Below are 57,671 nucleotides of genomic sequence, written 5' to 3'. Positions count from 1 at the left end.
GAAAAAATGTCATACAAATACGAATATGCAGGCTTTTGGGTACGTTGTGGTGCCTCAATTATTGATACGCTGATTATGATGTTGGCGATTATTCCCTCGGCATGGATTTTTTATCAAGGCAATTACGATCTGGTTTTTTCTACTGGTTTAAGTGAGCAGAAACCTTCACTTTGGTTCGATATATTGGTTAATTATATTTTTCCTTTTTTGTACACTATTTTATTTTGGTTATATCTAGGTGGAACACCGGGTAAGCGTCTGATGCGTCTTAAAGTTTTGGATGAAAAAACTGGCAATAAGCTTACTTTAGGACAGTCAATCATTCGCTATATTGGTTATATTCCATCCACATTAGTGTTTATGTTGGGCTTTATCTGGATTGCATTTGACTCAAAAAAACAAGGCTGGCACGATAAAATGGCAAAAACAGTAGTAGTAAAAGAATTGTAAACATGAGAAAACACGATGCTAAATCTTCATCGTGTTTTCTTATAAAAGTTATTTGGAGCCTGACTTTTTAAATTTTACTTTCAATACAAGGGAAACTATGATGCCCACAATTAATCCCCAAAAAGCAGAACCAACCCCAAAGAATTGAACGCCAGATGCGCTACATAAAAAGGTGAGTAAGGCTGCCTCTCGATCACTGGGTTCATGAAAAGCAATCGCGATATTATGGCTAATTGTGCCAAACAGTGCGATACCTGCCAGTGCCATGATGAACAGAGTTGGAAATGACATCAACAAACTGGTTAAAGTTGCTGCAAATAGTCCCATTAAAATATAGAAAAATCCGCAACTCATTCCAGCAATATAACGTTTGGCAGGATCCGGATGAACTTGATCATCTAAACTTACTGCTGCGCTGATTGCTGCAATATTAACGGTATAGCATCCAAAAGGTGCCAGTACGGTTTGTGTTGCCCCAGTCCATCCGATGAGATGATTAACATGAGGTTGATAACCGTAGCTTTTAATCATGGCAATACCAGGTAAATATTGTGATGCCATATTAATCACAAACAATGGTAGCGCTAATCCCAAGATAGCTGACCATGTAAACTCCGGGGTAATCCATGTTGGTTTTGCCAAATCCCAGTGTAGAACGGGAGGGTGAAATTCCATGAAAAATGGACACATAGCTATACCAATCACCACTGTAATAACAATACAGTAACGGGGCCACAAGCGTTTTGAAACAATATAAACTGCCAGTAAACTTAAAATAAATTGCCAGTGGTCTTGCATATTGGCAAAAATGGCAATTCCAAATTTAAGTAAAACACCCGCCAACATGGCACTGGTTAAACTTTGGGGAATATGGGCAAGGACTTTTTCAAATACCCCAAAAAACCCCAAAAGTGCGGTGATCAGTCCACATACTAAAAAAGCACCAATTGCTTCATGTAAACTATAGCCACTTCCAGTAGCAATAATTAAGGCTAGACCCGCAGTAGACCAAGAGGTTGCAACTGGATATTTAAATTTCCATGAAAGAATCAGACCTGATAAACCAATGCCTATTCCTAATGCCCAAAACCATGAAGTAATTTGTTGGGTATTTGCCCCCAGTATCTGTGCTGCCTGAATGACCAACACAGCAGATACACTGATTCCAATAAGAAAAGTAACAAATCCAGCAAAAGCGGCAGGAAGTGAAAAATCACGGATAAATTTTTGCATGATTCAGCTTTAGATTATAAGGTGTTTAAGAAAAATGCTTCTCAAAATTGAGTCAATCAGAAAAGCATGAACTGTATTCTAATGGGGCGATGATTTAAACAAAAGGTAAAATTATTACAATGTTGAGGTCGCAAGTTTTAAACCAAAACCAAAGAATAAAATCCCGACCATAAAGATACTGATAGCGGAAATTTTATGTTGCGATTTAAAAAATGCAGATAATTTCACCCCCGAAAAAATCAGGAGGGTCAGATAGCTTAAACTGACACATTGTAAAATAATCGATAAAACTAAAAAACTCAGTGCTGGATAAGGATAAGCAGGATCGACAAACTGAACAAAAAAAGATAGGAAAAATAAAATCGCTTTCGGGTTCAATAAACTTATGCCTAAAGCAGTGCGGTAAGGGTGGATCTGATCAAGTTTTGGTAAATCCGCCATTTGAATGTCTTCAACTGATTTATTTTTCCAACGCTGATAGCTAGCTTGAAGAAGCTTAAAACCTAAATAAGAAAGATAAAGGGCACCTATGATTTTTAAAGTAGTAAATATCCATGGAAAAGCGTGCATCAGTGAAGCAGCCCCAAGTACAGTACATAAAATTAAAATTGTATCGCCTGTAAAAATACCAAATGCACCACGATAACCTGTTTTAATTCCATAGCGCGAAGCAATCGACATCACATAAATAGAATTAGGTCCCGGTAAAAACACAATTAACAAAGTACCAATGATGTAAGTTGCTAGATCTGTAATCCCGAACACGAACATTTACTCATAAAAAAACCGAATTTTGTACTATAACAAAAATCGGTTTAAATATGTGAATAATCAAATATTAGGGTTGAATCTCGGCATCAATTCCAAAAGACTGACGCAATAAAGTATTGAGTTGATCTCGTGCTTTAATGAAACCATCCACGCCACTTTGCAATAGTTGAAATGCCATCAAATCGTGTTCAAGTTCAATTTTAAAACTTTCTCTAGTTTGATCTTCACGATTAATTTTTTCGGCTTTTGATGCCGATTCTTGGCTAAGTACGGTTTCGACCTGACGGTTATCCTGACTCAATTCAGCAAGTAACGTAGGGGAGATTGTAAGTAAATCGCAGCCTGCTAAACCAAGGACTTGCTCGACGCTACGGAAACTTGCTCCCATCACCTGAGTTTGAATAGCTTGCTGTTTATAATAGTTATAGATTTTCTTGACAGAAATCACACCTGGATCTTTTTCGATCGGATAATGGTCTACCTTTTCAGCCTTTTTGTACCAATCTAAAATACGTCCAACAAAGGGAGAAATTAAAGTAACTTTTGCGTCTGCACATGCTTGGGCTTGATGTAAGCCAAACAATAAAGTTAAGTTACAGGCAATGCCTTCTGCCTCAAGTATTTTAGCTGCCTGAATACCTTCCCATGTTGATGCAATCTTAATTAAAATTCTTGATTGATCAATGCCATACTCTTTATAAAGTTTGGATAATTCACGCGCCTTTTGAAGAGTGGCATCGGTATCATAAGACAATGATGCATCTACTTCGGTAGAGACTCGACCTTCAATCAGTTTTAAAATTTCAACGCCAAATTTGACTGTCAAAATATCAATAGTCCGTTCAATCAGTTGGTCTGCCTGATAGCCTTCTTGACGTGCCTGAGTATAGGCGGCTTCAATCAGTTCACGATTTTCAGGCTGACTCGCAGCAGCCGTGATTAACGATGGGTTAGTTGTGGCATCCAGAGGACGAAACTGACGAATCGCTTCAAGGTCGCTACTATCAGCGACAACGGTAGTTACATGTTTTAATTGGTCTAAAGCTGTCTGTGTCATTGCAATCAACATTCTGAGTTTAAAATATTTATCTATCAGTTATAGCATATTCTATTGTAAATCCACGTTAAAACTTGTCGATGGATTATTTTCTGTTCTGTCGAATGTGCTCAATTAAGTACCTTGCAGCAGAACCCAGTTTACTTTCACGACTCCAGACCAGATCGATGTAATACTCAAATTTGGGGGTAAAATCGAGTAGATTTAAAACTTTTAATTGTTGTTTGAGCTTAGGATTTTCTTTAAACATTTCTGAGGGCAAAACGCCCCAACCGAGATTTCTAACGATCATCATACAAGCGGAGTGGTGATTATCTGTGCGCCAGTAATTTTTTGAAAATAACAACTCGGGTTTAATCGTGTTGTCACGGCTGGCGACGACGATCTGGCGCTGCTGTAATAAATCTTCAAATTTAATATCTTTCATGTCCGCTAAAGGATGTGTTTTAGAGACAACAGGAATAAGTGATTCTTTTTTAATTTCAACAAATTGTTCGCGATAATCTAGATGTTCTCGTTCAAACATCCATGCCAATTGAGCACGTTGATCCAGTAACATGGTTAAAGCATCTTCTTGGGGCGCAGAAATAATATTGATCTGTAAGCTTGGGAACTGGTGGGAAATTAAGCTGACATATTCTGTCCAGTTAGTATCAAGTAGTTCAGATACAATTACAATATTTAAGGCAGATTCAAGTCCTGTACTCAAGGCATGGGCTTGTTGTTTCCATTGATTCATTTCAATGAGAAGTTGCGCCGTCTTTTCATAAAGTATATGCGCTTCTGGCGTCGCAATGGGTTCTCGTCCGATCCGTTCAAATAAAGTTAAATTAAGATCAATTTCGAGATTAGCAATAGACATGCTTACTGCGGATGGAACTTTGCCTAGTTTTCTGGCAGCAGCAGAAAAAGAACCTGTTTCCATCACAGTCTTGAAAATGGTTAGTTGTTCTTGATTGATATTCATCTGTCAAAATTATTGAAAGAATCTAATTAGATTTATCAAAATTATAAAAATAAAATAGCTTTACTGCAAACAAAAAAGAGTGTTTTAAAATGTTGATTTCCAAAAGACGAATTATTCATGCCTTGAGCTATGAAGTGATTCTATTGGTCATCATAGCAATCGCATTAAGTTTTATTTTTAATGTTCCTATGGAAGTAACAGGCTCACTCGGTATTGCCATGGCGGTGACTTCTGTTATATGGAATATGGTTTTTAACCATTTTTTTGAAAAATTTGAGCATAAACATCAGCTTAAAAGAACCATAAAAATTCGTATTCTGCATGCTATTGGTTTTGAGGGCGGACTTATGTTAGCGACTATTCCAATGGTTGCTTACGCTATGAAGATGACGATTTGGCAAGCCATTGTTCTGGATTTTGGTCTGACCATGTGTATTTTAGTCTATACCTTTATTTTCCAATGGGGTTATGACAAGGTCGAAGCAAGTATGGGAATAAGACCCGTGCATTAAACTACATTTACTGCAAGTCATGAGGCTTGCAGTTTCGGGTAAAAATAAGGAGATAAATCAATTAATTTTAAAATAAATAAATGTGACATATATCATATTTTAAAAAAGGAGAGCTATAATTTAAAACGATAATAAAAAAGAAAATTTAGTTTAAAATTTTTTGTATATAACTAATAAATATAATTATTTTTTGTGAATAATGTTCTGTATAAATTTTTAAAACATCTTAGTGATTTTCCGTTTATCTATGTTTGATTAATTTTTATTCTATTTTTTTGTACTCTATGAAGACCAATGTAAAGATTACATTGCATAATTCAAAAGGATTGAATCATGAAAATTATTACACTATGCAAACAATCATTGCTTGCTGTCAGCATTACTTCAACTTTCGGCTTGGTACACGCAGATGATTTTAAAAGGTTCTCTGTTTCCGCAGGGTGGTTGCATGTAATGCCTCAGGGAAAAGCAAATCCCTTTGATATCTCTACATCGGTGCCCAGTGGTACAAATGTTGCGGTCGGCGAGATTTCAATTCCAGCTTTTTTAGGTGCGCTGGATCCTGACGCAAGTTTTAAAGACGGTGATGGTTATACAAATACGAAGTTCTTTTTAAATGAAGTGTTTAAGAAAGAGGGAGATGCATCCAGTGTGGGAGAATTATTGGGTTTTGTAGATGAAAATGGAAATGTAAATGCTGAGACTTCTGGGGTGGCGACTATTAATGGTATTGATCATTGGCAAAATGAAGGCAGTGGATTGGAAGCCGATGATGTCGATACTTTAGGTTTAACTTTTAACTACTATTTAAATGAAAATGTTTCCTTGCAATTTATAGGCGGTATTCCTCCTAAAGTCGATATTAACGGAAAAGGGTTTATCAAAGCGCCACTGACAGGTTCTGCAAAAGCAGGTGGATTGGCAGGACAAATTTTGCCAGACATTGCTTTGAAACAAGATATTCCTATAACAAATCTAGATGCATATGGTAAAGCCGCATCAGTACGTGCATGGACACCAGCATTGGAGGCGCAATACCAGTGGGGTAAGGCTGGCGTCAATAAATTCAGACCTTATGTCGGCGCGGGGGTAATGTATGCACATTTTAGTGATATCAAGTTAAATTCAGGTATACGTTCAGATTTGGAAGCAGCAGGACATATGATCCAAAATATTCATGATGGGCAGGCGGGAGCTGCGTTGGATGGCAAAAAGTCGAGTGCAAATCCTGTGGTCGATGTCGATGCGGATGATGCAATTGCACCTATTGTGACTGCTGGATTTACTTATGATATAACGCCTAATTGGTATACAGTTGCTTCAGTCTCATATGCGAAACTGAACAATAAAGCAACCATTAATGTCATTGACAGTAATACCAATCGAGAACTTATTCACTCCTCGACCAAGATGGATATTGATCCGATCATTACTTATTTAGGGGTTGGGTATCGTTTTTAATCTTTTATCTACATAAAACCAGTTGATCCATCAGTATAAGATTTTGTACTGGTGGATTCTTTTAAGATTGTCTTTTATGTATTTTGATCATATTTGTATAAGCTATAATAAATATCAACTTTTATATCTAGTAAATAACAATTTTAAAATCTATTCTAAGGTTAAGTAGAATTATATTTTGACATCTAGATTGGAGGGCTGGCATTGAAAATAATAGTACAACGTTTTGCCCTAGTTCTCTTCTTAGCTTCACTCACAGGATGCCAAAATTTACCGACGACATTAGTTGCAAAATTGATGGATAATCAACAAACTCAGGAAAATGTAAAATATCTTGAGCAATATGCCCATAAACAGATTCAGCAAAAACTGATCGTCCAAACTGATATACATTATGGTCAAGAACCACGTCAGCGATTAGATATCCTTTATCCTGAAAATTTAGAGCAACGACAACTTCCAGTAATCTTTCTGGTACATGGTGGAGGCTGGGTTGCAGGTAGTAAAGAGGCGATGTTGCCTTATGCACAATTAATCGCTGATCGAGGGTTTCTCGTTGTTAATGTAGAATACACCTTGGTTCCACGAGCGGCTTATCCGCAACAAGTTTTAGAATTAAATCAGGCTGTTGATTATGTTATGCAACATCAAGATCAATTACCTCTAGACTCAGCAAGAGTTTTCTTTAGTGGAGATTCTGCGGGAGCAAATATTGTGAGTAGTTATGTTGCTGCGCTAAATGCACCTGAAATGGCACAACAACTCGATCTGAAAGCCTCTATTCCTGCCAAAAATGTAAAGGGATTAGTTTTACATAGTGGTGTTTATGATTTAAAAACTTTATATCATTCAAGTGCAAAAGCAGGAAGAATTGTCAGATGGGGAGCGGAAAGTGTCATTGCTCAATATAGTGGTTATGGTCAACCCAACGACCATCAGCTAGATTTAATGTCGGCATATCCTTGGGTTAATGCACAATTCCCACCTATTTATGTTAGTGCAACAGAGGTGGATCTTCTAACCCAAAGCCAGACCAAACCATTTATTAAAAAGCTTAAGCAACTAGGTGTTCAGGTAAATTCACAAATTTATTCTAAGGATTATGTGGAAAAAATTAATCACGATTTCAATTTCAATATGCGCTTTAAAGCCAGTCGTGAAGTATTTGATCAATCTATCCAGTTTCTAAAGCAACAATCAACTTTGGAAGTTAAATAAATTACAAAAGCAGCATCCAATGGATACTGCTTTAGGAAAATGCCTATAAGATTAGAAAATTATTTTTCTACAATCGCTACAACGCCTTGACCACCCGCAGCACAAATTGACACTAAAATACGTCCTGAACCTTTTTGGTTGAGGATTTTAGCCGCAGTCGCAAGGATACGACCACCTGTAGCAGCAAATGGATGACCCGCAGCTAAAGAAGAACCATGAATATTCAACTTAGAACGGTCAATAGAACCCAGTGGTGCGTCAAGACCTAAACGTTCTTTACAGAACTTCGGATCTTCCCAAGCTTTAAGTGTAGAAAGCACTTGTGATGCAAAAGCTTCGTGGATTTCATAATAATCAAAATCTTGAAGTTTAAGGCCTGCACGTTCAAGCATACGTGGAACGGCGTATGCAGGCGCCATTAATAAGCCTTCTTTTTTACCAACAAAATCAACTGCTGCAGTTTCTGAAAAACTTAAGTAAGCTAGAACTTCATGACCATTTGCTTTTGCCCATTCTTCAGAAGCCAACAAAACAACAGATGCGCCATCAGTTAGTGGGGTGGAGTTACCCGCTGTCATTGTGGCATTTTCGCCTTTACCAAATACTGGCTTAAGTTTCGCAAGTTTTTCAACTGATGAATCAGGACGTAAGTTATTGTCACGCTCAAGACCCATAAATGGCGTAATTAAATCATCAAAGAAACCTTCTTCATACGCTTTGGCCATTTTATGGTGAGAAGAAGCTGCGAGTTCATCTTGTTCTTCACGACCAATATTCCATTCAAGTGCCGTAATTGCAGCATGATCGCCCATTGAAAGACCTGTACGCGGTTCACCGTTTTTAGGCGCATCCATAAGTTCTTTCAGGTTAATTTTAGTTAAGGCCTTTAAGCGATCTTTGCCTGTTTTTGCAATATTAAGCTCAAGTAATGCCTTACGTAGACCATCACCAAACGCGATAGGTGCATCAGAAGTTGTATCTACACCACCTGCAATTGCTACATCAATTTGACCAAGGGCAATTTTATTGGCCACTGCAAATGCTGCCTGTAACCCAGTACCGCAGGCTTGTTGAATATCATAAGCAGGAGTTTCTGGTGCAAGTGCAGTATTGAGCACGCACTCACGAGTCATATTAAAATCGCGGCTATGTTTAAGTACAGCACCAGCCACTACTTCACCGAGACGTTGACCTTGTAAATTGTAGCGTTCAACTAGACCATTTAATGCAGCAGTCAGCATGTCCATATTAGATGCTTTAAAATAAGCACCATTTGAACGGGCAAATGGAATACGGTTACCGCCAATAATGGCGACACGGCGAATAGCGTTTTGACTCATGTGTTGATCCTGTTGAACAGAAGGTTGAGCTTTAGTTGAAGTTGATGTTTTCGTGCGAGCTGGAGCTTTATTGGCTGGAGCTGCTGTTTTAGTGCGTGTATTGGTTGTACGGGTACGAGGAGTTTTGCTTGCTGTTGCTGAAGCTGCCTTAGCTGAATCCGCAGCTGCAGTTTTAGTCGTGCGTGAAGAGCGCTTTGATGTATTTGACACAGTATCCGAAGCAGAATTAGTGACTGCTGTTTGCTCTTGTGGATTGTCTTGAGTTGTTTTGCTCATAAGGCTTTTCCAAGCATGTTTATGATATTCTTGAGATGTACATTAACATAATTAAAATAGACCTGTATTGACTAGAATGACATTCTAGAGTGCATTCAGGTCAAGACATATCAAGATTAACTCAAGTATTATTTTATTCAAATCAATGAACCTTTATGTTCACAAGTTTCCAACAAAGGATATAAACAGCGATTATCCAGCTGGCTTTATACACACATTATTTTGTATGAGAGATAATAACCATGACTGATCAATACCAGGCATTCACCCAATCACCTCTTGGTAAGTTTGTAGTAAAAAATTTAGGTTTACCATCACCAGTGGTATTAGATCGTTTTGAAAGTGCAGAACCAGTGATTAATGGAGCTGTGTTGTTTGGTGCGGCACCTTCAAGTCCATTATCAAGCGCGATTGCACAGGTTTTGAGTAATATTCATGCGGACAGTTATGCGGGTAATAATGCCGAATTGCAACAAACAGCAGCAAAAGCAGGTTTAAATTTACGTGCGTTTAATTCAGGCGACAAAGAGTCTAAATTTAAAGCAGTTGTTTTTGATGCCTCTGGTATTCAAAATTCTGAACAGTTAAATGAACTATATAAATTCTTTAATCCAGTAGCGCGTCAGATTCAAAGCTCTGGTCGAGTGATCGTGATCGGAACAACACCGGAATCGGCAAAAACTGTAAAGCAAGCGGTTGCTCAACGTGCGCTGGAAGGTTTTGTAAAGTCTGTCGGTAAAGAATTCAAAAAAGGAATTACTGCTCAGGTTGTGTATGTAGATGAAGGCGCGGCTGATAATATTGAGTCGACTTTACGTTTCTTATTATCTCCTCGTTCAGCGTATGTTTCTGGTCAAGTAATTCGTGTTTCTAAGGCCGATGTTGTGAAAGTAGACTGGAACCAGCCATTGGCTGGTAAAACAGCGTTGGTGACAGGGGCAAGTCGCGGTATTGGCGAAGCGATTGCGCATGTATTAGCACGTGATGGTGCACATGTTATTTGTCTTGATGTTCCTCAGCAGCAAGCAGATCTGGATCGTGTGGCCTCTGAAATCGGTGGTTCAGCTTTAGGACTGGATATTACTGCGACGGATGCGGGTGAAAAAATTAAAGCTGCTGCTGCAAAACAGGGTGGTTTGGATATCATTGTCCATAACGCAGGTATTACCCGTGATAAAACTTTGGCAAATATGAAGCCTGAGCTTTGGGATCTGGTGATTAATATTAACTTGTCTGCGGCTGAACGCATTAACGACTATTTGCTTGAAAATGACGGTTTAAATGCCAATGGTCGTATTGTTTGTGTATCTTCAATTAGTGGGATTGCGGGTAATTTAGGTCAAACGAATTATGCTGCGTCTAAAGCAGGTGTGATTGGTTTAGTTAAATTCACAGCGCCAACTTTGAAGAATGGTATTACTATCAATGCTGTTGCACCTGGTTTTATTGAAACACAAATGACTGCGGCAATTCCATTTGCTATTCGTGAAGCTGGTCGCCGTATGAACTCGATGAATCAAGGCGGTTTACCAGTCGATGTTGCAGAAACAATCGCTTGGTATGCATCCACTGCGTCTACGGGTTTGAATGGAAACGTTGTTCGCGTGTGTGGACAAAGTTTACTGGGCGCATAATTCGCTGCTATCGTGTAGGGTCACTTTGAGAACAGAATAATACGAACCCTCTCTTTTTGAGTTTAAGGAGAGGGCATTCTCATTTTAAATCTATAAAAATTGAATAAGGTCAACCATGAATACACGCCATTTTAATCAGCTTCCGAAACCCTATCTGGCTTATCCAAAAGTCATTCAGGGATTGGTATTTAAAAAGCCAAAAGGCCCAAAAGTTTTGCCGCAAGTTGAATATGTGGTTGATTCGTTTCAAGTCGATCAAAAACACTTGCACGCTTATAATGAAGTTTGTGGCTTTAAAAATGATGGGTTTATTCCCGCAATTTATTTAGCAGTACTGTCTCAAAGTTTACAAATGCATATGATGACTACAGAAGCATTTCCTTTTGCGATTCTAGGCTTGGTTCATATACGCAATCAGCTTAAACAAACTCGTAAGATTGGGGTCAATGAGAACTTAACTTTGTCCTGTAAATTTGGTGAGCTAAAGCCACACGACAAAGGAGTTCAATTCGATTTCATTACCACAGCGAAGGTCGGTGATGAAGTAGTTATGGAAGGTTTAACAACTTATTTATCACGTCAAAAGACCGAGCAAAAGGGAACCGAAAGACAAAAAGAAAGTAAAATGCCGGATTACCAGCTTCAACATGTCTGGGAGGTCGCCGAAAATACAGGTCGCCGCTATGCCAAAGTTTCAGGTGATTTTAACTTGATCCATATTCATGCTGTGACAGCAAAAGCGTTTGGATTTAAACAGGCGATTGCACATGGGATGTGGAGTAAGGCTAAGGCATTGGCTAATATCAATTTGCCTGAGTCTTATGAAGCAGATGTTTGGTTTAAACTTCCAATGTATTTGCCTTCTAAAGTTGAGTTTTTGACTGCGCAGCAATCTCAGGAAACTGACTTTTTAATTCGTAATGCCAAGTCACAAAAGCCGCATGTTTCTGGGACTATTAACCCATTATAAAACCCAACATTCAAAAGCCTGATCAGTTCGGGCTTTTATATAAAATTAGAAAAAAATAGGAAACAAGAATGAGTGGTTTAACTGAAATTCTATTTGCAAATACACATAATTATCATGGTTTAATCGATGAGCGATTTCACGATCTGGCAGAGCAATTTAGTCGTTTGCAAGATGCGCGTACTGAACAAGGTGGGGCCGCCTTAGCTGTCTATTTTCAGGGTGAAAACGTTGTTGATATTTATACGGGGAAAAAATCACTCACTGAGCAATGGAATGAAGATACACTTTCTGTTTGTTATTCAACGGGTAAGGGTGTATTGGCTACTTTGGCACACATTTTGGTCAGTGAAGGTTTTCTTGAATATGATGTTCCTATTATGCATTACTGGCCTGAATTTGCGAAAAACAAGAAAGAGCGGATAACGCTTAGGCATGTTCTGAGCCATCAAAGTGGCTTATATGACATACGAAACATGTTGGAAGATGCACGTGAAATGCTGGACTGGCAGCATATGCTAGAAATATGTGAACAAGCCACTCCTCGTTTTAGTATTAATCAGGGCAATGCTTATCAGGCGCTTACTTTTGGCTGGTTAGTGGGTGGTGTATTGGAAAAAGCAACAGGGCAGCGCTTGGCAGATTTGATGCAGACATATTTAGTGCAGCCTTTAAATCTGAATGGCGCTTATTTTGGCGTACCTTCTGCGCAACTTGCCCGTGTAGCAAGATTAATTCCTCAACCACCTAAATCAGAGCAGGAAAAGCAAGCTCAAAAACCTAAGGTTTTAAAACCACATAAACCTTCATTAACCGATAAATTAGTGACATGGACTGGGCAAAATCCACAGGATTTTCAGGATGCCATGATTCCTAAAGGAATGCGTCATTTTAGTTTTTTTAGTGATGAAGGACTTCAAGCTATTATTCCTGCTGCAAATGGTGCTTTTACTGCAAATAGCCTAAGTAAGATGTATGCCATGTTGGCTAATCGTGGTCAATGGGAAGGCAAGACCTTGATTAAACCTGAAGTATTTCAGCAACTCAGTACCGTTCAAAGTTATGCACGAGATAAGGTCATGCCAATCCCAATGAATTGGCGGCTTGGCTATCATCGAGTCTTAACTATGGGCAAACGTGCCAAAAATGGCTTTGGACATATTGGTTATAATGGTTCAGGAGCGTGGTGCGACCCAGATCGAAATTTAAGCTTTGCATATACCCATAATTTTAAAATTGGTTCAATTACGGGTGATTATCGTCTTTGGGGGTTAACTCAGGAAACTTTGCGTTGTGCCGATCAAATTTTAAGAGGTCGTAAAGGCTGGTTTTAATTTAAGTGTTCTGCATGTACAGGAATGTGATAAGTGATCTGAATATATTTGGGTTGCTGTTTAACATGGCTAATGCTTCCACCCAAACCTTCTGCAAGTTTTCGGCTGGCAAAATTTTGTTCTGCCACAGGGTAAACAAAATAATCAGCTTCAACGTTCAAAACGGCCCAATCATAAATCGACTTCAATGCTTCTTTGGCAAAGCCATTGCCATGTTTGTCTTCACATATCCATAAGCCGAATTCAGGTGTTTGGGTATGAATGCGGTGTATGCCAATTAAACCGATAAATTGATGTGTTGTTTTATCGCGTAAAACAAAATGTCGATCTGTCGCAGACGCTTGAGCCCGTAGCCATTTTTTTCCAATATTTTCAAATTCTTCAAAAGTTTGGGAGGGTTCCCATGACATAAATTGAGTTAGACTTAAGGTGATATATGGATAAATATCAGGACAGTCTTTAAGTTCAAAAGGTAAAATATTTAATCTTGAAGATGCAATCGGAATAGGTAAATGGTTCATTTTAAGGTCATATATTTATGTTATCTCTTTTAATTGAGCATATCTGTAAATAGAAATCATTTGCAAATTTTATTGTAAGAGATTACAAACATCGCTTCGTTATTACTCAAGATAATTTGTTTATTTAATATTTGCTTGTGCATGGATTCTAGCTGAATTCATTCACTATCGCACAAAAAAACAGTATGCTTATGTGCAAACAAGGAGCATTCATGTATCAAGTACTGGCTAGAAAATACCGTCCTCGTAATTTTATTGAATTGGTCGGGCAAAACCACGTGTCACGTGCACTGACCAGTGCGTTGGAACGTGGTCGTTTGCATCATGCCTACTTGTTTACAGGCACGCGTGGTGTGGGTAAAACCACAATTGCACGTATTCTAGCGAAATGTTTGAATTGTGAAACAGGGGTAACGTCCACGCCTTGTGAAGTATGTGCTACCTGTCGTGCGGTGAATGAAGGACGTTTTATTGATCTGATTGAAATCGATGCAGCATCACGTACCAAAGTAGAAGATACGCGTGAATTGCTGGACAACGTTCCTTATGCACCGACTCAGGGGCGTTTCAAGGTTTATTTGATTGACGAAGTGCATATGCTGTCTACGCATTCGTTTAATGCTTTACTGAAAACGCTGGAAGAACCACCAGAGCATGTAAAGTTTTTATTTGCGACCACAGACCCACAAAAACTTCCGATTACCGTGATTTCTCGATGTCTACAATTTACTTTACGTCCACTTGCCGTAGATGAGATTACTGAGCATTTAACTGCAATTTTAGACAAAGAGCAGATTCGTGCAGATAAAGATGCAATTTGGCAGATTGCCGAGTCTGCACAAGGTTCTTTACGAGATGCTTTGTCTCTAACAGATCAGGCCATTGCTTATGGACAGGGTGAGGTGCATCACCAAGACGTTAAAGAGATGTTGGGACTGATTGATCGTACGATTATTTATGATCTGATCATTGCTATTCATCAAAACCAGCAGGCACATGTTAGTCAGTTATTATTGCAATTTCGTCAGCAAGCACTGGATGTATCCTTGGTGCTCGATCAGTTAATTTCGACTTTACATGAACTGGCATTATTGCAATATTTGCCTGAATTAAGCCTTAAATATAGTGAAGAAATTAATCAAAAGATTCTGTCATTGTCGAGAATGGTCTCTGCTCAGGATTTGCAACTTTACTATCAAATTGCATGCAAAGGTCGTGCTGAATTACAGTTGGCTGTGACTCAGGAACAAGGCTTTGAAATGTGTGTGCTACGTTTGTTGGCTTTTCGTCCTTTGGCTATGGATGAAGTGGTTGTTGAACAGACAGTCCAGATTGTATCTGAGTCTATACAATCTAATTTTGAAACACAGACATCGGGGACCCCCGTTGATACAACTGCAATTTTAAATGTTCAGAAAACTTCTTCTCAATCCGTTGAAGCTGAAGATAATTTTGCGCCAGAAAATACTGAAAATTTTGATGAAGGGCCTCAAATCTTTGAGGAACCAGAACCATTGATCACGATGGATCAGGATGCTTTAAAGTCATCTCCTGCGCCTGCTATCGATGAATCAGAAAGCGTTGTGATATTTGATGCAAATTCAGATGAATTGATTGGATTTGAAACACAACCCTCTTTGTTATCTATATCCGTTGCTGAAATGCAAGTTTTTCCTGTAGATGAGCAATCAACAGAATTAAATTCTATGCATCCATCACAGAATTTATTATCACCGCAATCCATTGAAAATCTGGGTGATTCACCATTGCAGAGCAATATTTCGGCAGAATTATTAGTATCTTCGTCATCAGAAAATAGTATCCAGTCCACAGAAATTTTAGAAAATTCGATTGAAAATATCAAAGAGAATGGGGTTTCGGAGACGTTATTATCTGCACATGTTCAAGAAAGTCTAGTTTCCCATACTATTGGAAATCATGACATTATTTCTAAAGATTATTCAGATTTGATGCCACAAGATATTCTTAAGCTTCCCATCGAGATTCTTGAAGGAGAGTGGACATTGGAAAAATGGGAATATTGGTTTAGAAATAGCCAGCTTTCACCTGCCGTTCAAGAATTGGCGCAACATGGCTTAATGTCTGGGCAAATTGATGGAATATGTATATTTACAATTCCACAGAAATTTGAAGGTATGCTTTCACAACTTCAGTATGCATTGGAAAATGAAATTAAATCTTTATGGCCAAATACTCAGTTTTCTGTGCAATATGCTGAGATTTCAGATACTACGCCTTTTGTTAAACAAGCAGAACGTAAGCAGAAAGCATTTGAGCGTGCAGAGCATCTGCTTAAGGCCGATCCTGTCATAAAAAGTTTATTGGATACCTTTGAAGGTGAATTGCAAAATATTCAATTAAAAGGATGAAACTTTCTTCATCCTTTTGCTGTATTTAGGTTATAGGGGTGAGTAAATAAGGCTCAAGAGATTTTTTCATCTCATCTGAAATAGCGGTGCTTTCACGCGTTTCACGATCAACAAAAACATGCACAAAATGTCCCTGAGCAGAAGGCTCGATATTGTGCTGTTTAAAAATGGCTAATTCATATCTTAAAGAAGAATTTCCTATTTTAGCAATGGCTACACCCACTTCAATTATATCGGGAAAGGAAAGCTCCTGAAAAAAACTACAGGCAGAATCAACGACTAGTCCAATGATGGGTGACTGACGAATATCGAAACCCGCATGTTGAATAAGTAGCGAATTGGCAGCGGTATCGAAGTAGCTATAATACGTGACATTATTAACATGACCGTAAATATCATTATCAGCCCAGCGCGTTTGTATATTTAAAAAGAAATGAAATTGGTCACGGGTTTTTCGGACTGGTTTTATAGATTCATTGTTCATGCGTAGATTGCCTCATAGATTTCGAAAGCAGCCTGTTCTGTCATTTCTCTAGGGTTATTTTGTAAAAGACGAGTTTGCAACATTGCATCCTTGGCCAGTGTTTCTAGACTATGTTTAGGCACGTTCAAATTACTTAACTTTAAAACTAGACCACTTTGATCCAAATGATTTTGTATATGATCAATAAATAGATCACACAAACCATCACAACTTCCATTACTTCGTGGATCAAGCCATTGCATGAGTTCCGCATATAAATGTTTGGCATGTGATGCATTAAATTTCAGAACTTCGGCTAAAACCAGAGCATTGGTATGTCCATGTGAAAGATGAAAATGTCCGCCTAAAGGATAGGCGAGTGCATGAACTGCACCAACAGGCGCATTAGCGAAAGCTTGTCCAGCAAGCATTGATCCCAATAGCATATTTTGACGTGCTTCCATATCTGCACCGTTTTTTAGGACTTTAGGCAAATTATCATTGAGTAGTCGCAAAGCATTTTTTGCGAGCATGTCGGCATAGAAGTTCTTTTTTATTTTGGAGGTATAGGCTTCAATAGCATGTACCATCGCATCAATGCCTGTGGCAGCAGTAATGTGGGCAGGTAAACCCTGAGTGAAGTTGGCATCCAATATCGCAACATCAGCATATAAAGCTGCTGAAACGATGCCTGTTTTGGTGGTTTCACCTGTAGTTACTATAGATATAGGCGTGACTTCAGAACCTGTTCCAGCAGTCGTTGGAACTAAAATTAAGGGTAATTTGGGGCCTTTAGCATGATTAACGCCGTACATTTCAGCCAAAGTCTGCTTTTGTTCTGGGTGTGCCAATAATGCAATAATCTTGGCGACATCCATGGAACTGCCTCCACCAAAACCCAAAATCGCATCAACTTTTTCTTTTTTTGCGAATTCGGCAGCATCCAGCACAATATGTTCTGGTGGATCAGCTTGTATATTTGAATAAATTGCATAAACGATATTCTGGCGTTCCAAAATCTCGATAATGGGTAAATGAAGTTGATGCTGTACCATGCCGGGATCAGTGATGATAAGAAGTTTACGATAATTGCCATCGTGAATAATATGTTTAAGTTCCTTTATCGAGCCAAGACCTGAAATAATGCTAGAGGCTGTCTGAAATTGAAATTGGCTCATTCGTATTTCCTTATTTTTCATCATAAATCGAACATTTCTGTTCGTTTCTTCTATAGGATTATGCTTTTAAATAACTTAACATAAGACACCTGAAAATAAAGCACTTTCGAGGTTTATATGTCATCACACTCACCCTATAAGGTGCTATGCGTCTGTTTGGGTAATATTTGCCGTTCGCCAACGGCAGAAGTGGTTTTAAGACACTTTTGTGATGCACATCAACTCGATATTGTTGTAGATTCTGCGGGTACCAGTAATTATCATCCTAATAAAGCGCCTGACCCTCGTAGTCAGCAACACGCACTGAAACGTGGCTACGATTTATCTATGTTGCGCGCCCGTCAACTTACGACTCAGGATTTTTTGGAGTTTGATCTTATTCTAGCGATGGATCATGAAAACTTTAAAAATATTCAGTCACTGAAGCAAAAAGCTCTAAACCAATATAAAACGCATCAGATTCGTGCAAGTGTTGCATTGATGAGTGAGCATGATCCCGTCTATAAACAACAAGCTTTACCCGATCCTTATTATGGTGAAACCGATGGCTTTGAACACGTTTTAGATCAATGTGAATCGAGTGCCAAGGCATGGGTGCAAATGTTTAAACAACAAATTAGGACTGTCGATCAATAAAATGAGTTTACCCGTGATTCATATCCAAAAAGATATCCAGCTTAAGCCTTTCAATACTTTAAATCTGCATTCTATTGCTTCAGATTATGCAAAAATTGATTCAATCCAAGCCCTAACTGCTGCACTGGATTATGCTGAACAGCACCAATTGAATAGCTTAATTCTTTCAGGTGGAAGCAATATGTTGTTGCCAGAGCATATACATGCGTTGGTATTACATATTGATATTCAGGGTGTCGAGATACTCGAGGATAGCTCTAACGATATAACAATTAGAGTGGGTGCTGGTCAGGTTTGGCACGATTTTGTTTTAATGACCACCAGCAAAGGTTGGTATGGATTACAGAATTTAGCTCTTATTCCGGGTTTAGTCGGAGCTTCACCTGTACAAAATATTGGTGCCTATGGCGTTGAAGTTGGTGAGTTTATTGAGTCCGTCCAAGTTTACGACAGACATAACAAAGTCACGCAAAATATTAAGGGCATCGATTGTCAGTTTGCTTATCGCGATAGTATTTTCAAACACGATCCAAATCGTTACGTTATTACTCACGTTACTTTTCGTTTACTTAAACGACCAGAACTTAGATTAAATTATGGCGACTTAAAAGCAGCTGTTGGAGATAATTTAACACCTGAAAATTTACAACGACAAGTCATTCGAATTCGTCAGAATAAATTACCTGATCCTAAAGAATATCCAAATGTTGGAAGTTTTTTTAAAAATCCTGTGATTGTTCAAAAAGATTTTGACCAATTACTTACAAAATTTCGGCAAATTCCACATTATCCTCAGCCACAAGGCTGCGTTAAAATTGCGGCAGGTTGGCTAATTGATCAAACAGGCTGGAAAGGGAAAAAATTGGGTGCAGTAGGTATGTTTGAAAAACAGGCACTTGTTTTAGTGAATTATGCCAATGCATCTTTAAGTGAAGTTAAGCACACTTATCAGGCTGTCCAAAAGGATGTAAAACAGCGCTTTAATATTCAGCTTGAACCAGAACCAGTATTATTTGATACAAATGGATTCATTCGATCACATTCGGAATAGTAATTATGGGTAAAACTCATTGGATGATTCGATTAGTGCGTATAGTGGGAATACTATTCGTACTTTTTGCATGTCTGATGGTTTTTATTTACACACCATTTTATTCGAAATTGATCGTAAAGGCCCTCAATTATTTTGTGCCTGTTGAGGTTAATCAAGTCGCGGCGAGAAGTCAGCAACAAGCTTCTTTAAGTGAACATGATAATCTTGAGCCCGGGTCAAATTTATGGATTGCACGTCAAGCTTATTTAAGCCTGATTGAAGAGGCTTTAAACTCTAAAGATCCAGAATCTTTAACCTTGTTGCAAACGCGATATAAGCTTTTACAGGAACGTATTTTAGAGCAGCAAAAACAAGAAGATGCCGAAGAGCCAGAAAAACCAACAGTTCCTTTGTTAAAAGCATCTGTTTCAGAGCCAGAAGTAACTTCGGCCAGTAGTGAACCCCAAGTTGAAAACATTCCCAATCCATTACTCGAGTTAAACAGTTCTGAAAATAAAGCATTGATGCAACAATATGTTGAATTTCTCAAAAAGCATCCAGTACCAGCGGAACATGAACATGTAATTGATCAACAGACTACGCAGGATATTGCCTACGTTAAACAAAATCAAAATGATGAAAAATTGACAAGTTATAGTAAACCTTATGCCATTGTGGTGTTAGGCGGCGGACTTACCTTGGCTGAAAATAAAAAAGATATTGTAGTAAATCCTTATACTCGTTTAAGACTGGAAAAAACGCTGCAATTACACAGTCAAAACCAATTGCCGATTGTATTAAGCGGAGTAGAAGCACCCTATATGCAAAAATGGCTTAAACAACGTGGAGTGGATGCAAAACTCCTTGAAAATAGAAGTATGAATACCTGTGAAAATACGAGATTTAGTTCATTATTACTACAAAAAAAAGGTGGTGCACCCACTGTGATGCTAGTCACGGATATTTATCATATGCCTAGAACGCGCCGTTTATTTGCTTTAAATGGGATTGAGACAATTCCTGTTGAAGCACCGATGCCGACAAAATTGTCTACATGGCAACCTAGCCAACAAAATTATGATCATAGTCGCCGTGCCAACTATGAGTTATTGGCGACTATTCGTGATGTACTTTTTGGCTCTAGCGGATGTCGGGAGGTACCATAAATGCCAGAGATTCCTTTTTTAAATCCTGCGGTTTTACAAGAGTTAGATTTGCCTGTTCCAAGTCGTGATTTAACTCCACACGTACTTGAATCTTTAAATCTAAATCATGCTTTTGAACCCTCCAAAGATATTTTGGCTTATCGTAAGCTGTACGGTCTCGATTTAATTGAGTGTGAACAATGGCAAGGCTACATTCAAATGCCATTGTTCAAGTTGCATGTACAGGTATTTAAGCCACATCAGAAACCATTGGGAACTGTCTGTCTTTTACATGGTTACTTGGAACATAGCGGTATCTATCAACCAATTATTCGGGAAATAATAGAACAAGGCTTTAGTGTTGTGACCTATGATTTACCGGGTCATGGTCTAAGTGATGGTTCACCTGCCAATATTCAAAATTTCGACCATTATCAACAAGTGCTAATGGCGGTCTATCAGTACGTTAAACATGCCACTCAACTTCCTAAACCATGGTTGGGCATTGGTCAAAGTACGGGCGGTGCGATTTGGATGCATCATTTACTTGAATATGCTGAAAAAAGGCAAGATCCAATTGTTGATCGAGTGCTTTTGTTATCACCATTGATTCGCCCTGCAAAAACTGCTTGGTGGCACAATTCGGTTGGGTTGGGCATTATTAAGCGAATAAAGCGTCAGGTTCCACGCCACTTTAGACGGAATAATCACAATCCGGAATTTTTACGTTTTATTCGTCTCAAAGATCCATTACAGCCACGAATGATGGGGATGGACTGGATTTTAGCTATGTCGAAATGGATGCTTGAAATGGAAGAGCGCCCACCGTGCCGTATTCCTGTGTGGTTGGCACAAGGTGCATTGGATCAGACCGTAGATTGGCGTTATAACATTGAGTTTATTCGACGAAAATTTCGATTGCAAACTTTACTCATGCTCGAAGAAGGTTCACATCAATTAATTAATGAACGAGCTGATATTCGTGCTGCACTGACGGGGCTGATTCCTGCATTTTTACATGCTCGTCCCAAGCACTATTATTATTGATGAACTGTTATGTTGAACAAGCTTTCAAACTTATTTAAATCTGGCAAACCATCGCCTGAACAGCAATATATGCATCAGCATCAGATACAGTTCGATGCAATACGCGGTTATAGTGTTGATGGTATTGTTATGAATGATTTAGCAGAACGACTTGAATATTTTTCAAATCGAAAGTTATCTAATTTTAATGATCTGGAACAGCTCTATTTAAGATCAATATTGATTAATGAAAAAGTTGATCTCGAAATTGCAACAGGTCGTTATGTCACACGATTGAACAATAACGAAGAAAATTTAAACCAATTTAAAATATTGATTGAAAAGCTGAATCAGTATTATCGCAAATTTAAACGAGATCAATAAACAACGACATAAATGAAGTTTGGCAAAGGCGCATCATGGTAATATAGGCATTATGTCTTTTATTCAAACGAATTCAATGTTTCAACAAGAAATCTCTCAGCTCAAATTACAGCAATTAAAAGCAGGCGAAAAACGCTGGATCGGGTCAATACTGGGTTCAGCGGGTGCATTATTATTTAAAGAAATTGCTGACCAATCTGCATCTTTACTCGTGATTGTTGCAACAAATAATCAGCATTTGGCTCAACTTGAAAGTGAGCTTGAGTTTTATGGTATAAAACCTACGATTTTCCCCGATTGGGAAATTTTGCCTTATGATCGCCTGTCACCACATCAGGATATCGTTTCTGAGCGCCTTTCAATTTTATCCAATATGCCGCAAAAAGGCGTATTACTAATTTCTGCTGCCACACTTGCTCAACGCGTTGCTCCTATTTCTTGGATATTGGGAGAACATTTTGATATTCGAGTTGGCCAGAAGTTTGATCTGGAGAAAGAAAAATTAAGGTTGATTCAGGCCGGTTATCATCTGGTCGATACGGTGTATGATCATGGTGAGTTTGCTGTTCGTGGCAGCATTATGGATATATTTGCTTCTGGGCAAGAGCAGCCAATCCGTATTGATCTTTTTGATGATGAGATTGATACGCTTAAATTTTTTGATCCGGAAACACAGCGAACGACTGAAAGTTTAACTCAATTTACGGTTTTACCTGCCAAAGAATTCCCATTAAAAGAAGCGCGGTCAGTCTTTCGAGACCGCTATGCTGAAAGTTTTCCAACAGCAAATCCGAAAAAAAATCCAATTTATCAGGATGTATTGGACGGCATTTCTTCACCAGGAGTCGAGTTTTATTTACCTTTATTCTTTGAAAAAGAAATCATGCAAAGCCAAAGTGCATTGACTTCATACTTACCAAAGAATTGCATTGTCATTACAAATACAGATCTTGATGAGACTCTAAATCAGTTTTGGAAAGATGTTATGCAGCGTTATGAGAGTCGCAGGCATAACATTGATCAGCCAGTTTTAGCACCTGAAGATTTATTTTTAATGCCGAATATGGTGCTTGAGTATCTCAATCAATTTCCACGAATTTTAGCGAGTGCTGAACAAACGGCAATACGTGCTGGAGGGATTAATCTCAATACATTGCCACCACCAAAACTGCCAGTAGACGCAAAAAAAGAGCAGCCTTTTGAAAGTGTTAAGACGTATATTGATGAATCAAGGCATCCGGTACTTTTGGTAGCCGAAAGCGCGGGTCGTCGTGAAAGCTTGAAAGATTCGCTTAGACCGAGTTTGGGTGATATTCCAAACGTAGAAGGTTTTACGGACTTTTTAAAGCAGCAATATGCCATTGCGATTACCAATGCGCCTTTAGATCGGGGAATGGTCGTTCCTGATCAGCTTTCCGTAATTTCTGAAAATCAGCTTTATGAACATCGTGTTGTTCAGCGTCGTCGTAAACGACAACAGGAAGTTTCCGAAGAATTTCTTATTCGAAGTTTGACTGAACTGAGCATTGGCGCGCCTGTCGTGCATATTGATTATGGAGTTGGACGTTATGCGGGTCTGATTACACTAGCAATAGATGGACAGGACCATGAGTTTTTACAACTTGATTATGCAGAGGGTGCAAAAGTTTATGTACCCGTGACCAATTTGCATTTGATTAGTCGCTATAGTGGTGGAGACCCGGATCTCGCTCCCTTACATAAACTTGGTACAGATGCTTGGAGTAAGGCAAAGCGTAAAGCTTTAGAGCAAATTCATGATGTAGCTGCTGAGCTTTTGCATATACAAGCGCGTCGACAGTCTAAGCCAGGATTTGCCTTTGAACTGGATCAGACTTTGTATATGCAATTTGCTAGTGGTTTTGCTTATGAAGAAACCTTGGATCAGGCGAATGCGATTGATGCCACTTTGCATGATATGCATTTAGCCAAGCCAATGGATCGTTTAGTCTGTGGTGATGTCGGTTTTGGTAAAACTGAAGTCGCGATGCGAGCAGCATTTGTGGCTGTGCAAAATAACAAACAAGTCGCGGTATTAGTCCCAACCACACTTTTGGCGCAACAGCATTATGAATCCTTCAAAGATCGTTTTGCAGATTGGCCAGTACGAATTGAAGTTTTATCTCGTTTTGGATCTAATAAAACCCATCAGAAAAATATCGAAGATTTGATAAATGGCAAAGTCGACATTGTGATTGGAACCCACAAGCTGCTTCAGGAAAACGTCCAGTTTAAAAATCTAGGTTTGATGATTGTCGATGAAGAACACCGTTTTGGAGTGAGAGACAAAGAGCGCATAAAGGCATTACGTGCGGATGTTGACATGTTGACTTTAACTGCGACTCCAATTCCTCGTACTTTAAATATGGCATTTTCAGGTATGCGTGATTTATCAATTATCGCGACCCCACCTGCACGTCGTTTGGCAGTGAAAACCTTTGTGCAGGAACATACTGATGAATCCGTCAAAGAAGCAATCTTACGTGAATTGTTACGCGGTGGTCAGGTGTATTTCTTACACAATGAAGTTGATACCATTGAGCGTACTGCAGAGAATATTCGTCAGTTAGTACCTGAAGCACGTGTTGCAGTTGCCCACGGACAAATGCGTGAACGCGAACTTGAGCAGGTGATGCAGCAGTTTTATCATAAAGAATTTAACGTATTGGTATGCTCAACGATTATCGAAACTGGGATTGATGTACCTAATGCCAATACCATCATTATTGAACGTGCTGACAAATTAGGCTTGGCGCAACTACATCAGTTACGCGGACGTGTAGGACGTTCGCATCATCAAGCATATGCTTATTTACTTGTACCGTCGATCAAGCATTTAAAAGGAGATGCTGAAAAACGTCTGGATGCAATTCAACGTGCTTCAACTTTAGGGGCGGGTTTTATGCTAGCCACCGAAGATTTGGAAATTCGTGGTGCGGGGGAATTACTGGGTGAGCAGCAGAGTGGTTCTATGCAAGCAATCGGTTATAGCTTATATATGGAAATGCTCGAAAAAGCCACCAAAGCTATTCAGAAAGGTAAAACTCCGAACTTCGATGCGCCATTATCTTTGACGGCTGAAATTAACCTGCATATGCCAGCATTGATCCCAGATGATTATCTGGGCGATGTACATCAGCGTTTATTATTTTACAAACGTATCAGTAATACAGATACACAGGAAAAGCTCGATAATATCCGTATGGAATTGATTGATCGTTTTGGTACTTTACCTCAAGCAGTTAAGCAGCTATTTAGTGTGCACCAAATTCGCCTCAAAGCGGAACATCTGGGAATAACCAAGATTGATCTCAATGCAAATGGCGGTTATGTGGAGTTCTCACCTGATACACCTGTTCAAGCCATAAGTATTATTCAATTAATGCAAAAAAATCCAACTTATTATCGAATGGAAGGCGGACAACGTTTAAAAATTACAGTGCAATTACAGGAATATGACAAACGGACTCAATTTATTCAGGATTTACTTTTAAAACTTGTACATGAGTTACATTAATAAAAGCATTTTTTGTTAAGTATGTATGATGGAAATCGACCGATTTTCATCATACTTTTTAGTTTAACTTTATATTGTCAAAATGTGCGATCAAGTTGCTGTAAAATTAAGCTTTTACGAATGGATAAGTGAATAAAATCATTGTTATTTGTAAGTAAACAAGGTACTAATAATACTCACATCACAAGTGTTGTGATAGTATTAGCCATCATAATTCATGCGTCATTTATAAAGATATGTTTAGTTTGCATCCCCAACTTGCTCAAGATACTTTTTTTGTAGGCGATTTTCCGCTTTCAACATGTCGTTTAATGAATGATATGCAATTTCCATGGTTGATTCTTATACCGCGTGTGTCAGGTATTACTGAGCTTTATGAGTTAAGCCAAGCTGATCAGGAACAATTCCTACGTGAATCAAGCTGGTTATCAAGCCAATTATCCCGCGTTTTTCGTGCAGATAAAATGAATGTGGCAGCGCTTGGAAACATGGTACCACAGTTGCATTTTCATCATGTTGTGCGTTATCAAAATGATGTGGCATGGCCTAAACCTGTTTGGGGAACGCCTACTGTACCTTATAGCAACGATGTACTTGCACATATGCGCCAGACTTTGATGTTAGCTTTACGTGGACAGGGTGATATGCCATTTGATTGGCGTATGGACTAAGTCTGTGTTAAACCACATAGGGACTTATGTGGTTTAAGTTAAAGGTTGGAGGGTAGAGTGCCATTAGATAGGCTGGTCGATAGAGAACCGCGTCAGTTTGCTTATTTTCATCGTTTGATGGGATATTTCATACTGTCATTGATTGAGGTAATTTATTCGTTTACCTCGCCTGATGCTAACTATCAACTTTATATTCCAGTCTTTCTTGTTATCATCTTAATCATTAATCCTAAATTAGATCGCTGGTTACAGTACAAGTTTGATAAAAATCTTTCCAGAAATGTTTTTTTTGCCATAGATAGTGTAGTGGTTGCCGTCTCTTTGGCAGGTGTCCACTTAAGCCTGGTTCTCACTTTTGCTTCATTATTTGCATTATTATATACCGCTATAAATAGCAAAATTTCATTTATGGCTGCCTCTTTGTCAGGCATGATTGGCGTTACCATTTTTTATGCCAGTACAATTTTTATCTTTGGTTTTCAGGACTACTTTGAACCGACAAGTCAGGAACTTACGGTAATTAGCTTAATTTCCCTGATTACATTTATTAATATTGGTAACTATTACCAGCATATCCGGATTGAAAAACTCAATCACTTGCGTCAGCATTATTATAATCAAATGACGCGCTATATGGCGTTTTCAAACCAACTGAGTCGTTATGCACCACTGCAACTTTGGCAGTCGATTATGCGTGGTGAATCAGAAGCAAAAATTGAATATAAACGAAAAAAACTAACTATTTTCTTTTCTGATATTCAGGGTTTTACTGAACTTTCAGAAAGTTTAATTCCAGATGATTTGGCGTTTTTACTCAATGACTATTTAAGCCACATGACAGAAATTGCTAAACAATATGAAGCGACTGTCGATAAATTTATGGGAGATGCCATCCTCATCTTTTTTGGTGATCCAACTTCGCAAGGGGTAGAAAAAGATGCAAAATCTTGCGTAGAAATGGCGATTGCTATGCGGCAGCAAATGAAACTATTGCGTGAGCGATGGATCAAAATGGGTTATCCAGCTTTACATATTCGTATGGGAATTAGTACAGGATATTGTCACGTGGGAAATTATGGCGCTACCCACCGTATGGCCTATACCATTGTAGGGCGTGATGCAAATCTAGCTGCGCGTTTACAATATGCAGCTGAAATCGACGAAATCTTAATTTCTGATGATACTTATCAATTGGTTAAAAATGAATTTTTGTGTGCGCCAAAAGCACCTATTTATCTAAAAGGTATTCAGGGTGCGGTCAAAACATGGCAAGTCATGGAAAAATATACGGGTAAAATGTCTGATAATCAACAGTGGTTTGATTATGAATATAAAGGCTTCCATTTGGTATTAAATCTTGAAGAAGTGCAAAACTTTGAATATCCAGAATTAGTTGATGTACTTGAAAAAATGATTCAACGTATTCAGGTCCAGCAAAATCTAACGAATGCGCAAGGCGTCGCTAAATTAAAACTTGAAGATGAAGTAAAATAAAAGCCACTCGTTTGAGTGGCTTAAACGTTTAAATAATATTATTTAATGATTTTCTGATGCATGGTTAATGGTGTACTTCGGAATTTCAACTTCCAGATCTTCATTCACTATTTTTACCTGACAAGATAAACGTGAATCGGGTTCAAGACCCCAAGCACGATCAAGCAAGTCAGCTTCGACATCATTCATTTCTTCAAGACTATCAAATCCTTTGCGCACAACTACATGGCAAGTAGTACATGCACATGACATGTCGCAAGCGTGTTCAATTTTAATGCCATTGTTAAGCAAACTTTGGCAAAGGTTGGCATTTTCCTCAACTTCAAACTCAGCGCCTTCAGGGCAAATTTGCGCATGTGGAAGAACTTTAATACGTGGCATATATTCACCTGTTTCTTAATTTGAGTCTGACCAGTCGTTAAGCTTGGTACCTTTAAGCGCATCATCAATATGACGGTTCATGCGTTGAGCTGCAAATTCGTCGCTATAGAGTTTCAGCTGTTGTACAGCGTCCTCAATGGCTTGAATATTGTCTGCATTTAGTTGGACATTTAAATGATCTTTGGCAGCATTTAAAGCAGTTAGCTGCTGTTCAGACAATAACGATGCATCAACTTTCAAGGCCTGCTCAAGGGCTTCAAGTTCACGTTGGGCTTCGACTTTGGTTTCTTGCAAATGACGCAATAATTTATCTTCTTCGGCATGTTGAAAACCTTCGATAAGTAGTCTTTCGGTATCTGTTTCTGATAAACCATAAGACGGTTTGATGTCGATCTGGGCTTTTACACCAGAAGTGGCTTCTTGGGCAGATACAGTTAATAAGCCATCAGCATCCACTTGGAAAGTTACTTCAATACGTGCCTGACCCGCTGTCATTGGCGGAATACCATGTAATACGAAACGACCAAGTGAGCGACAATGATCGACCAAATCCCGTTCACCTTGTACCACATGAATTAGCATGGCAGTTTGGCCATCTTGATAAGTGGTAAATTCCTGACGACGTGCGACTGGGATCGCGGTATTGCGTGAAATTAATCGCTCAACCAAACCCCCCATAGTTTCTAGGCCAAGAGAAAGAGGGGTGACATCAAGCAATAATGAACCATCTTGTGAATTACCAATCAATTGATTAGCCGTGATTGCAGCTCCGATAGCCACTACTTCATCTGGATTAATAGTACATAAAGGTTCCTGATTAAACACATCACGGACCGCTTTTTGTACAGCGTAGGAGCGAGTGGAGCCGCCGACCAATACAACATTTTGAATGTCGTCTAATCCTAGTTTTGCATCCCGTAGCACACGCTTACAAACATTGATTGTTTTATCTAGTGCGATTTGGATAATAGATTCAAAAGTCGGTCGATCCACATCTAAAACATAGTCAAGTGCTTTAAACTGAACTTGATTTTGATCAGATAAAGCCTCTTTGGCTTTACGCGCAGCCACGATAAATGCTGCATATTCAATATCATCTAATATATCAATATTAAGTTGTTTCTTGGCCCATTTCACAATTAAACGATCAAGATCATCACCACCTAAAGCCGTATGACCGCCCGTCGCGAGTACTTCAAAAACGCCTTGTGAAAATCGCAGGATTGAAACATCAAACGTACCACCACCCAAATCATAAATGACATAGTTATGATCTGTTTGTAAGTTTGCTTCCTGATCTAGACCATAAGCAACTGCTGCGGCCGTAGGTTCATTCAACAGACGTAAAACATTTAAACCTGCGAGCTGAGCCGCATCGCGTGTTGCCTGACGTTGGGCTTCATCAAAATATGCAGGTACAGTAATAACTGCGCCATTGACAGGATTTTTTAGGCTGGCTTCTGCTCGCTCTTTTAATTGCTTGAGAATTTCTGCTGAAATTTCAACGGGTGTCTTACGTCCAGCACGTGTTTCAAAAGCAGGCATTTCATTATCCGCACCGGTTAAAGTATAAGGATGTTGAAATTTTATATCCGCTTTGGAGCGGCCCATAAAGCGTTTGACTGAAACAATGGTGTTCTTGGGATCTGTGGTAAGGAAAGCTTTGGCATCATCCCCATATTCTGTTGTCTTTTCAGCATAATGCACAATCGATGGTAGTAGGACGCGATCTTTGTCATCTTGTAGAACTTTTGATTTGCCAGACAGTACTGTGGCAACTAAAGAATGTGTTGTTCCAAGGTCAATCCCAATCGCAATACGATGTTGATGCGGGGCACTTGATTGACCAGGTTCAGCAATTTGCAAGAGTGCCATGAGTTAAATCCCTTGAATATAAATCGGTACAACTTAATTAAAATTCATCATCTAAGTCAAAGCTGTCATCATCCAGCATTTGATCTTCGGCTTTGTTGATATCATTGAGAACACGTTGGAAAAAACGCAATTTACGAACTGTATCGCGCGCTTCCCCCCAGTCTTCGTCTTCATAGTCAATTTTAAACTCACGAATCAAACCATCAATCCATTGATTGACTTCGACTTTTAAAGTTTGAAGTTGTTCTGTATCACTTGCTTCATCAAGTTGCTCACGAATTTCCAAAGCAGATTGTAAAAATTCAAAATCACTAATCGATTGATCCAGATGATAATCTTGCTTTTTAAGTGATAATAAATAAGCTGCACGACTGTCCACTTGTGACAATACTTTATAAGCCTGATTAATTTCACTGGATTTAATAAGTGCCTGATCTTTATCTTCAGCTTTATCTGGATGATATTGTTGCTGCAAGCTCAGGAAATTTGCTTTTAACGTGGCTAAATCGATATCGAGTGCTACGGGTAAGTTAAACAACTCAAAATGATTCATGGGAGATGAATTCCGTAGTAAATAAATATATTAAAAACAGTGTAAAAACACTGCTTTTAATATGAAATGAAAAGGCTAAGGGGCTTAAACTGTGAAAGATTCACCACAGCCACATTCGCCTTTTTTGTTGGGATTGTTAAACTCAAAGCCTTCATTCAGACCGTTTTTAACATAGTCCATTTCCATACCTTCAAGGTAGACAAGACTTTTGGGATCAACAAAAACTTTTACGCCATGTTGCTCAAACATCTGGTCATGTGTATCCATGTCATCGACAAATTCAAGCACATAAGCCAGACCTGAACAGCCTGAAGTTTTCACACCCACGCGAATGCCTTCACCTTTACCACGATTCAACAAATAATTGCGAATGTGAGTTGCCGCATTTTCAGTTAAATGAATCATGAAAACTCCGTCAAATTAAGGCAATCAATTAAGCTTTGATTTTCTTGTTACGATAGTCATCAATCGCAGCCTTGATTGCATCTTCTGCTAACACCGAACAGTGAACTTTCACTGGAGGTAGAGCAAGTTCAGTTGCAATATCAATGTTCTTGATCGCTTGTGCCTGATCTAATGTCTTACCTTTAAGCCATTCAGTGACTAAAGAGCTAGATGCAATTGCTGAACCACAACCATACGTTTTGAAACGTGCTTCTTCAATAACACCTTCGTCATTGACTTGAATTTGTAGGCGCATTACGTCACCACATGCTGGCGCACCTACCATTCCCGTACCTACATTTTCAGCGTTTTTATCTAAAACACCAACATTACGCGGGTTTTCGTAATGATCAATAACCTTTTCACTATAAGCCATGTTGCTTCTCCAAACCTCGGGGTCAGCCTAATATTAAATATAAGGACAAAAATACGTTTTTCAATCGACAGATCGGTAAGTTAGTGTTCAGCCCACTCTACTGTGGAAAGATCGATACCTTCTTTGTACATATCCCAAAGCGGAGAAAGTTCACGTAATTTCTCAACAGCAGCCTTGGTAATTTCAAGCACGTGATCAATATCAGCTTCGGTTGTATATTTGCCAAAACTAAAACGAATCGAACTGTGTGCCAGTTCATCAGACAAGCCTAAAGCACGTAATACATAGGATGGCTCTAGAGTTGCAGAAGTACATGCTGATCCAGATGATACAGCAGCATCTTTTAATGCCATCATCAATGATTCACCTTCAACAAAGTTAAAGCTGACATTAAGATAATTTGCTACGTTGTGAGTAGGGTGACCATTCAGGAAAACTTGTTCAAGACCTTGTAAGCCATTCCAAAGTTTGTCACGTAATTGGCGAATACGGGCTTGTTCTGCCTGCATGGTTTTTCCAGCAATTTCAAATGCCTCACCCATACCTACAATTTGATGCGTCGCTAAAGTACCTGAACGCATGCCACGCTCATGACCACCGCCATGAATTTGTGCTTTTAAACGAACACGAGGACTGCGTCGCACATAAAGCGCGCCAATACCTTTAGGACCGTAAGCTTTGTGACCTGAGAAGCTCATCAAATCAATTTTCATGGTAGAAAGATCAATTTCGACTTTACCCGTGGCTTGAGCAGCATCGACATGGAAAAACGTTTTATTAGCGCGAGTCAATTCACCAATTGCAGCAACATCAGTCACTGTACCAATTTCATTATTCACCATCATAAGTGATACTAAAATTGTATCTGGACGTAAAGCTTCTTTTACCATTTCAGGTGTAATGAGACCTGTACGCGGCTCTGGTTCTAAGTAAGTGATTTCAAACCCTTGTTCTTCTAGTTCACGACAAGGATCTAAAATCGCTTTATGTTCAATTTTACTGGTAATAATATGTTTACCTTTTGAACCATAAAACTGAGCAATTCCTTTTAGTGCAAGATTGTCAGATTCAGTCGCACCTGATGTCCAAACAATTTCACGAGGATCTGCTTTGATTAGGTTTGCGACTTGTTCACGCGCATATTCAACTTTTTCTTCTGCTTGCCAACCATAAGCATGAGAACGTGATGCAGGATTACCAAACGTACCATCAAAAGTCAGGCATTCCATCATGCGTTCTGCAACTTCAGGTAGCACAGGCGTAGTTGCAGCATAATCAAGATAAATTGGACGTTTCATTTCAAATACCTGTAGCCGATAAGAGGGCAGAATCATAGTCTGTTGAATTCTGGCGAAGTGCGACAGTTTGTACGGTGTCGCGGTTAACCAAATCAGACAATGTGATTTTTGCAAGGTAATCGGCAATGTGATGGGAGAGTTCTTGCCATAAATCATGAGTCAAACACATTGCACCATTTTGACAGTTACCTTTATGGTCACAACGCGTTGCATCTACAGTTTCATTTACAGCTTCAATAATTTCTAATATGGTAATTTCGTTGGCTTTACGGGCTAAATGATAACCACCATTTGCACCACGAACACTGGAAACTAACCCATGACGCTTTAATTTCGCAAATAACTGCTCAAGATAAGCGACTGAAATGGATTGACGTGCTGCAATTTCGGCGAGCGTGATCGTTTGTTCAGTTGGCTGCAAAGCTAGATCAAGGAGAGCAGTCACTGCGTAGCGACCGCGAGTTGTAAGGCGCATGATTCGGTACACATGTTTAGACTAGATAGGCTAATTTTAAGAATCCCGACTAAAATAGTCAAGTATTTTTATAGTTATTCAATTGATTTATTGGACAGGGGTTATTTCTTAATTATCCTGCCCATAAATTATACACTAATAAAGCAGCTAAAACGACTGTTATTATACTAAAGCCAATATTGATCGAACGTTGTCGTTGCTGCAAACGTCGAATACGATTTTTATATTGTTTAAGTTCGACATGCAAACCGTTAATTTGGGAGCGCTGTGTATCAATTTTCTCAAGTAATGGCGCAATTCTTTTTTTGGAAGCAATCGCTTGATTTGGCTCATCAGGTTGACGCAGCCATTGTTTCCAGTCTGCAAAAAGTTTGGGTAAGCTAAAGTATAAGAGTAAATCTTTAAACTGCTCTTTAAGTTCAGTTTCGCCCCCTATACGCATGGTTTTTATGCTGCGACGATTACCAAAAATAAAAATTTTAATTAGATCAAGCAGCGTGCTACTCACTTCCAGATCAATAGTGCGATCTGGCGCCTGCAAATCAAACAATACGCCTTTGTCTGTAAATTGCACATAAAAGTCGAAGTAGGGTATATAGCTATTGATTCTTAATGAAACCTTTTTATCCACAAAGGTTTTAGCCTGAAGTTTTATAACTCCATCGTTCTTTAAAATAAATGAGAAAACGGTTTCAAGTACAATTAACAAAATGTTAAGCAACAAATGAGACTGTTCTTTGTTTTGTTGCGACTCGCTCATACCAATATGGTCCTTAACGCTATAAAATTTCGAGATCCGATCTCAAGTTATAAAAATAAATAAAAAATAAAGTAATTAAACTGCTTTGTAGAACACTTTAGCAAAAGGATCAAGTCTTTGGTTTGCTATTATGAATACATTTTATGATTAAATGTAGCTACATGACGGTAAAGTGATCAGGAGTAATGAAATAATGGAAAAGGAAAGCATTGAACAAGGTACTGAACTTCAATCTGAAAAAACCACAGGAAAAACCAAAGCTTCCCGTAAATCTGCACTTGATTTTAGAAAGTATACCAAACAAATCTGGCTAGCTGGTTTGGGTGCTTTTTCACGTGCGGAAGAAGAAGGCAATAAATTATTTGACTCATTAGTCAAAGTCGGCGAAGAACTTGAATCAAAAACACTGGATGTTGCGGATACAACAGTAAATAAGGTGACAGAAAAAGCTAAAGAATCTGTAACGGATACCAAAGATAAAGTTGAGCGTATGATTGATCAAAGTATAAATCATTCTTTGAATCGAATTGGTTTGGTGACGGCAAAGGATTTACAACACATTGAACAGCTATTATTACAGCTTCATAGCAAGGTAGATGTGTTACTGGCAGAGAATGAAAACTTAAAGTCAAAATTGAGTGAAAAATAAAAAAAATAGCATTTATGCGTTTTTCTACAAAAAATTCACGTTTATTTTTGATAAAACGCCTGATTCAGTATTGCCTTTTGCCCTAAAGCATTGCTATAAAGGCGTCATGGCCTTTTAAACTTACAGCCTTAGATTTTAAATAAACGAAATAAGAGGACGTTATCTTCATGAATAAATCAGAATTAATTGATGCGATTGCAGAAAAAGGGGGATTGTCTAAGACTGATGCTGGTAAAGCATTGGATGCGACTATCGCTTCAGTAACAGAAGCCCTTAAAGCAGGTGATACTGTTACTTTAGTGGGTTTTGGCACTTTCAGTGTTAAAGACCGTGCAGCTCGTACAGGACGTAATCCTAAAACTGGTGAAGAGTTACAGATCAAAGCAACTAAAGTACCTAGCTTTAAAGCGGGTAAAGGTTTGAAAGATTCTGTTGCTTAATTGCATTAGTTAAATTAACGCGCCTTTTTGGGCGCGTTTTTTATTAAAAAGTGCAAAAGCAAGAGATTACTCATTCATTCAGCAAGGTTTTTCAGTTAAAATCTCTCCGAAATAAAATAGTGGAATACTTATGGAATCGTTTCGTACAATCATTAAGGGTTGGCTTGGCAAAGTGCTTTTAGTCTTGTTTTTGACGCCTTTAGCGCTTGTAGGTATTGAAGGGTATTTTGGTAGTCATAATAAGGCAGATGTTGCAAAAAATGTAAACGGTCAGGATATTCCTAAAAAAGACGTTGAGAACCTAACAAAAACTTATAAAGATCAGTACTTATCAATGGTTCATGGTGATGAAACCTTATTGAACCAACCTTTTATACAGCAAACCGCATTAGATACCTTAGTTGCTCGTACAGTACTTTTGCAGCAGGCTGAAAAGCTCGGAATTTCTCTGAGTGATGGGCAAATTGAGAAAATGTTGGCGCAACAACCTAGTTTTCAGGAAAATGGCAAGTTTTCTCAAACACTATATGAAAATTATTTGCGTTCAGTCGGAATGACAAGTCAGGCATTAATTACCAGTCTACGTCAGGATCATGCACTTAAAATGCTGACGTCAAGCATCAATAATACCGCACTGGTGAGTAAAGCTGATATTAACCAAATTGCTACTTTGCAAACCGAACAGCGTACTTTGCATTTGGCAAGCATTAAACTTGATGACTATAAAAAAGGGATTACAGTTAGCAATCAGGAAATTACTGATTATTATAACAAGCACCCAAATAGCTTCAAACAGGTGGCTAGTGTTGATGTGGATTATGTGGTTTTATCACCTGTGCAAGTGGTAACTAATGCTGCGGTAACAGAAGCAGAGTTGCAGCAAGCGTATAAAGCTTTTGTTGAAAAACAGCAAAAAGATGCAAAGCGTGACGTGAAACATATTTTGATTACGACAGATGCACGTTCAGATGCTGATGCACAAAAACTTGCTAATGATGTATATGCGAAAATTAATGCAGGCACTTTATCTTTTGCTGATGCCGCTAAGCAATATTCAGATGATACCAGCTCTAAAAATGAAGGTGGTTTGCTGACAGCTTATCAAGCTGGTGTTTTTTCAGCTGAGTTTGATCAAGCAGTAAACTCTTTGAGCAATGGTCAGATTTCCAAACCTGTTAAAACTCAATACGGCTATCATATTATTGAAGCAAATACTGTTGCAGCAACTATTCCTTCATTTGAGTCTGAAAAAGCACGCTTAACTGCTGAGGTACAAAAATCTAAAGCGGCAAATGCATATTCAGATGCAGTAAATAATCTGAATGAGATGGTGGTAAGCAGTGATGATTTAACGGCAATCACTCAGGAAGTGAAATCAACACATGTTGAGTCTACAAAAGGCGTTACATTGGCAACGGGACATCCTGTATTAAGTGACCCGAATGTTAAAACACGTATTTTTAATGACGACGTAAAAAATGGCGATCGCAATGTTTCAAGCAATATCCAGCTTGCCAATGGCGATACGGTTTGGGTGAAAGTTCGTAATTATTATGCTGCAGGTGTTAAGCCATTGGCACAAGCCACTGCCGATGTAAAAGCTAAATTGATTGAAGATAAAGCATATCAGGCTGCTAAAGCTAAACTTACTCAATCTTTAGAGGCATTTAAAAATCAACCCGCTGCGCAAGTAGTGGCAGCAAGTGGTATTAAGTTTGAAGATGCTGGTACATTTACACGTTCACAGGGTTTAAAGCGTGAAATAGAACGTGCAGCATTTAGTGTTTCAGCTCCAAAAGAAGGCTTCTGGTCTGTAACAACAGCAAAACTTCCAGATGAGTTAGTTGTGGTCGGTGTTTCAAATGTAAACTCGACTACTGCAAATGCTTTGACTCCAGAACAGTTGAATGAATTAAGTAAGCTTTATCAGCAGTTCCGTGGGCAGCAAGAATTAGATGATTATACGCAATACTTAAAATCCAAAGCTAAAATCAAATAAGTTAAAAAACCGCTTCGGCGGTTTTTTTATGTCATGAAGTTCCAGAGGATTAACTTAGTGCTACGCCTTCCAATCACGACCAAACTTGGTGGTTTCTACTTCTGTTACTATGCAATTGTTGGAACATTCATGCCTTATTGGAGTTTGTATCTAGAAGATCAAAAATTTAATTATGAGGAAATTGGTTTATTATCCTCCATCGCCATCATTACACGTTTTTTTGCCCCTTTTATCTGGGGTTGGATTGCCGATAAATCAGGTAAGCGCATGAGGCTGGTGCGCATTGCGACATGGATGGAGTCTTGTGTTTGGTTTGCGATTTTCATGATTCCAAATACGTTTCAGTCGATTGCCTTATTAATGCTAATTTTTAGTTTCTTTCAGAATGCGATCTTAGCGCAGTTTGAAGGAGTCACTTTGTTTTGGCTCGAAGATCAGCGAGCAAAACTCTATGGAAAAATTCGTAAGTGGGGATCTGTTGGATTTATTGTTGGTGTGACTGGAATTGGCGCTTTATTGGAAATTATTCCTATTGTTACGCTTCCAGTGATTCTTCTATGTGTCGCATTTTTAGCATTTATCTGGTCGTTTACGATTCAGGAACCCGACTCAGCTCCTCGTGTACAGACAAAACTTGAACCTTTAATGCCGATTTTAAAACGACCAGCGGTTCTGGCTTTTTTTATAATTGAATTTGTTTTGTTGTTTTCACATGCACCATTTTATAGTTTTTATAGCAATTATTTAAAAGAATCGCATTTTTCCACAACAGAAATTGGTTTTTTATGGGCGGTTGGGGTAATTGCTGAAATAATAATGTTTGCCTATGCACATTTGTTTTTATCGCGTTATTCATTAAAAAAATTAGTCAGCTTATGTTTAATAATGACCAGTATCCGCTGGATGATTGCAGGAGTATTTGCCAGCAGTTTTGTAGCACAATTTACAGCCCAGAGTATGCATGCTTTTAGTTTTGGATTATTTCATCTTATTGCAATGAGGATGATTTTTCAGAATTTTACAGCAGGACAACAGGGTCGCGGCCAAGCATTATATAGTACCATGTGGGGGCTTGGAGTAGCTTTTGGAAGTATATTGGCGGGTCATTATTGGACGATATACAATGGATCCGTAATTTTTATATTTGCATCGGGCGTTGTATTGTTTGGTTTACTGGGGGTGAAATGGTTGCCCAACCAGTGTGAACAACCTGTCAACCTAAGAAATTAAACCACTATATTCTGGTATCTGTTTGACCACGGCTGAACTATTTCTAACTGTCCCGCAAGTTGTAGAAGTAAATCTTCACGAGCAAAAGGCGCAATAAACTGGGAGCCCAGTGGCAGGTTATCTTTATTCCAATAAAGTGGAACTGACATGGCAGGTAAACCTGTAATATTGGCTAGCTGCGTGAAGGGTACCCATTTCAAATTTTCACGAATGATTTGTTCTACGAGTTTACCTCTTGCTAGATAGTGTGCTTTTCCTATTTTTAGTAAACTTTTTAGAATTGGTTTTTGCCAAACGGGAGTGCTGACTTCTCCATTCTTAGGGGCAACGGAAGCTGTAGCAGGCGTTAGATATAAATCATAATGATCAAAAAACTGATTCATTTGCGTCACGTAAATCCCCCAATTATTCAAATTGTGAATATATTCATGTGCTGTTGTTTGAGCACCAAAGGCAGCAAGAGCAAGTGAGTCGAGTTCAAATTCATCATGTAGCGCCCCAGACATCTGTTTGATTTGGTGCAACATGTAGGAAAATTGACTAAACCATGTGGTAATAAAATCTTTAGCGACTGCCATTCCATCAATCTTAGGGGCATCCTCAACTACAATATGTCCTAGCGATTCTAGAAGTTGGGCAGTATGTTTCACCGCTGCTATGGCATCCTTAGAAACTTTTGTGCCAATAGGCGATTGGGTGTTAAATGCAATTTTTAATTGTTTCGGCGGTTTATAAACATAATCTAAAAAAGGATGTTCTGGTTTTTCGATCTTAAAAAGTGAACTGTGTTCAAAACCATGAGTTGCATCCAGCATAGCTGCACTGTCACGTACAGACCTACTCAGGACATGTTGAATAGCCGCACCATGCATGGCTTCACTCATCTGTGGGCCCCAAGGGGTACGTCCACGGCTAGGCTTTAAACCAAATAACCCACAATAAGAAGCAGGAATCCGAATTGAACCACCACCATCTCCAGCACCAGCAACCGGTACAATGCCTGCTGCAACCGCAGAGGCTGAACCTCCCGAAGAGCCACCGCTATTATGTTGAAGATTCCATGGATTTGAGCAGCTGCCCCAAGCCTCAGGCTCTGTAACTCCCTTGATACCAAACTCGGGCGTATTGGTGCGACCAAAAGTCATGATGCCTGTTTTTTCCCAGCGATTTACAATTTCGGCATTCGTATCCGGAATGTAGTGACGTTTTTTAAGTGCTTTACACCCATACGAAGTGGGAATACCTGCATATTCCTGAAATAAATCTTTTACTAAAAAGGGTACACCTGCAAATGGGCCAGTCAGAGTTTGTTTTGCTTTTATTTGTGCATATTCATGCATTGGAATAATAATCGCGTTGAGTCTAGAGTTGACTTGATTTGAACGATTTAAGGCAAGTTCGAGCAATTCAATGGGTTGAACTTCTTTTTCATGTACCAGTTTTGCCAATCCTAAGCCATCATAATTGAGATATTCATTGAGTTTCATATGTCCCTTTTTACTCGTCTTTTATTTTCTTGAATTAGTTTTTAAATCAATTAAATAACTTATTCAAGGGGAATAAGAATGTTTCAATTTGAGACGTAACCGATCTGGATAAAAATATTGTTTTTATATCGTTATGATCGAAGGTAATTTTAAAAAAGTATGGTAAGTTAAGTTCATGCGTTTAGTTATCAATAAATCTATGAAAAATATTTATATTGTTGGTTTATTAAGTCTTTGCTGTTCATTTGCTATGGCAGATGAAGCAAAGCAGGATGAAGCGGAAGCAAAAGCTCAAGCGATGGATTTAAGTGCCAATACGATTCAAATTGAAACCCGCCCAGAAATTATGGGATTATGGGGAATGGAAATTCCCACCAATAAGAAGTGTGTGGAGTATTATAATTTTCGTAATGCCAATGAAGTTGTGGTAAAGAGTGGTAAAGAGTGGTCATATGGTGTTTATGATTATCAGCCGTCTCAGGATATGAAAGAAAAATTGCCCGCATTAATTATGCAGATCAAATATGACAATAACGAAGTGGATTGCTCGGGTCGTCAGGAAGATCAGTCGGGTGAGGTATCACAATATTTCGTACAGTGGAAATCACCTAACACCATTAACTTCTGTGCAGGTGAAAATGGCCAACAATGCTTTGCAACTTTGCAACGTGTTTTGCCTTAATTCCGTATAATTAAATATGTGACTATTTTCGTTAGGGAAAATAGTCACATAGAATAAAAAAAACCTCTTATCAAAATAAGAGGTTTTTTTAATTATGCTTTTTCAACCTGTGCTTCTAGTTGTTTTAGCAAATGTTTTTCAAGATAGTGAATATCCATCGCTTGTGCGCAGAATTTTTTATCCTGCAAAATTAAATCTTTGTGCAAAGGAATATTGGTTTTTACACCCGTTAAGATAATTTCATCCAGCGCTTGACGCATACGAGCCAATGATGTTTCACGATCTTTGCCGTGAGCAATCAATTTTGCAATCATTGAGTCATAATAAGGCGGAATGCTATAACCTGGATAGATATGAGAATCTAGGCGAATTCCAGCCCCACCTGGTGCATAAAAATGTTCAATTTTGCCAGGAGAGGGTAAGAAGTTGGTTGGATCTTCTGCATTGATACGACATTCAATGGCATGGCCACGAACTTCGACATCTGATTGTTCAATGTCAAGGCCTAATCCCGCTGCGATACGCAGTTGCTGTTCAATAATATCAATGCCAGTAACCATTTCAGTTACAGGATGTTCAACTTGAACACGGGTATTCATTTCGATAAAGAAGAACTCACCATCTTCAAACAAAAACTCAAATGTTCCAGCGCCACGATATTGCATAAGCTTACATGCATTCACACAAGCTTCCAGAATATCAGCACGTGCCTGTTCGGGTAAGTTAGGCGCAGGTGCTTCTTCCAGAACTTTTTGATGACGGCGTTGTAGTGAACAGTCGCGATCATATAAATGAATCGCATGACCATTACCATCACCAAGTACTTGTACTTCAACGTGACGTGGCTTTTGCAGGAAACGCTCCATATATACGGTATCGTCACCAAACCACATTTCCGCGTCACGTTGTGCCGCCTGAACTGATTCGAGCAGGGTATCCACACGTTCGACAATGCGCATACCACGACCACCGCCACCTGCAGCCGCTTTTACGATCAATGGAAAGCCAATTTCTTTGGCTTCAGCTAAGGCATTATGAATAGTCACAGCATGGTCACAACCAGGAACAGTTGGAACACCTGCCTTTTTCATAGAAACAATGGCAGAAACCTTATTACCCATCAAGCGAATATGCTCAGGGCGAGGACCAATAAAGGTAAAACCCGAAGTTTCTACAATCTCAGCAAATTCAGCATTTTCTGAAAGAAAACCATAACCGGGATGGATAGCATCCGCACCTGTAATTTCTGCTGCTGTAATAATTGCTGGGATATTTAAATAGCTATCACTACTTGCACCCGGGCCAATACATACAGCTTCATCCACGAAACGTAAATGCATTAAATCTTTGTCAGCATCTGAATAGATACCAACGGTTTTAATGCCCAATGTTTTGCAAGCACGGGTAATTCGTAATGCGATTTCACCACGGTTTGCAATTAATACTTTTTGCAACATACAAGCCCCCGTGGATTATGCGCGGTAACGGAATAATGGTTGACCGAACTGAATCACTTCACCGTTTTTCACTAAGATTTCTTCAACAACACCACTTTGGGTTGCTTCAATTGGGTTCATGATTTTCATGGCTTCAATAATACCCAAGGTTTCACCCGCAGAAACAGTTTGACCAACTTTTACAAAAGGTGCTTCACCTGGACTTGGTGCAGCATAGAACACACCCACCATTGGTGAAGTTTCAACCGCACCACGTGGTGTTTTAGCTGCTGCTGCTGCTGAAGGAGCAGCAACAGGTGCTGCTATAGGTGCAGTAGTGTAAACAGGGGTTGGACGAGTAAGTGAGATGGATTGATCACCTTCTTTAACCTCAATCGCTTGTAAGTCAGATTCAATCATCAAGTCGATGAGTTTCTTAATTTTGCGAATATCCATAGGTGAGTATTCCTAAATCATGGTGAATTAATGAAAAGATTGCAGTTTTCCGATGGCAGTGTCGAGCGCATAGGAATATCCTTTTGCTCCCAAACCACAAATAACGCCAACGGCTTTATCGGATAAATATGAGTGATGGCGAAATGCTTCGCGCGCATGTACATTAGATAAATGAACTTCAATAAAAGGAATAGCAACGCCAAGCAAGGCGTCGCGTAGAGCAACTGAAGTGTGAGTTAGCGCGGCAGGGTTAATAATGATAAATTTAATGTCTTCTAACTGGGCATGATGAATGCGATCAACGATGGCACCTTCCCAATTGCTCTGAAATGTTTCTAACTGAATATTGGAGTTTTGAGCTTGGGCAATCAATTGTTGATTGATATCATTAAGAGTAAGATCCCCATAAACTTCTGGTTCACGTTTTCCTAACAGGTTCAAATTCGGTCCATGAATCACCAAAATGGTTGAACTCATTCTGTTTGCTCCAATTCATAAATGCAAATAATCTTTGCAAGATGTCTGCAAAGTTTGCTTATTATGGCATAATTTTCTACATGTTTTTTATAATTTGTTTTAATTGAAGCAGAAAGCGTTTGCCAAAACTTAGCACCTATATTGCAAACTTTGCTGAAAATTGACAATGTTAAAAAATGACAAATTTTAAGGTTTTTTAGTTGGCTATTATTCTAAACCTAATTGACTAAAACAGTTCATTTATTTTGTGTAATAGCCATATGTGAATCGTCAATACATAGAACTTCATTCCATCGAGTCAGGTAATAAGGAGAGCGATAAAGTTGCTTCATTTTCCATTGTGACTGGCAGGAATGATAACCCACTTGCAGACTTTCATTACCAAAGCGTTTTTTAATTGAACTAAGGGTGAGCATCAAATTTTGCCGTTCATGAATTTGTTGTAGGGGCTGCCAAAGGTCATCGATATGTTGCTGCCGAGGATATAATCCGCAAAACATAACGCCGATTTTGATATATTTTTTATTTTTATCAAATAAAACATCAAGTTGTTGTAAAGAAAGCTTGCTTAAAATAAGTAAGTCATCTGTAGCGTATTCAAGGCCAATCGCATGAGTACACGCTTTTTTATAGGGTTTGGTGTCTATTTTTTCATATAGAAAAACCTGAATACAATTGCATAGCTGTTGTTGCTTAACCAAACGGCGATGCGCTCGGTTTAAATGAAAAATTAAAGCCTGTTTTAGTTGGGATAAATCATTTAGGTTTTGTGAAAAGCTTCGAGATGCCAAAATACGTTTGCTTGGAATTTGAGGGTCATCCAGTGAGATACAGGATTGGCCTTTTAGCTCACGGATTGTACGCGCAATAATCACAGAAAACTCTTTCCCAAGATAGTGCTCATTGGCAAAAGTTAAGTCATACGAATTATAAATATTATAGCTTTGTAATCTTTTACTGATTTGATGACCAATGCCCCAGACTTCTTTGGCAGGTGTGTTGATCATTAAGTCTTCTAAAATAAGTGGATCTAGTTTATCTAGATGGCAAACATCGTTAAAACTCTCAATTTTTTTTGCGAAATGATTGGCTAGTTTTGCCTGAGTTTTACTATGGCCGATGCCAATAGAGCAGGGTAATCCTAGCCATTGCTTTAGCGTTTTTACCAGTTGATGACAATACTCTTCTAAATCAAATATAGTAGAGTAGGCAGTAAGATGGATAAAACATTCATCGATAGAATAAGCTTCTGTATCATCTGCATAAAAAAATTGTTGAATAATAAGGAAAAAACGGCGTGACATTTCAGCATATAAAGTATAGTTACTAGAAAACACCTGTACGCCTTGATAGAGAGGATGGTCTTTAATCTGATGCCATGGTACTGCCATTTTAATACCCAGTGCTTTTGCCTCATTGCTGCGCGAAACTACGCAGCCATCGTTATTAGATAAAACTACAACGGGTTGATCACTGAGTTTGGGTTGAAATAATCGCTCACAGCTGACATAACAATTGTTGATATCGATAAGCGCATAATATTCCTGATGAAATTGAGCCATATTTCACCGCAGCTTTTTAAGAATACAAGTCACGACACCCCAGATTTGTAGGCTGTCATTTTCATGGGGATAAATATCCGGAAATTCAGGGTTTTCAGCTTTTAGCCAAAAATCATAAGGCGTGTTGTTTGGACACATATAGCGTTTTACCGTAAATTCATTATTAAGTAATGCAACCACGATATCGCCATGCATGGCTTCCAATCCTTTATCAATAATAATTTTATCTCCTATGTCTATTCCTGCATCACGCATCGACAGTGAATTGACTTTTAACATAAATGTGGATATGGGGTTTTTCACCAGATATTGATTAAGATCAAGTTCTTGCTCAATATCATCCTGGGCAGGTGAGGGAAATCCTGCGGCAATAGATTCCAGCGGAAAAGGAATGTGAATAGAGCTTGTTGTTACAAGTTTTTTTATATTATGAATTGATTCAATATCATTTTGAGGCCGAGGTTGTAGCCATGATTTGATGGCATCTACTCGTGATACAGGCACACGCATGACTACGGTTTTTTCCTGATACTGTGCTTTTCGACCTGCATTGTTGCGTTTTCCACCGTGTTTATGAGGTGGTTCAGATAGGGTTTTATTCATGAGAATCATAAATTATGAATTTGTAACGTAATCAAGATAACAAATGAAATCTAAAAACTCCAGACGCGACTTAAAATTAATGTTTAACATCATGACAAAGAACGAATTTTAGTGAGGGAGCTAAACTTACACTGACAATATGGGATATTTAAGTATTACTTTCGATACTTTAAAGATCGCGATTTACGTTAAAAAATCGAGAGTACTCCTAATGGATAAAATACTCTCGATCTTTTTAGATGCTAAACATCAAGACTCAATTTGTTGTTGAATTAACGGCCATAAAGTTTGATGAGATTTTTTAAACATGAGCATGTGGCCAATCGATTTAAATCCAAATGACTTTGGATTTAGTTCAATCATTTTTGTAGGTGCATTTGGATAAAGACGTAGTAAATCTTTGACATTTATTTCTGTGGCAATTTCATCATCTGTTGCCCAGATGGAAGTCACTGGGCATACAATTTGAGTATGGAAATCGTGATGCACAGTTTTTCCTATAGCATTTTTAATATATCCAGGTTGACTACAAAATTGACGCCATTGTTTGGCTACTAGTTTAGGTAAATTTTCACCCATGCCGATAAATTGTGTCGCTCCGTATCCTTTGATGAGACTTGATGCAGGAAATACTAAATTAAACATCACGGGAGCAAGAAGTTTAGTTTTTCCTTTCAAGCCTTTTATATGGCCAGTTGAACCCGCAACAGCAATCACTCGATGCACTTGATGGTAAAGAGGGTTAATCCCTAAAAGTTGACCACCTGCACTATGACCAAGCAATATCACTTTCTCTGCATGTGTTCGACTTAACAACGTTGTGATTGCAGCAGGAATATCTAATGTTCCCCAATCCACAATACTGGCAGAAGATTGACTTAGACGGCCATGTAATGATTGCCCAATTCCACGAAAATCGAAAATCATGACAACATAGCCTTGTTGACTCAACCAACTTGCAAAAGCATGATAAAACGACTGGGTAATTCCTGTAGCAGGGCAAATTAAAATAGGATAGGTTTTACTGATTTGAGAAGGAGTGTAGAGCTGGGCAGCAAGTTGATAGCCATCTTTACAACTTATCCATAACTTTTCAATATTTTCCATAGAGTGTCATAAAGCAAAAAAATTATATTTTTACTTTATATGAGTTCCAAAAAGAAACCCGATAATTTTATGACTTAAAAGTCAAAATGTGCTATATAACGGGCTTCCAAAAATAAATATAGAGATGGAATCTCATGATTTTTTTGAGTTTTGATGTAAAGCTGGGAATTATTTTTAGTGGAATTTTTCTTTGGATTGGCATGCTTACAGGCGTTTGGAAGTACTATCAAATTCGTCAGTCTCCGCAGTCACGTGCACATTATTATGTTGATATAGCGCACCGCAGTAGTCTTTTGTATGCCCCGGCAAGTTTGATATTGTCAGTGTTAGCTTATTTTTCTGTCTGGCCAGAATCGATTAATTTAATCTGTGTCATTTTAAATTTAATTTTTTTTAGCTTTTCAGTGGGTGCTTATGTTTTGCATGGTTTTTTAAAAGACACAACCAATCAGTTTCAAACACCCCATAAGCTGGGTCAACATCGTTTACCGACTTGGATGATGACATTCGCTATGCTGGGTTTAATTGTAGCGGAAGTAGGCGCTACATTTATTCTTCTAGTTGGAGTGATACTTCAGTTTGTTTAAAAGGCTAACGTAAAATAAGGCATAAAAAATGGATGATTAATCATCCATTTTCTCCATTTTTGCTTTAGCGCGTTCGAGGCTGAGCTGGCGGAATTTGTGATCGACAAAGGCCCAGACTGAAAAGGCAACAGACACCACTAGCGCATACATAAAGTATTCGGGCTTTAAATTGCCTTTTATCATTCCCTGAAATGCAAGCGTCAACATCAGGGCAACAGTGGTTATTCCATAAATCACTGTATCTGAGGTCTTCAGAGCGTTAATGAAGACTTGCTTATTGAAATGTAATGATAACATCTCCATCCCTCCTTTTAAGTTTGACTAAACATAATTGTTTTAGTCGGAATTAATATTACAGTTGTACTTTGAATTTGATGGTATTTCAAGGGGTGATAACATTATTTTCCAAAATACTTACCTTATATATAAAAAATATGATAGTTATTTATATTTTTGTAAGAAATATCGGTATTCCTATCAAAAATATTTATATATATTGAGAAATTATTTGGAAGCCTTTTACATCGTATGTAAATTCTTTAAAAAGAAACATACGACTTAAGCTAAATAAAGCATGAATCATGCCAGCTATTTTGAAAAGTACACTACCTGAGGTTGATTTTTAGCCTAAAAGGCTTTTCTTAAAATTTAATTAAAAATATTGAGTAATAAGTCTATTTCTATAGCTCGTTTAGAAATTTCTTCGAAAAAATTTGATGCAGTATTTTTATACGAAAATGTTGATAGGAGTGAATGACGCTTTTTGCAAAATGTCGTGTTTTAAATTGGAGTTAAAACAAAAATGCCTGTTTTGGGTAAAAACAGTGGCATTTTTATTGGGCTTAAAATCAAGTTTGGGTAAAACGAGAGTCTAATTTAACAACAAAATAATCAAACGATTGGTTTTTTGATTTTGTCGATCACAATAGAAATGACAAGTACTGCAATAGAAGGAATAAGCCATGCCAAATTTTGTGCATTTAATGGTAAGTTCTGAACGAAATCAGGAAGAGATGCTTCAAAACCAGCCACTTTTAATCCTTCAATAATGCCAAATAAAAATGCAATAGCTGTAACAGGCGCCACTACGCGAGCGGGTACATGCCAGAATTTCCAGAAAAAACTTAGCATAATCACAACGATAGCGGGGGGATAAATTGCAGTTAAAACAGGAACTGAAATTGCGATGAGTTTAGTTAATCCCAGATTAGAAATTAATAAAGAAAAGCCAACAAGAACAAACACAAACAATTTATATGGTAGGTTGGTTAACTGTGCAAAATACTCAGCACACGCACACGTTAGGCCAATTGCAGTCACCATACAGGCAATAAAGATTAAGACAGTTAAAAATAAGGAACCCAAATCACCAAAAGCGTGTTGTACATATGCATGTAAAATGACAGCGCCATTGCTTGCATTTGGTGCAACTTCATGACTACCTAGCCCAAGTTTAAACAAACTAATATAAACCAAGGTTAAGCCAATGCCTGAAATAATGCTGGCAATCACCGCATAGCGTGTCACTAATCGTGGTTCACGTACTCCACGCGAATAAATCGCTTGAATAATCACGATACCAAATACCAATGCACCCAAAGTATCCATGGTTAAATAACCATTTACAAAGCCTTCGGAAACAGGATGAGCCACATAGTTATTAATCGCAGGTGGGATATAGCCTGAAGGGATCAGAAAAGCAGCAATACCTAAAACTGCCAGTGCAGCAATTTTTAAAGGAGCGAGAAAACGACCCACAGTATCCAATAGTTTATTTGGATAAAGCGAAACTAAAGTAACAAACGCAAAATAAACAATACTATAAATAAGTAAGCTGTGACTTGATGTACCAAAATAAGAGGAGAAGCCGATTTCATAAGAGACGGTGGCAGTCCGTGGGGTGGCAAATAATGGTCCAACCGATAAATAGCATACAATCGTCAATAGTAGACTAGCGACACGTCCAAGCGGTGAACTAATCATGGCAATAGAGCCTTCCATACGTGAAAGCGCCATAATTGTGATAACAGGCAAACCTACAGCAGTAATCAAAAAGCCAGCTGAGGCTAACCATACATGTTCACCTGCTTGTTGAGCAACAATCGGTGGGAAAATAATATTACCGGCCCCAATGAATAGAGCAAAGGTCATAAAACCGAGTGCAATAATATCTGAAGTGCGAAGACTGGTCATAAAGTGGGTGTTAGTAATAAAAACATGCAAATTTTAGTATAAAAATAGGATGTTTGTGCAATTATCTAAGCAAATGAAATGTTGAGGATTAAAGTGAAATTAGAATAAATGGTAAAAATGGTTAAATTAAACTTTTGAAAACAAAATTGAAATTTTAGTGGCTTCAATGCTTTACTTATAAATTTTTGTTATGAACAGGAGGAAAGATAAGAATCATTTGATTAAAAAATGATCTAAATTTTATGATGATACTTTCTAATTAGAAATGATAAGCATTAATACGATGCAAGTAGGATGATAAAGGGAGTATAATTCATACAATCATAGAGGGGATTGCAATGCGAGCATCTACAGTTACCATCAAAACTGAACAAGATATTGAAAATTTGCGTATTTCTGGTCGTCTGGCTGCGCAGGTTCTGGAGATGATTGCTGAACATGTTAAACCGGGTGTTAGTACTGAATATCTGGATGATATTTGCAATGATTATATTGTGAATACATTGCAGGTGATTCCAGCCAATATAGGTTATCACGGTTTTACTAAAACCACCTGTACTTCAGTTAATGAAGTGGTTTGTCATGGAATTCCTTCTCCGACTAAAATTCTGGAAGATGGCGATATTATTAATATTGATGTTGCTATTATTAAAGATGGCTATTTTGGTGATACGAGTCGTATGTATTTGGTGGGTGATGTTCGTCCAGACGCAAAAAAACTCGTTGAAACTACTTATAAAGCTATGCATGCAGGTATTCAAGTCGTTAAGCCCGGGGCAACCTTGGGTGATATTGGATATGCGATCCAATCGGTTGCTCAGGCTGAAGGCTATAGTATTGTACGTGAATACTGTGGTCATGGTATTGGAAAAATTTATCATGAACAACCCAATATTCTGCATTACGGTCAGCCAGGACAGGGTATGGTTTTGCAAAAAGGAATGGTCTTTACGATTGAGCCAATGGTCAATGCAGGGCATGCACAAGTTAAAGAGTTAAGTGATGGCTGGACAGTGATTACCAAAGATAAATCGCTATCGGCACAATGGGAGCATATGGTCGCGGTAACTGAAACAGGTTATGAATTACTTACGCCGTGGCCAAATGGCACGGGCTCATATCCTGATATTGAAGTTTTAGCTGTAACAGTGGCTCAGTAAATATTTGTATACAGCTTATTTCTACAGAAATAAGCTGTATTTATTGTTATCTTGTGCCTAATTGTTCAACTAAATAATCAATAAACACTCGAACAGCAGGCAATTGACCGCGACGTGATGGATAAACTGCATGAAAAATACCGTGCGGTGCTTTCCAGTCAGGCAAAATTCGCACCAATTCACCCGTGCGCAAATATTCATTGGCAATCGTATCCGGAAGTAAAGCTACACCACAGTTTTGGCTTGCTAGTTTTGCTAGCATTAAGAGATTTGAGGCCATAACCACTGGATTGACTTTAATTTTATCTTGTTGATTTTGCATGTTGTGTAAGATGATTTGCTGATCTAGATGATCATCGGCCAGACTTAAAATGCGGTGTTCAGCAAGATCTTCAGGCTTTTTGATTGAGCCGTATTCGTTTAAATACGCCTGACTGGCAAAAATATGTTGTTCAATGGTGCTGAACTGGCGGATTACCAGACTCGGGTCATCATCTAGATTGGAGCGTACGCGTAAGGCAAGATCGATCCCTTCATTAATCACATCAAAACGTCGATTACTAATAATAAGCTGTACACGAATTTCAGGATACAATTTCAAAAAATCGGGCAAAATTTGTGACATCTGATTTTGTGCAATATCAACTGGGACGGTCACTTTGATCACACCACGAGGTTTAACACTCAAGTGATCGACTAGATCATGCGCAGCTTGTGCAGCATTCATCATGACTTGAGCATGTCGATACACATTCATACCGATTTCAGTCACTGCAAAATGGCGAGAACTGCGCTGAATTAGACGTACACCAAGGCGTTCTTCGAGGTTATAGACACGACGACTGAGTTTGGATTTTGGAATGTCAGTGGCACGTTCGGCCGCACTAAATCCACCATGTTCAACGACTAAAGCAAAACAATAAAAATCGTCTAAATCAGTGAGCATAATGGGTTTCCATTCGGCAGAAAATTTAATGTTATAAGGATTGCTGCACATTATACCCAATAATTTTAGAGTGTTATGTTAAACCTGAGTAAATAAGTCAAATTATGCTAAAGCTGCGGGAGGGTTAAGTAGAAACTCTTTTACTTTTTTATATTCTTCTAGCCTCAAAAAATCGCGTTGAGTTGGCGATTGGATTCGGCTTAGATCCATATTATCTGCAAGATCTGCCAGCTTGATGGTTCTAGCCAGTGAATTTTTCACGATTCTTTTGGCTGCATCTAAACGGCTTTCACCTTCTTTCTTCGTCAATGCGACTACCGCATCGATTATATTCTGGCTAAACCCCAAAGTAATTAAATCCACAATCGTAGTGTCTGTATCTTCCAATAAATCATGCATTACTGCGACCATTTTTTGATCCATACCTTCAACATTTAGCATCAATCGTAGAGGATGTAAAATATAAGGTTGCCCCGCTTTATCAAGTTGTCCCGCATGTTTTTTTGTTGCCAGTGCAATGGCTTTTTCTAGTGTTGACATGAAATCTCCATTTCAAAAATGCCATTAATTCAGAATTCACACAATTGAGCACGTTTTTTTCTTTATAGAATAATAAGCATGAGTTGAAATGAATAGCAATTCACCCAAGGTCGATTTTAAAAAAATTAGATGCAAGCAAATATTTCTTTTACACTATTAAGCTAAATTTTTGAGTAAAGCATATGTCTTACCATCTTATTCAGCAGTCTGATGCTTCTACCAATATTTGCTGTCCAATTTGCCAGTATGCAGTAGTTGACTGGGCGCAGGAGCAATACGTTCAGCCTTGTGAGCATACTTTATTTATCGCTATGGATCTGGGATTTGAGTTTATTGCAGATCGATTTGAAGTTCACATGCAACAAACTGTAGATGAGTTACATGAAGATCCAGATATGAATATTTTTGCAGCAATTCGTCAGACAGCATATCCTGAGTTAACCATCATTCAAACTGATTTGGGCGTTCAAAATTTATCACGCTATGTGGGGTTTAGTCCTGATTAATCTTGGTTTGATTGCTGAGAAGTTTTGGACTGATAAGTGGTCACTTCTTTTTCCAACCATTCAGTAAACTTTAGAATTAGTGCATTGTTGTGTTGCTCTGAATAAACAAAATAGTAAGAGCGCGCTCCGACCAATTTTAATGAGGATGCAATAACCAGATCACCATTGCCCAATTCTTTTTCAAGTAACATTTGTGGAATTAAAGCTACACCTAAATGATGGGTCGCTGCTACCGCCAGCATGGAAAAAAGCTCATGACGCTGACCTTCCATAGCATACGGGTAATCATATTCTGCAGCAGTAAACCATTCTTTCCAGATATAAGGTCGTGTGGTTTGTTGTAATAATGGTAATTGACTAATTTGTTCAGGCGATAAATCAATGGGCTGTTTGTGATCAATATGAATGTCAGAAAAATATTTTTGAATCAGGGCTAAAGAGCAAACCGGTACAACTTCTTCCTGCATCAGAAATTGAATTTTTGCACCTGGCCAGTTTTCAATTTGAGAAGGTGTCCCCGCATAAATAGCCGCATCAAAAATATGATCACTAAATAAAAAAGGTTTAGTACTAGTTTCAAGATGGATCGTAATTTCAGGATAAATTTCATTAAAACGATATAACCGGGGCAATAACCAGCGCGTGGCAAAAGTCGGGACTACACCGAGTTTTAACGTTCCACCCAAGCCTTTATGTGACATTAAATCCAATGTACTTTGTTCGATTCCAAGTAAATACGGTTTGATACTCTTAAAATATTGCTCACCCGCCTGTGTCAATTCAACACCGTGACGGGTGCGATTAAACAACTCAATATTTAAAAATTCTTCCAATTGTTGGATTTGTCGAGACACTGCGCTTTGAGTAATGGAAAGTTCCTGAGCTGCATAGGTATAACTTTTATGCTTGGCAGCTGATTCAAAACAAATCAATGCTTGTAAAGATGGAATCATGCGCCGCATATCATACTTCCTTGTTGCAGTTGTGAAATCAAGATATTTGGAAATCACATATAATTTTTAAATGCTCTATATCATATTTATGATCAGAGTAGCTTATTTCTTAGAATCTAGATCAAACTCTGATCTAAAACAAGCATAAGATATGCGTAAATGGAATGACTGTATGCAAATTTATCGTTTGCTGCTTTGACCATGACATCGTAGCATCAGGTCAATGACAAACAAACAGGCTAGGGAAGCGATGAATCAAATGGTCGATACAGCTAAAAAATCTGCACGTGTTCACTTCAATTGGGAAGATCCATTCTTACTCGAACAACAGTTAACTGAAGAAGAGCGCATGATTCGTGATTCTGCACACGCATATTGTCAGGATAAATTGATGACACGTGTGTTAGAACAATTTCGTCATGAAACCACTGATCCTGCTATTTTTCGCGAAATGGGTGAGTTGGGGCTGCTTGGACCTACTATTCCAGAACAATACGGTGGCTCAGGTTTAAATTATGTCAGCTATGGTCTGATCGCACGAGAAATAGAACGTGTCGATTCAGGTTATCGTTCAATGGCAAGTGTGCAAAGTTCTTTAGTGATGGTACCAATTAATGAATTTGGTACAGAAGAACAAAAGCAAAAATATTTACCAAAACTTGCCGCGGGTGAATATATTGGCTGTTTCGGATTGACTGAACCTGATCATGGTTCTGATCCGGGAAGCATGATTACACGTGCCAAAAAAGTAGAAGGTGGTTATCGTTTGACGGGCGCCAAAATGTGGATTACTAACAGCCCAATTGCGGATGTGTTTGTGGTCTGGGCAAAAGAAGTTTCTGCTGAAGGCAATGTGGGTGAAATCCGCGGTTTTATTTTAGAAAAAGGTTGGGAAGGACTTTCTGCTCCAGCAATTCACGGTAAGGTTGGTTTACGTGCTTCAATTACTGGTGAAATTGTCATGGATAATGTATTTGTTCCAGAAGAAAATGCATTTCCCGAAGTTCGTGGTTTAAAGGGGCCATTTACCTGTTTGAATAGTGCACGTTATGGGATCGCATGGGGCGCAATGGGTGCAGCTGAATTTTGCTGGCATACAGCACGTCAATACACCTTGGATCGTAAACAGTTTGGGCGTCCATTGGCTGCAAACCAACTTATTCAGAAAAAACTGGCAGATATGCAAACTGAAATTGCTCTGGGTTTACAGGTGGCATTACGGTTTGGTCGTATGAAAGATGAAGGGATTGCTGCGGTCGAAGGCACCTCGTTAATCAAACGTAATAATTGCGGTAAAGCATTGGATATTGCACGTTTAGCTCGTGACATGATGGGCGGCAATGGCATTAGTGATGAATTCGGCGTTGCGCGTCATTTGGTTAATCTTGAAGTCGTGAATACTTATGAGGGAACACATGATGTACACGCTTTAATTTTGGGACGTGCTCAAACCGGTATCGCAGCATTTGGCAACTAAGTCGCTTCAAATTTTTTAAATCCAAATCAAGCTTAATTAAAGATGCGCTTAGCGCGTGTCTTTAAGGATTTTTGTCTAAAAAAAGATAATACAAACAAACAGTCAGGGATTCATCATGAAATTTTTCATGGGAACGTGACACTTTGCTTGGGCTAGATACAACATCAGTAGCAAAGCGATCAGGACATGATCAATCGATGAAAAACCAAGACTCATTTAGGAAAAATGAGGTGAAATAACATGAACAATGATGTTCAAACGGTTGCAGGAAATCTTCCCCGTAGTTTAGCTTCCAATATCGGAACTTATGATCGAATCACCCCCAACACCTGGAAATGGGCGCTGTTATTTGCCTACTTTGCGATGGTGGTCGATGGGATCGATATTATGTTGCTGTCTTATAGTTTGACCAGTTTAAAAGCAGATTTTGGTTTGTCGACGTTTCAGGCGGGTGCATTAGGCAGTGCATCGCTAGCAGGTATGGGAATCGGTGGTATTTTAGGGGGGTGGGCATGTGACAAGTTTGGACGTGTCAGAACCATTGCTCATTCGGTCACATTCTTTTCAATTGCAACGTGTCTTTTGGGCTTTACCCAAAGCTTTGATCAGTTTATGGCACTTCGTTTTATTGGTGCTCTAGGAATTGGTGCACTTTATATGGCATGTAATACCTTGATGGCTGAATATGTACCGACTTCATACCGTACTACTGTTTTAGGAACATTACAGACTGGGCAAACTGTGGGTTATATTGTCGCAACGCTTTTAGCAGGAGCGATTATTCCTGAACATGGCTGGCGTATTCTGTTTTTTATTACGGTGATTCCTGCAATTATTAATGTCATTTTACAGCGCTTTGTTCCTGAACCTAAATCATGGCAATTAACAAAAATTGCAGCTTTAAACCCAGAAAAACAAAAAACTGAGCAACAGGACGTCAAACCTAAAAGCAGCAGTATTTATAAACAAATTTTCAATAATTTTAAGCATCGTAAAATGTTTTTACTTTGGATGACCACCGCATTCTTTTTGCAATTTGGTTATTACGGGATTAACAACTGGATGCCGAGTTATCTTGAAACTGAAGTCCATATGAACTTTAAATCGCTGACGAGTTATATGGTTGGTTCGTATACCGCCATGATTCTTGGCAAAATTTTAGCAGGATATTTAGCCGATAAATTTAATCGCCGTGCCGTTTTTGTCTTTGGTACGCTTGCTAGCGCAATTTTCTTGCCTGTGATTATTTTCTTTAACACGCCTGACAATATTCTTTATTTATTGATCACCTTCGGTTTTCTTTACGGTATTCCATATGGTGTGAATGCAACCTATATGGCGGAATCATTCTCAACAGATGTACGTGGAACTGCTATTGGCGGTGCTTATAACATTGGTCGTGTTGGTGCTGCGATTGCACCTGCAACTATTGGCTTTTTGGCATCTGGTGGCACTTTTACGATGGCATTTATTGTAATGGGTGCAGCCTATTTTATCGCAGGTGTATTGCCGGGTTTATTTATTAAAGATCGTCAGTACGATCCGCAAAAATCATGAATTAAACAAGGCTGACATTTCGTTCGGACGTCAGCTTTTGGAGGAGCAAATATGGGCGCATTGACCGGTTTAACTGTACTGGATCTGAGTCGGGTTTTAGCAGGACCGTGGTGTGGTCAAATTCTGGCAGACTTGGGTGCAGAAGTCATTAAAGTGGAACGTCCCAAAGTGGGTGATGATACTCGTATGTGGGGACCACCGTGGATGTTAAATAATCAGGGACAACTCACTAAAGAAGCAGGTTACTACCAAGCAGCTAATCGTAATAAATATTCTGTAGCTATTGATATTGCCTCTGAAGAAGGACAACAACTGATTCAGGAAATGGTCAAAGATGCAGATGTGCTGATTGAAAATTATAAAGCAGGTTCATTGGCAAAATATGGATTGGATTATGCAACGCTAAATAAAATTAATCCCCAATTGATTTATTGTTCAATTACAGGGTTTGGGCAAACAGGTCCGCGTGCAGAAGAACCTGGTTATGATTTTGTTATTCAAGGCATGTCTGGGCTAATGAGTATTACTGGTGAAGAGAATCAAGAACCACAAAAAGTCGGTGTTGCGGTTGCAGATATTCAAACTGGCCTGTATGCCACAGTTGCGATTCAGGCAGCATTATGGTCACGTTTAACTACAGGTAAAGGACAACATATTGATTTGTCTCTTTTAGATGTACAAGTTGCGGCACTCGCTAATCAAGGTATGAACTTTCTGACTACAGGAAAATCCCCTGTACGAATGGGAAATGCACATCCTAATATTGTTCCATATCAGTTATTCAAAGCTAAAGATAAAGATTTTATTATTGCTTGTGGTAATGATAAACAATTTAGGGATTTGTGTATTGCTATTGAACGAACCGATTTGTTAGAACGTTCAGATTATCTGACCAATAAAGATCGTGTTGCAAATAGAAATAAACTAATCGCGATATTGAGTGCTCATTTCCTAGCGCACGCTGCAAATTATTGGGTAGAAAGGATTCACGCTAAAAAAGTTCCTGTAGGCATGATTAACTCGATTGAAGATGCGTTAAATGAACCACAAATTCAGGCACGTCAGATGATCGTAAATATTCCACATTTACAGAATCAGGCATTTAATATGATTGCCTCGCCTATTAAATTGTCAGAGACTCCAATTGAATATCGCAATGCACCACCGCAATTGGGTGAACATACTTTTAAAATATTGAAGCGCTATAAATCAGATGCTCAACTTAATCAATTAAATGAAAAAGGTATAATTGATGGAAAAGCAAACAAGGAATATGAAGAAAAGATCAATATTGATTAAAAATTACCCTGTTAAAAGTTTTTTTAAAATTATGACTTGCGTTGATTTACAAAATGTATAGAATACGCAGCATCCCGACGCGAAACACGATGAAGATCTTGGCTATTAAGGGTTAAGATTTTGGTAAGAGTTTTGCGTTAAATTTTTTGCTGACGAGGCAAGGAATAGATCATTAAGAGCATAGAAGAACAACTTGTGTGGATTTTTACTAATTGATTAATCGAAATATTATCATTAATTGATTGGTTTAAATTACTCGAAGTTTATTTGAGCGAAATTTAAGTCAGGAAATTGATGAGCCAGAATTGGCACCTTGTCTTTAATAAGGTGCGAAATGATTTTAACTGAAGAGTTTGATCATGGCTCAGATTGAACGCTGGCGGCAGGCTTAACACATGCAAGTCGAGCGGGGGGATGTACTTCGGTATTGACCTTAGCGGCGGACGGGTGAGTAATACTTAGGAATC

General features: G+C 38.6%; 55 protein-coding genes and 1 rRNA gene. 28 read left to right on the top strand and 28 right to left on the bottom strand.

Features of this window, described 5'->3' with window-relative positions; all coding sequences use genetic code 11:
- Positions 1-6: 6 nt before the first annotated feature.
- Complete coding sequence (locus IAE20_RS03135) at positions 7-450, top strand: RDD family protein (RefSeq protein ID WP_200459428.1); 444 nt, start codon at positions 7-9, stop codon at positions 448-450.
- A 48-nt stretch (positions 451-498) separates the two neighbouring features.
- Here the strand turns inward: IAE20_RS03135 and IAE20_RS03130 are convergent, their stop codons facing one another.
- The 4 genes from IAE20_RS03130 to IAE20_RS03115 all read right to left on the bottom strand — a co-directional run bounded on the left by IAE20_RS03130 (position 499) and on the right by IAE20_RS03115 (position 4,478).
- Positions 499-1,683: a benzoate/H(+) symporter BenE family transporter gene (locus IAE20_RS03130; RefSeq protein WP_200481078.1), complete on the bottom strand. Its 1,185-nt coding sequence runs from the start codon at positions 1,681-1,683 to the stop codon at positions 499-501.
- Positions 1,684-1,797: 114 nt separating this feature from the next.
- Positions 1,798-2,448: a leucine efflux protein LeuE gene (gene leuE, locus IAE20_RS03125; RefSeq protein ID WP_200459840.1), complete on the bottom strand. Its 651-nt coding sequence runs from the start codon at positions 2,446-2,448 to the stop codon at positions 1,798-1,800.
- Positions 2,449-2,521: 73 nt separating this feature from the next.
- Positions 2,522-3,511 (bottom strand): transaldolase, encoded by a 990-nt coding sequence (gene tal, locus IAE20_RS03120; RefSeq protein WP_200459426.1) that lies wholly within the window; start codon positions 3,509-3,511, stop codon positions 2,522-2,524.
- A gap of 85 nt (positions 3,512-3,596) precedes the next feature.
- Positions 3,597-4,478, bottom strand: a complete 882-nt coding sequence (locus IAE20_RS03115; protein ID WP_200459425.1) for a LysR family transcriptional regulator — start codon at positions 4,476-4,478, stop codon at positions 3,597-3,599.
- Between the two features lie 89 nt (positions 4,479-4,567).
- Here IAE20_RS03115 and aceI point away from each other — a divergent pair, with 89 nt between their 5' ends.
- From aceI to IAE20_RS03100, 3 genes are all read left to right on the top strand, one after another.
- A complete protein-coding gene (gene aceI / locus IAE20_RS03110) occupies positions 4,568-4,990 on the top strand; it encodes a chlorhexidine efflux PACE transporter AceI (protein WP_200459424.1) in 423 nt (140 codons plus the stop codon).
- A gap of 333 nt (positions 4,991-5,323) precedes the next feature.
- A complete protein-coding gene (locus IAE20_RS03105) occupies positions 5,324-6,451 on the top strand; it encodes an OmpW/AlkL family protein (RefSeq protein WP_200481077.1) in 1,128 nt (375 codons plus the stop codon).
- Between the two features lie 204 nt (positions 6,452-6,655).
- Complete coding sequence (locus tag IAE20_RS03100; RefSeq protein ID WP_227610746.1) at positions 6,656-7,669, top strand: alpha/beta hydrolase; 1,014 nt, start codon at positions 6,656-6,658, stop codon at positions 7,667-7,669.
- Positions 7,670-7,728: 59 nt separating this feature from the next.
- Here IAE20_RS03100 and IAE20_RS03095 read toward each other — a convergent pair whose 3' ends face one another.
- The gene (locus IAE20_RS03095; protein ID WP_200481076.1) at positions 7,729-9,285 is read right to left on the bottom strand and encodes an acetyl-CoA C-acetyltransferase; all 1,557 of its coding nucleotides are present in this window, start codon (positions 9,283-9,285) and stop codon (positions 7,729-7,731) included.
- Positions 9,286-9,527: 242 nt separating this feature from the next.
- Between IAE20_RS03095 and IAE20_RS03090 the strand changes: the two genes are divergently transcribed.
- From IAE20_RS03090 to IAE20_RS03080, 3 genes are all read left to right on the top strand, one after another.
- On the top strand, positions 9,528-10,919 hold the full coding sequence (locus IAE20_RS03090; RefSeq protein ID WP_200481075.1) for a 3-oxoacyl-ACP reductase: 1,392 nt from the start codon (positions 9,528-9,530) through the stop codon (positions 10,917-10,919).
- 115 nt (positions 10,920-11,034) lie between these two features.
- Positions 11,035-11,889 carry a MaoC family dehydratase gene (locus IAE20_RS03085; protein WP_200459420.1) on the top strand — a complete coding sequence of 285 codons (855 nt, stop codon included), beginning with the start codon at positions 11,035-11,037 and terminating at the stop codon, positions 11,887-11,889.
- Between the two features lie 68 nt (positions 11,890-11,957).
- Positions 11,958-13,220 carry a serine hydrolase domain-containing protein gene (locus IAE20_RS03080; protein WP_200481074.1) on the top strand — a complete coding sequence of 421 codons (1,263 nt, stop codon included), beginning with the start codon at positions 11,958-11,960 and terminating at the stop codon, positions 13,218-13,220.
- On the opposite strand, the gene IAE20_RS03075 is transcribed toward IAE20_RS03080, so the two are convergent.
- Positions 13,217-13,741, bottom strand: coding sequence for a GNAT family N-acetyltransferase (locus IAE20_RS03075; protein WP_200481073.1), 525 nt, complete (start codon positions 13,739-13,741; stop codon positions 13,217-13,219). The two genes, IAE20_RS03080 and IAE20_RS03075, sit on opposite strands and share 4 nt — an antisense overlap.
- 212 nt (positions 13,742-13,953) lie before the next feature.
- On the opposite strand from IAE20_RS03075, the gene dnaX reads away from it, so the two are divergent.
- Entirely contained in the window at positions 13,954-16,131 is a 2,178-nt protein-coding gene (gene dnaX, locus IAE20_RS03070) for a DNA polymerase III subunit gamma/tau (protein ID WP_200481072.1), read from the top strand.
- A gap of 25 nt (positions 16,132-16,156) precedes the next feature.
- Here dnaX and IAE20_RS03065 read toward each other — a convergent pair whose 3' ends face one another.
- A complete protein-coding gene (locus tag IAE20_RS03065) occupies positions 16,157-16,615 on the bottom strand; it encodes an acyl-CoA thioesterase (protein ID WP_200481071.1) in 459 nt (152 codons plus the stop codon).
- Positions 16,612-17,772, bottom strand: coding sequence for an iron-containing alcohol dehydrogenase (locus tag IAE20_RS03060; RefSeq protein ID WP_200481070.1), 1,161 nt, complete (start codon positions 17,770-17,772; stop codon positions 16,612-16,614). Before IAE20_RS03060 ends, IAE20_RS03065 begins: the two co-directional genes overlap by 4 nt.
- A gap of 117 nt (positions 17,773-17,889) precedes the next feature.
- Here IAE20_RS03060 and IAE20_RS03055 point away from each other — a divergent pair, with 117 nt between their 5' ends.
- From IAE20_RS03055 to IAE20_RS03020, 8 genes are all read left to right on the top strand, one after another.
- On the top strand, positions 17,890-18,408 hold the full coding sequence (locus IAE20_RS03055) for a low molecular weight protein-tyrosine-phosphatase (protein ID WP_200481069.1): 519 nt from the start codon (positions 17,890-17,892) through the stop codon (positions 18,406-18,408).
- 16 nt (positions 18,409-18,424) lie between these two features.
- Positions 18,425-19,459, top strand: coding sequence for a UDP-N-acetylmuramate dehydrogenase (gene murB / locus IAE20_RS03050; RefSeq protein WP_200481422.1), 1,035 nt, complete (start codon positions 18,425-18,427; stop codon positions 19,457-19,459).
- Positions 19,460-19,464: 5 nt separating this feature from the next.
- The gene (locus IAE20_RS03045; RefSeq protein ID WP_200481068.1) at positions 19,465-20,607 is read left to right on the top strand and encodes a YdcF family protein; all 1,143 of its coding nucleotides are present in this window, start codon (positions 19,465-19,467) and stop codon (positions 20,605-20,607) included.
- Complete coding sequence (locus IAE20_RS03040; RefSeq protein WP_200481067.1) at positions 20,608-21,633, top strand: alpha/beta hydrolase; 1,026 nt, start codon at positions 20,608-20,610, stop codon at positions 21,631-21,633.
- Positions 21,634-21,642: 9 nt separating this feature from the next.
- Positions 21,643-21,996: a hypothetical protein gene (locus IAE20_RS03035; protein ID WP_200481066.1), complete on the top strand. Its 354-nt coding sequence runs from the start codon at positions 21,643-21,645 to the stop codon at positions 21,994-21,996.
- Positions 21,997-22,072: 76 nt separating this feature from the next.
- Positions 22,073-25,531, top strand: a complete 3,459-nt coding sequence (gene mfd, locus IAE20_RS03030; RefSeq protein WP_200481421.1) for a transcription-repair coupling factor — start codon at positions 22,073-22,075, stop codon at positions 25,529-25,531.
- Positions 25,532-25,767: 236 nt separating this feature from the next.
- Positions 25,768-26,202, top strand: a complete 435-nt coding sequence (locus tag IAE20_RS03025; protein WP_200481065.1) for an HIT domain-containing protein — start codon at positions 25,768-25,770, stop codon at positions 26,200-26,202.
- 117 nt (positions 26,203-26,319) lie between these two features.
- Positions 26,320-27,696, top strand: coding sequence for an adenylate/guanylate cyclase domain-containing protein (locus tag IAE20_RS03020; RefSeq protein WP_227610763.1), 1,377 nt, complete (start codon positions 26,320-26,322; stop codon positions 27,694-27,696).
- 42 nt (positions 27,697-27,738) lie between these two features.
- Here the strand turns inward: IAE20_RS03020 and fdx are convergent, their stop codons facing one another.
- The 8 genes from fdx to IAE20_RS02980 all read right to left on the bottom strand — a co-directional run bounded on the left by fdx (position 27,739) and on the right by IAE20_RS02980 (position 33,858).
- Complete coding sequence (gene fdx, locus IAE20_RS03015; RefSeq protein WP_200459408.1) at positions 27,739-28,077, bottom strand: ISC system 2Fe-2S type ferredoxin; 339 nt, start codon at positions 28,075-28,077, stop codon at positions 27,739-27,741.
- A 15-nt stretch (positions 28,078-28,092) separates the two neighbouring features.
- Positions 28,093-29,952, bottom strand: coding sequence for a Fe-S protein assembly chaperone HscA (gene hscA / locus IAE20_RS03010; RefSeq protein ID WP_200481064.1), 1,860 nt, complete (start codon positions 29,950-29,952; stop codon positions 28,093-28,095).
- 37 nt (positions 29,953-29,989) lie between these two features.
- A complete protein-coding gene (hscB, locus tag IAE20_RS03005) occupies positions 29,990-30,505 on the bottom strand; it encodes a Fe-S protein assembly co-chaperone HscB (RefSeq protein ID WP_200459406.1) in 516 nt (171 codons plus the stop codon).
- An 84-nt stretch (positions 30,506-30,589) separates the two neighbouring features.
- Entirely contained in the window at positions 30,590-30,910 is a 321-nt protein-coding gene (gene iscA / locus IAE20_RS03000) for an iron-sulfur cluster assembly protein IscA (protein WP_200459405.1), read from the bottom strand.
- A 28-nt stretch (positions 30,911-30,938) separates the two neighbouring features.
- Entirely contained in the window at positions 30,939-31,325 is a 387-nt protein-coding gene (gene iscU, locus IAE20_RS02995) for a Fe-S cluster assembly scaffold IscU (RefSeq protein ID WP_200459404.1), read from the bottom strand.
- A gap of 80 nt (positions 31,326-31,405) precedes the next feature.
- The gene (locus IAE20_RS02990) at positions 31,406-32,623 is read right to left on the bottom strand and encodes an IscS subfamily cysteine desulfurase (RefSeq protein ID WP_200481063.1); all 1,218 of its coding nucleotides are present in this window, start codon (positions 32,621-32,623) and stop codon (positions 31,406-31,408) included.
- 1 nt (position 32,624) lies between these two features.
- Complete coding sequence (locus tag IAE20_RS02985; RefSeq protein ID WP_200459402.1) at positions 32,625-33,098, bottom strand: Rrf2 family transcriptional regulator; 474 nt, start codon at positions 33,096-33,098, stop codon at positions 32,625-32,627.
- A gap of 112 nt (positions 33,099-33,210) precedes the next feature.
- Positions 33,211-33,858 carry a hypothetical protein gene (locus IAE20_RS02980; RefSeq protein WP_200481062.1) on the bottom strand — a complete coding sequence of 216 codons (648 nt, stop codon included), beginning with the start codon at positions 33,856-33,858 and terminating at the stop codon, positions 33,211-33,213.
- Between the two features lie 193 nt (positions 33,859-34,051).
- Here IAE20_RS02980 and IAE20_RS02975 point away from each other — a divergent pair, with 193 nt between their 5' ends.
- The 4 genes from IAE20_RS02975 (at position 34,052) to IAE20_RS02960 (ending at position 38,176) form a co-directional block, all read left to right on the top strand.
- Positions 34,052-34,507 carry a phasin family protein gene (locus IAE20_RS02975; RefSeq protein ID WP_200481061.1) on the top strand — a complete coding sequence of 152 codons (456 nt, stop codon included), beginning with the start codon at positions 34,052-34,054 and terminating at the stop codon, positions 34,505-34,507.
- Between the two features lie 167 nt (positions 34,508-34,674).
- Positions 34,675-34,947: an HU family DNA-binding protein gene (locus IAE20_RS02970; protein ID WP_120369226.1), complete on the top strand. Its 273-nt coding sequence runs from the start codon at positions 34,675-34,677 to the stop codon at positions 34,945-34,947.
- A 130-nt stretch (positions 34,948-35,077) separates the two neighbouring features.
- Positions 35,078-36,946 (top strand): SurA N-terminal domain-containing protein, encoded by a 1,869-nt coding sequence (locus IAE20_RS02965; RefSeq protein WP_200481060.1) that lies wholly within the window; start codon positions 35,078-35,080, stop codon positions 36,944-36,946.
- A 57-nt stretch (positions 36,947-37,003) separates the two neighbouring features.
- Positions 37,004-38,176, top strand: a complete 1,173-nt coding sequence (locus IAE20_RS02960; protein ID WP_320159384.1) for an MFS transporter — start codon at positions 37,004-37,006, stop codon at positions 38,174-38,176.
- On the opposite strand, the gene IAE20_RS02955 is transcribed toward IAE20_RS02960, so the two are convergent.
- Entirely contained in the window at positions 38,173-39,663 is a 1,491-nt protein-coding gene (locus IAE20_RS02955; protein ID WP_200481059.1) for an amidase, read from the bottom strand. The genes IAE20_RS02960 and IAE20_RS02955 overlap by 4 nt on opposite strands.
- A gap of 175 nt (positions 39,664-39,838) precedes the next feature.
- On the opposite strand from IAE20_RS02955, the gene IAE20_RS02950 reads away from it, so the two are divergent.
- Entirely contained in the window at positions 39,839-40,345 is a 507-nt protein-coding gene (locus IAE20_RS02950) for a hypothetical protein (protein WP_200459396.1), read from the top strand.
- Between the two features lie 92 nt (positions 40,346-40,437).
- Here the strand turns inward: IAE20_RS02950 and accC are convergent, their stop codons facing one another.
- The 6 genes from accC to IAE20_RS02920 form a co-directional block, all read right to left on the bottom strand.
- Positions 40,438-41,802 (bottom strand): acetyl-CoA carboxylase biotin carboxylase subunit, encoded by a 1,365-nt coding sequence (accC, locus tag IAE20_RS02945; RefSeq protein WP_200459395.1) that lies wholly within the window; start codon positions 41,800-41,802, stop codon positions 40,438-40,440.
- A 15-nt stretch (positions 41,803-41,817) separates the two neighbouring features.
- The gene (gene accB / locus IAE20_RS02940) at positions 41,818-42,237 is read right to left on the bottom strand and encodes an acetyl-CoA carboxylase biotin carboxyl carrier protein (protein WP_200481058.1); all 420 of its coding nucleotides are present in this window, start codon (positions 42,235-42,237) and stop codon (positions 41,818-41,820) included.
- 27 nt (positions 42,238-42,264) lie between these two features.
- Positions 42,265-42,714: a type II 3-dehydroquinate dehydratase gene (gene aroQ, locus IAE20_RS02935; protein WP_200481057.1), complete on the bottom strand. Its 450-nt coding sequence runs from the start codon at positions 42,712-42,714 to the stop codon at positions 42,265-42,267.
- A gap of 236 nt (positions 42,715-42,950) precedes the next feature.
- Positions 42,951-44,276, bottom strand: a complete 1,326-nt coding sequence (locus tag IAE20_RS02930; RefSeq protein ID WP_200459392.1) for a Y-family DNA polymerase — start codon at positions 44,274-44,276, stop codon at positions 42,951-42,953.
- Positions 44,277-44,279: 3 nt separating this feature from the next.
- On the bottom strand, positions 44,280-44,879 hold the full coding sequence (locus IAE20_RS02925) for a LexA family protein (protein ID WP_200459391.1): 600 nt from the start codon (positions 44,877-44,879) through the stop codon (positions 44,280-44,282).
- A gap of 249 nt (positions 44,880-45,128) precedes the next feature.
- Positions 45,129-45,986: an alpha/beta fold hydrolase gene (locus IAE20_RS02920; protein ID WP_200481056.1), complete on the bottom strand. Its 858-nt coding sequence runs from the start codon at positions 45,984-45,986 to the stop codon at positions 45,129-45,131.
- Positions 45,987-46,120: 134 nt separating this feature from the next.
- Between IAE20_RS02920 and IAE20_RS02915 the strand changes: the two genes are divergently transcribed.
- The gene (locus tag IAE20_RS02915; protein WP_200481055.1) at positions 46,121-46,573 is read left to right on the top strand and encodes a hypothetical protein; all 453 of its coding nucleotides are present in this window, start codon (positions 46,121-46,123) and stop codon (positions 46,571-46,573) included.
- A 36-nt stretch (positions 46,574-46,609) separates the two neighbouring features.
- On the opposite strand, the gene IAE20_RS02910 is transcribed toward IAE20_RS02915, so the two are convergent.
- The gene (locus IAE20_RS02910) at positions 46,610-46,870 is read right to left on the bottom strand and encodes a hypothetical protein (protein ID WP_200459388.1); all 261 of its coding nucleotides are present in this window, start codon (positions 46,868-46,870) and stop codon (positions 46,610-46,612) included.
- Between the two features lie 594 nt (positions 46,871-47,464).
- Positions 47,465-48,766: a branched-chain amino acid transport system II carrier protein gene (brnQ, locus tag IAE20_RS02905; protein WP_200481054.1), complete on the bottom strand. Its 1,302-nt coding sequence runs from the start codon at positions 48,764-48,766 to the stop codon at positions 47,465-47,467.
- 338 nt (positions 48,767-49,104) lie between these two features.
- Here brnQ and map point away from each other — a divergent pair, with 338 nt between their 5' ends.
- Positions 49,105-49,926 (top strand): type I methionyl aminopeptidase, encoded by an 822-nt coding sequence (gene map / locus IAE20_RS02900; protein ID WP_200481053.1) that lies wholly within the window; start codon positions 49,105-49,107, stop codon positions 49,924-49,926.
- 46 nt (positions 49,927-49,972) lie between these two features.
- Here the strand turns inward: map and IAE20_RS02895 are convergent, their stop codons facing one another.
- A complete protein-coding gene (locus IAE20_RS02895; RefSeq protein ID WP_200459385.1) occupies positions 49,973-50,872 on the bottom strand; it encodes a LysR family transcriptional regulator in 900 nt (299 codons plus the stop codon).
- A gap of 102 nt (positions 50,873-50,974) precedes the next feature.
- A complete protein-coding gene (locus IAE20_RS02890) occupies positions 50,975-51,412 on the bottom strand; it encodes a guanosine-3',5'-bis(diphosphate) 3'-pyrophosphohydrolase (RefSeq protein ID WP_200459384.1) in 438 nt (145 codons plus the stop codon).
- A 182-nt stretch (positions 51,413-51,594) separates the two neighbouring features.
- Between IAE20_RS02890 and IAE20_RS02885 the strand changes: the two genes are divergently transcribed.
- On the top strand, positions 51,595-51,918 hold the full coding sequence (locus tag IAE20_RS02885) for a hypothetical protein (protein WP_200481052.1): 324 nt from the start codon (positions 51,595-51,597) through the stop codon (positions 51,916-51,918).
- On the opposite strand, the gene IAE20_RS02880 is transcribed toward IAE20_RS02885, so the two are convergent.
- Positions 51,915-52,880, bottom strand: coding sequence for a LysR substrate-binding domain-containing protein (locus IAE20_RS02880; RefSeq protein WP_200481051.1), 966 nt, complete (start codon positions 52,878-52,880; stop codon positions 51,915-51,917). The two genes, IAE20_RS02885 and IAE20_RS02880, sit on opposite strands and share 4 nt — an antisense overlap.
- Positions 52,881-53,121: 241 nt before the next feature.
- Here IAE20_RS02880 and IAE20_RS02875 point away from each other — a divergent pair, with 241 nt between their 5' ends.
- The 4 genes from IAE20_RS02875 to IAE20_RS02860 form a co-directional block, all read left to right on the top strand.
- Positions 53,122-54,348 (top strand): acyl-CoA dehydrogenase, encoded by a 1,227-nt coding sequence (locus tag IAE20_RS02875; protein ID WP_200459836.1) that lies wholly within the window; start codon positions 53,122-53,124, stop codon positions 54,346-54,348.
- A 240-nt stretch (positions 54,349-54,588) separates the two neighbouring features.
- Entirely contained in the window at positions 54,589-55,905 is a 1,317-nt protein-coding gene (locus IAE20_RS02870) for an MFS transporter (RefSeq protein ID WP_200459381.1), read from the top strand.
- 51 nt (positions 55,906-55,956) lie between these two features.
- Complete coding sequence (locus IAE20_RS02865; RefSeq protein ID WP_200459380.1) at positions 55,957-57,204, top strand: CaiB/BaiF CoA transferase family protein; 1,248 nt, start codon at positions 55,957-55,959, stop codon at positions 57,202-57,204.
- A 341-nt stretch (positions 57,205-57,545) separates the two neighbouring features.
- Positions 57,546-57,671: ribosomal RNA gene (locus tag IAE20_RS02860) — 16S ribosomal RNA — on the top strand; the annotation flags it as partial.

This window comes from Acinetobacter sp. S54 (genome assembly GCF_016624945.1).
GTDB lineage: Bacteria > Pseudomonadota > Gammaproteobacteria > Pseudomonadales > Moraxellaceae > Acinetobacter.
This window is presented reverse-complemented; position numbering and strand designations above follow the sequence as displayed.

Coding starts and splice junctions, on each gene's coding strand:
- IAE20_RS03135 (WP_200459428.1), top strand. CDS start 7: ATGTCATACAAATACGAATATGCAGGCTTTTGGGTACGTTGTGGTGCC.
- IAE20_RS03130 (WP_200481078.1), bottom strand. CDS start 1,683: ATGCAAAAATTTATCCGTGATTTTTCACTTCCTGCCGCTTTTGCTGGA.
- tal (WP_200459426.1), bottom strand. CDS start 3,511: ATGACACAGACAGCTTTAGACCAATTAAAACATGTAACTACCGTTGTC.
- IAE20_RS03115 (WP_200459425.1), bottom strand. CDS start 4,478: ATGAATATCAATCAAGAACAACTAACCATTTTCAAGACTGTGATGGAA.
- aceI (WP_200459424.1), top strand. CDS start 4,568: ATGTTGATTTCCAAAAGACGAATTATTCATGCCTTGAGCTATGAAGTG.
- IAE20_RS03105 (WP_200481077.1), top strand. CDS start 5,324: ATGAAAATTATTACACTATGCAAACAATCATTGCTTGCTGTCAGCATT.
- IAE20_RS03095 (WP_200481076.1), bottom strand. CDS start 9,285: ATGAGCAAAACAACTCAAGACAATCCACAAGAGCAAACAGCAGTCACT.
- IAE20_RS03090 (WP_200481075.1), top strand. CDS start 9,528: ATGACTGATCAATACCAGGCATTCACCCAATCACCTCTTGGTAAGTTT.
- IAE20_RS03085 (WP_200459420.1), top strand. CDS start 11,035: ATGAATACACGCCATTTTAATCAGCTTCCGAAACCCTATCTGGCTTAT.
- IAE20_RS03080 (WP_200481074.1), top strand. CDS start 11,958: ATGAGTGGTTTAACTGAAATTCTATTTGCAAATACACATAATTATCAT.
- IAE20_RS03075 (WP_200481073.1), bottom strand. CDS start 13,741: ATGAACCATTTACCTATTCCGATTGCATCTTCAAGATTAAATATTTTA.
- dnaX (WP_200481072.1), top strand. CDS start 13,954: ATGTATCAAGTACTGGCTAGAAAATACCGTCCTCGTAATTTTATTGAA.
- IAE20_RS03065 (WP_200481071.1), bottom strand. CDS start 16,615: ATGAACAATGAATCTATAAAACCAGTCCGAAAAACCCGTGACCAATTT.
- IAE20_RS03060 (WP_200481070.1), bottom strand. CDS start 17,772: ATGAGCCAATTTCAATTTCAGACAGCCTCTAGCATTATTTCAGGTCTT.
- IAE20_RS03055 (WP_200481069.1), top strand. CDS start 17,890: ATGTCATCACACTCACCCTATAAGGTGCTATGCGTCTGTTTGGGTAAT.
- IAE20_RS03045 (WP_200481068.1), top strand. CDS start 19,465: ATGGGTAAAACTCATTGGATGATTCGATTAGTGCGTATAGTGGGAATA.
- IAE20_RS03040 (WP_200481067.1), top strand. CDS start 20,608: ATGCCAGAGATTCCTTTTTTAAATCCTGCGGTTTTACAAGAGTTAGAT.
- IAE20_RS03035 (WP_200481066.1), top strand. CDS start 21,643: ATGTTGAACAAGCTTTCAAACTTATTTAAATCTGGCAAACCATCGCCT.
- mfd (WP_200481421.1), top strand. CDS start 22,073: ATGTTTCAACAAGAAATCTCTCAGCTCAAATTACAGCAATTAAAAGCA.
- IAE20_RS03025 (WP_200481065.1), top strand. CDS start 25,768: ATGTTTAGTTTGCATCCCCAACTTGCTCAAGATACTTTTTTTGTAGGC.
- IAE20_RS03020 (WP_227610763.1), top strand. CDS start 26,320: ATGGGATATTTCATACTGTCATTGATTGAGGTAATTTATTCGTTTACC.
- fdx (WP_200459408.1), bottom strand. CDS start 28,077: ATGCCACGTATTAAAGTTCTTCCACATGCGCAAATTTGCCCTGAAGGC.
- hscA (WP_200481064.1), bottom strand. CDS start 29,952: ATGGCACTCTTGCAAATTGCTGAACCTGGTCAATCAAGTGCCCCGCAT.
- hscB (WP_200459406.1), bottom strand. CDS start 30,505: ATGAATCATTTTGAGTTGTTTAACTTACCCGTAGCACTCGATATCGAT.
- iscA (WP_200459405.1), bottom strand. CDS start 30,910: ATGATTCATTTAACTGAAAATGCGGCAACTCACATTCGCAATTATTTG.
- iscU (WP_200459404.1), bottom strand. CDS start 31,325: ATGGCTTATAGTGAAAAGGTTATTGATCATTACGAAAACCCGCGTAAT.
- IAE20_RS02990 (WP_200481063.1), bottom strand. CDS start 32,623: ATGAAACGTCCAATTTATCTTGATTATGCTGCAACTACGCCTGTGCTA.
- IAE20_RS02985 (WP_200459402.1), bottom strand. CDS start 33,098: ATGCGCCTTACAACTCGCGGTCGCTACGCAGTGACTGCTCTCCTTGAT.
- IAE20_RS02980 (WP_200481062.1), bottom strand. CDS start 33,858: ATGAGCGAGTCGCAACAAAACAAAGAACAGTCTCATTTGTTGCTTAAC.
- IAE20_RS02975 (WP_200481061.1), top strand. CDS start 34,052: ATGGAAAAGGAAAGCATTGAACAAGGTACTGAACTTCAATCTGAAAAA.
- IAE20_RS02970 (WP_120369226.1), top strand. CDS start 34,675: ATGAATAAATCAGAATTAATTGATGCGATTGCAGAAAAAGGGGGATTG.
- IAE20_RS02965 (WP_200481060.1), top strand. CDS start 35,078: ATGGAATCGTTTCGTACAATCATTAAGGGTTGGCTTGGCAAAGTGCTT.
- IAE20_RS02955 (WP_200481059.1), bottom strand. CDS start 39,663: ATGAAACTCAATGAATATCTCAATTATGATGGCTTAGGATTGGCAAAA.
- IAE20_RS02950 (WP_200459396.1), top strand. CDS start 39,839: ATGCGTTTAGTTATCAATAAATCTATGAAAAATATTTATATTGTTGGT.
- accC (WP_200459395.1), bottom strand. CDS start 41,802: ATGTTGCAAAAAGTATTAATTGCAAACCGTGGTGAAATCGCATTACGA.
- accB (WP_200481058.1), bottom strand. CDS start 42,237: ATGGATATTCGCAAAATTAAGAAACTCATCGACTTGATGATTGAATCT.
- aroQ (WP_200481057.1), bottom strand. CDS start 42,714: ATGAGTTCAACCATTTTGGTGATTCATGGACCGAATTTGAACCTGTTA.
- IAE20_RS02930 (WP_200459392.1), bottom strand. CDS start 44,276: ATGGCTCAATTTCATCAGGAATATTATGCGCTTATCGATATCAACAAT.
- IAE20_RS02925 (WP_200459391.1), bottom strand. CDS start 44,879: ATGAATAAAACCCTATCTGAACCACCTCATAAACACGGTGGAAAACGC.
- IAE20_RS02920 (WP_200481056.1), bottom strand. CDS start 45,986: ATGGAAAATATTGAAAAGTTATGGATAAGTTGTAAAGATGGCTATCAA.
- IAE20_RS02915 (WP_200481055.1), top strand. CDS start 46,121: ATGATTTTTTTGAGTTTTGATGTAAAGCTGGGAATTATTTTTAGTGGA.
- IAE20_RS02910 (WP_200459388.1), bottom strand. CDS start 46,870: ATGTTATCATTACATTTCAATAAGCAAGTCTTCATTAACGCTCTGAAG.
- brnQ (WP_200481054.1), bottom strand. CDS start 48,766: ATGACCAGTCTTCGCACTTCAGATATTATTGCACTCGGTTTTATGACC.
- map (WP_200481053.1), top strand. CDS start 49,105: ATGCGAGCATCTACAGTTACCATCAAAACTGAACAAGATATTGAAAAT.
- IAE20_RS02895 (WP_200459385.1), bottom strand. CDS start 50,872: ATGCTCACTGATTTAGACGATTTTTATTGTTTTGCTTTAGTCGTTGAA.
- IAE20_RS02890 (WP_200459384.1), bottom strand. CDS start 51,412: ATGTCAACACTAGAAAAAGCCATTGCACTGGCAACAAAAAAACATGCG.
- IAE20_RS02885 (WP_200481052.1), top strand. CDS start 51,595: ATGTCTTACCATCTTATTCAGCAGTCTGATGCTTCTACCAATATTTGC.
- IAE20_RS02880 (WP_200481051.1), bottom strand. CDS start 52,880: ATGCGGCGCATGATTCCATCTTTACAAGCATTGATTTGTTTTGAATCA.
- IAE20_RS02875 (WP_200459836.1), top strand. CDS start 53,122: ATGAATCAAATGGTCGATACAGCTAAAAAATCTGCACGTGTTCACTTC.
- IAE20_RS02870 (WP_200459381.1), top strand. CDS start 54,589: ATGAACAATGATGTTCAAACGGTTGCAGGAAATCTTCCCCGTAGTTTA.
- IAE20_RS02865 (WP_200459380.1), top strand. CDS start 55,957: ATGGGCGCATTGACCGGTTTAACTGTACTGGATCTGAGTCGGGTTTTA.